Origin of the sequence: Streptomyces sp. NPDC048523 (assembly GCF_043199815.1) — a bacterium.
Classification (GTDB): Bacteria; Actinomycetota; Actinomycetes; order Streptomycetales; family Streptomycetaceae; genus Streptomyces.
In genome coordinates this window covers 107,102-163,275 of sequence record NZ_JBICWQ010000010.1, presented here as the reverse complement: position 1 = coordinate 163,275, position 56,174 = coordinate 107,102, and the positions used below count along the sequence as shown (strand labels likewise).

Here is a 56,174-nt window from a genome sequence, read left to right as displayed (position 1 = left end):
CCGGACCGTGGTGGAGCCGGGGGCCGGGGACGCGGCCGCGTGGGGTGTGCGGGTGCCCCGGCGGCGGCTCGAAGGATTTGTACAGCGTGGTGTGCACGCGAGTTATCTGCACACGCACTGGGCCTCGCAGCCCGGTGTCGCCCGTCGGTTCGTGGAGAGGTGCCGGACGTCATGAGCAGCAGCAGGTTGATCGGGGTCGGGGTCGGACCCGGGGATCCCGAGCTGGTGACCGTCAAGGGCGTCAACGCCCTGCGCGCCGCCGACGTGGTCGTCGTGCCGGTCATGGACACGGGTGAGCGGGGGCGGGCCGAGGCGACCGTGCTGCACTACGTGCCGCAGGAGAAGGTCGTACGCATCGTCTTCGCCCTCAACGAGCGCACGGATCACGGCCGCCGCGAGGCCGCCTGGGACGCCGCCGGTGAGAGGGTCGCGCAGTTGTTGCGCGCCAACGGCTCCGTCGCCTTCGCGACCATCGGCGACCCCAACGTCTACTCCACCTTCACCTATCTCGCCCACACCATCGGCGAGCTCCTGCCCGGCGTCGTCGTCGAGACCGTGCCCGGGATCACCGCCATGCAGGATCTCGCGGCGCGGTCGGGGGCCGTACTGACCGAGGGCACCGAGCCGCTCACGCTCGTGCCCGTGACCGCCGGTTCCGCCGTGCTCAAGGACGCCCTCAACGGGCCCGGGACCGTCGTCGCCTACAAGTTCGGGCGGCAGGCCGCCGAGGTGGCCGAGGTGCTCAGGGAGACCGGGCGGATCGAGGACGCCGTATGGGGATCGGCGCTGGGGCTGGACGCCGAGTCCATTCGGCCCGCCGCCGAGCTCGACGGGGCGCCCCTGCCGTATCTCTCCACCCTCATCGCGCCCGCGCGGCGGGACGGCACCCGGGGTGGCAAGTTGTGACACCCTCCGCAGATTTCTCCGCAGCCCCCTCCGCAAGCGCCTTCAGAACCGCCGGATCAGCCGGCCAGGCCCACCACCAGCCAGATGAATCCCACGCCCGCGACCGTGCACAGCAGGGTCGAGCGGGCGGGGTGTTCATGGTGGGCCTCGGGGAGGATCTCGGCCGCCGCGAGATACAGGAGCGCGCCGCCGAAGAGGCCGAGATAGCCGCCGAGCAGGCCCTCCGGGATGGTGACGAACGACGTCGAGGCGGCGCCCGCCACCGGGGCCAGCGCGTCCGCGAAGAGCATGGTCAGCGCCCTGCGGCGGTCGTTCCCGTACAGGCTCGTGATCGTGTACGTGTTGAAGCCGTCCGCGAAGTCGTGGGCCACGACGGCGAGCGCGACCGCCGTGCCCATGCCGCCGCCCACCTGGAAGGCCGCGCCGATCGCCACGCCGTCCATGGCGCTGTGGCCGACCATCGCGGCCGCGGCCGTCAGGCCCACCTCGGGCGCCCGGCCGTCCCTCTCCGCACCGCCGTGCGCGGCCTGGCGGGCGGCCAGCAGGCGTTCCACCAGATGGGCCAGGAGGAAGCCGGCCACGAACAGGAGCAGGGCCGCGGGGACGCCGAAGACCTCGTCGCCGGCCGCGTGCAGCGCCTCCGGCAGCAGATCCAGGCCGACCACGCCGAGCATCAGTCCGCCGGCCAGGCCGAGGACCAGATGACGGCGGTCGGTCACCCGCTGTGCCGTCCAGCCGCCGGCCAGCGTCATCAGGAACGCGCCGAGCGCGACGAAGACCGCCATAGGGCCTTCGTATCCGATCAACCCCCGTTCGCGCACATCCGGCCACCGCGCCGACCGCAGACGTAAGACCTTTTCAAGACCTTTTGTGACGAGAGGACCGATTTCCATGGCCGATGCCCCCACCGGCAAGGTGACCTTCGTCGGTGCCGGCCCCGGCGCCGCCGATCTGCTGACGTTCCGGGCCGCGCGCGCCATCGCCGAGGCCGACGTCGTGATCTGGGCCGCGAGCCTGGTGCAGGCGGAGGTCCTCGAGCACGCACGCGTGGACGCGGAGATCCTCGACTCGGCGACCATGTCGCTGGAGGACGTGGTCGCGGTGTACGAGCGGGCGCGCGAGGAGGGCTTGAAAGTCGCCCGGATCCACTCCGGCGACCCGGCCCTGTGGGGTGGTACGCAGGAGCAGCTCGACCGGTGTGCGCGAATCGGTATCGCCACCGAGGTCGTGCCCGGGGTCTCCGCCTTCTCGGCGGTCGCCGCTCTCGCACAGCGCGAGCTGACCATTCCCGAGGTCGCGCAGTCCGTCGTGCTGACCCGGCTCGGCGGCGGAAAGACGCCGATGCCGCCCGGCGAGGAGGTGCGGGAGTTCGCCAAGCACGGCACCACCATGGCGATCTTCCTGTCGGCCGCCCGCAGCGGGCAGTTGGTGCGGGAGCTGCTGGAGGGCGGCTATCCGACGTCCACGCCGGTCGTGGTCGCCTACCAGGCGACCTGGCCGGAGGAGCTGATCGTGCGCTGCACGATCGAGACGCTGGAGGAGGCCGTCAAGGAACACAAGCTGTGGAAGCACACTCTGTTCCTGGTCGGCCCGGCGCTCGACTCCGAGGGCACGCGGTCGCACCTCTACCACCCCGGTCACTTCCACGGGTACCGCAAGGCCGACCCGGAGGCCCGGCGGGCCCTGCGCGCGTCGCGGGGTGCCGGCACATGATCACGGTGGTGGGCACGGGGACGGAGGCACCGCCCCAGGAGTGCCTGGCGGGTGCCGAGCTGGTCGTGGGCGGGCGGCGGCATTTGGATGCCGTACGGCTGCCGGAGGCGGCGGAACGGATCGTGCTCGGGCCGTTGGCTCCCGCCCTCGACACCATGGCGGAGTACCTGGAGAAGGAACGGCGGGTGGTCGTGCTGGCCTCGGGCGACCCCGGGTTCTTCGGAATCGTGCGGGTGCTGGCCGAGCGGTTCGGGCCCGGTGCGCTGGACGTGCGGCCCGGGGTCTCCTCCGTCGCCGCGGCCTTCGCGCGGGTGGGGTTGCCGTGGGAGGACGCGGTGGTGGTCAGCGCGCACGGGCGTGATCTGCGTACGGCGGTGAACGTGTGCCGTGCGCGACCGAAGGTGGCGGTGCTGACGGGGCCGGGGGCGGGTCCCGCCGAGCTGGGAGCCGCGCTCACGGCCCACCCCCGCGTTCTGGTCGTCGCCTCCGCCCTGGGCGCCGGCGACGAACGCGTCGAGCGCGTCACTCCCACCGAGGCCGCCGCGCGGGACTGGGGTACGGCGGTGAGTGTCGTGCTGTGTCTCGACGAGTCCCGCGCGCTCGGAGCCGTGCGCACGGTCGCCGGGCCCTCGACCGCACCCGCTCAATGGGCCCTCGAAGAGACCGAGTTCGCCCACCGGGACTCGATGATCACCAAGTTCGAGGTGCGGGCGCTGGCGCTGGCCCGGCTCGGGCCCCGGCTCGGGGAGCTGGTGTGGGACGTCGGCGCGGGGTCCGGTTCCGTGGCCGTGGAGTGCGCGCGGCTCGGTGCCGCCGTCGTCGCCGTCGAGAAGGCCGCCGACGGGGTCGAGCGGATCCGCGCCAACGCGGCCGCCCACGCGGTCGACGTACGGGTCGTGCACGGGTCCGCGCCGGACGCGCTGGCCGAACTCGACGATCCGGACGCCGTGTTCGTCGGCGGTGGGGGACGGGAGCTGCCCGGCATCGTCGGCGCGTGCGCGCGGCGGGCCCGGCGGAGCGTCGTCGTCGCCATGGCCGCGCTGGACCGGGTGCCGGCCGTGCGCGCGGCGCTCACCCGCGCCGGGTTCGACTGCGACGGCGTACTGCTCCAGTCGTCCCGGCTCGCGCCGCTGCCCGGGGACGTGACCCGGCTCGCGGCGACCAATCCGGTTTTCCTGCTGTGGGGCGTCAGAAACCCCGTGTACCGAGAGGGAGTTGCTCAGTGATCGGCCTTATTTCCGCCACCGCGGCGGGGGCGGCGGCACGCGACCGGCTGGCCGCGGCATGGCCGGACCGCACGCGCGTGTACGACGGACCCGTGGGGGACGCCGTGCGGCGGGCGTTCGCGGAGTGCGAGCAGCTCGTGTGTTTCCTGGCCACGGGCGCGGTGGTCCGCCTGATCGCGCCGCTGCTCGGCGGCAAGGCGTCCGACCCGGGTGTGGTGTGTGTCGACGAGGGCGGGCGGTTCGCCGTGTCCCTGGTCGGCGGGCACGGCGGCGGTGCCAATGAACTCGCCCGGGAGGTCGGTGAGTTGCTGGGCACCGAGCCCGTGGTGACGACGGCGACCGACGCGGTGGGGGTGCCGGGGCTCGACACGCTCGGGCTGCCGGTGGAGGGCGCGGTGGCCGCCGTGTCGCGGGCGCTCCTGGACGGGGAGCCCGTCGCCCTGCACAACGAGTCACGCTGGCCGCTGCCTCCGCTGCCGGTCGCCGGGCAGGGGGCGTACGGCATCCGGGTCACGGACCGGCTGGTCGAGCCGCTGTCCGAGCGGGAGGTCGTCCTGCGTCCGCCCACGCTCGTCGTCGGCGTCGGCGCTTCCAAGGGCGCGCCGGTCGAGGAGGTGCTGGAGCTGATCGAGGGCTCGTTGCGCGAGGCCGGACTGTCGTCGAAGTCGATCGCCCACCTCGCCACCGTGGACGCCAAGGCCCAGGAGCCGGGGATCGTGACGGCGGCCGAGCGGCTGGGCGTGCCCCTGGTGACCCACTCCGCCGAGGAGTTGGCGGCCATCGCGGTGCCCAACCCGTCGGACGCACCCCTGGCCGCCGTGGGCACCCCTTCGGTCGCCGAGGCCGCCGCGCTCGTCCACGGCGGTGAACTCCTCGTCCCGAAGCGGAAGTCGGCCGCGCAGCCCGCCATGGCGACCTGCGCTGTCGTACGGCGTCCCGTGCGCGGCCGGCTCGCGGTCGTCGGACTGGGTCCTGGCGCCCGGGACCTGCTCACGCCCCGCGCGAAGGCGGAGCTCCAGCGCGCTTCGGTGCTGGTCGGGCTCGACCAGTACGTCGACCAGATCCGTGACCTGCTGCGGCCCGGGACCCGGGTCCTGGAGTCGGGGCTCGGGGCCGAGGAGGAGCGGGCCAGGACCGCCGTGGCCGAGGCTGCCAAGGGTCAGGCGGTCGCGCTCATCGGCAGCGGGGACGCCGGCGTGTACGCCATGGCCTCCCCCGCGCTCGCCGAGGCCTCCGACGACATCGACGTGATCGGCGTCCCCGGGGTCACCGCGGCGCTCGCGGCGGCCGCGATCCTCGGTGCCCCGCTGGGCCACGACCACGTGTCCATCAGCCTGTCCGACCTGCACACCCCGTGGGAGGTCATCGAGCGGCGGGTCCGCGCGGCGGCCGAGGCGGACATCGTGGTCACCTTCTACAACCCGCGCTCCCGGGGCCGGGACTGGCAGCTGCCCAAGGCGCTCGCGATCCTCGCCGAGCACCGCGAGCCGGCGACGCCGGTCGGGGTCGTACGCAACGCGTCACGGCCGGACGAGTCCGCTCGGCTGACGACCCTGGCCGCGCTCGACCCGGCGACGGTCGACATGATGACGGTCGTGACCGTGGGCAACACGGCGACCCGTGACATCGCGGGGCGCATGGTGACGCCGCGTGGATACCGCTGGCAGGAGGGCGCCGAGTGAACCGTGTCGTCCACCCGATCGAGGTGGAGTCCTACCGGCGGCTGCGCGCCCGCCTGGACACCTCGCACTTCCCGCCGCTGACCCGGGCGGTGGTGGAGCGGGTCATCCACTCCGCCGCCGATCTGGGGTACGCCACCGATCTCGTCATGGACGAGGGCGACCTGGAGAAGGCGCACGCCGCGCTGCACTCCGGGGCGCCCGTCGTCACGGACGTGGAGATGGTCGCGGCCGGGATCACCCGGCGGGAGACCGTCTGCCGGCTGAGGGACGCCAAGTCGGGGCCGGGGCTGACCCGTTCGGCCCACGCGATCCGGCTCGCCCACGAGCAGGTCGGCCCGGGGGCGATCTGGGTGATCGGCAACGCCCCCACCGCGCTGGAGGAGTTGCTGACCCTGGACGCGGCCCCGGCGCTCGTCATCGGGCTGCCCGTCGGTTTCGTCGGCGCGGTCGAGTCCAAGGCCGCGTTGCGCGAGAGCGGGCTGCCCGCCGTGAGCAACGTGTCCGAGAAGGGCGGTTCCGCGGTGGCCTCCGCCGCGCTGAACGCCCTGCTGTACCACCCCACTCACCCCTCTGAGGAGACCTCGTGACCACCCCGCCGCCCGCCCTGCTCATCGCCGGTCATGGCACCCGGGACGATGCCGGAGCCGAGGCGTTCCGCGACTTCGTCCGGGAGCTGGGGGCCCGCCACCCCGACCTGCCCGTCGCGGGCGGCTTCATCGAGCTGTCCCCGCCGCCGCTCACCGACGCGGTGGCCGAGCTGGTACAGCGCGGTGTCCGCCGGTTCGCCGCCGTGCCGCTGATGCTGGTGTCCGCGGGACACGCCAAGGGCGACATCCCGGCCGCGCTGTCCCGTGAGAAGGAGCGGCACCCCGGGATCTCGTACACCTACGGGCGTCCGCTGGGCCCGCACCCGGCGCTGCTGAACGTCCTGGAGCGGCGTCTCGACGAGGCGCTGGGCGCCACCGGGGGACGTGCCCCGCTGGACCGGGCGGACGTGACCGTGCTGCTCGTCGGCCGGGGCTCCACCGATCCCGACGCCAACGCCGAGGTGTACAAGGCGGCCCGGCTGCTGTGGGAGGGGCGCGGATACGCGGGCGTGGAGACGGCGTTCGTGTCGCTGGCGGCGCCGGACGTGCCGAGCGGCCTGGACCGGTGTGTGGCGCTGGGGTCGCGCAGGATCGTCGTGCTGCCCTACTTCCTGTTCACCGGGATCCTGCCGGACCGGGTGAGGCAGCAGACCGAGGGCTGGGCGGCCGCGCACCCGGAGGTCGAGGTGCGCTCCGCGGACGTCATCGGTCCGGAGCCGGAGCTCCTCGACCTGGTGATGGAGCGGTACGAGGAGGCCGTCAAGGGTGACCTGCGGATGAACTGCGACTCGTGCGTGTACCGCATCGCGCTGCCGGGCTTCGAGGACAAGGTGGGCCTGCCGCAACAGCCGCACTTCCACCCGGACGACGACGGCCACCATCACCACCACGGCCACCACCACGGCGCCCACACCCATGCGCACTGACCGGGCCGGCGGCCACGACCTGCGGCACCACGGCGACGCCGAGGTACGGGACGACGGGGCCCGGCTCACCGACCTCGCCGTGAACGTCCGCGCGGACACTCCCCCGGTGTGGCTGCGGGAGCGGATCGCGGGGTCGCTGGCCGGGCTCGCCGCCTATCCCGACGGGCGGGCGGCACGGGCGGCGGTGGCCGCACGGCACGAGGTGCCGGTGGAGCGGGTGCTGCTGACCGCGGGCGCCGCCGAGGCGTTCGTGCTGCTCGCCCGTGCTCTGACGGTTCGTCACGCCATGGTGGTGCACCCGCAGTTCACCGAGCCGGAGGCGGCGTTGCGGGACGCCGGGCACCCGGTCGACCGGGTGCTGCTGCGGGAGGAGGACGGATTCCGGCTCGATCCGGCGGCCGTCCCCGAGGACGCCGACCTGGTGGTCGTGGGCAACCCGACCAACCCCACCTCGGTGCTGCATCCGGCCGCCACGATCGCCGAACTGGCCCGTCCCGGGCGGACCTTGGTGGTGGACGAGGCGTTCCTGGACGCGGTGCCGGGCGAGCGCGAGGCCCTGGCCGGGCGGACGGACGTGCCCGGACTCGTCGTCCTGCGCAGCCTGACGAAGACGTGGGGCCTGGCCGGGCTCCGGATCGGTTACGTCCTCGCCGCCCCGGAGACGATCGCCGAGCTGGAGCGCGCCCAGCCCCTGTGGCCGGTCTCCACACCGGCCCTCGAGGCTGCCCTGGCGTGCATGGAGCCCCGCGCCGTGGCGGAGGCCGCCCACGCGGCCCACCGCGTAGCCACCGACCGGGCCCATCTGGTCGCCGGGCTGCGGGAGTTCGCCCCGGACGGCCTCCGGGTGGTCGAGCCGGCCGAGGGCCCCTTCGTCCTCGTACGCCTGCCGAAGGCCGCTGACGTACGACGGCATCTGCGCGACCTGGGGTTCGCGGTGCGGCGCGGGGACACCTTCCCGGGGCTCGGCGAGGAGTGGCTGCGGCTCGCGGTGCGGGACCGGGCGACGGTCAACTCCTTTCTGCAGGCCCTGGATCAGGCGGTGACGCTGGCCCGGCACTGACGCGGGTGCCGTCGGGGAAACGGATCTCGACGGCGCCGCCGGTGGTGGGGGTGGCGTCCGCGCCCGTGAGGGGCACGTCGGCGCCGAGGGCCACGAGGGTGACCAGGAGCGGGCCGGTGCCTTCGAGGACCGGGGTCGCGGAGTACCGCCCGTAGGCGTTGGTGTGCTCGGCCGCCGCGACCGTCCCGGCACCCTCGCCCCAGCCGTACAGGCCGACGACGGCGCTCGTCGGTCCGCCCGCCGCCCGGCGGACCCGCGCCCAGCCCGGCCCGCGCTCGGCTACCGGCGGCCCTGAGTCGTCGGCGAGCGCCCAGCCCCCTTCCCGCACCGGGGTGTCGGATGCCGGATCGATGCGGTGCACGCGCACCTCCCACGGCCCGTGCACCACGCTCACCGTCTCGACGCGGTGCCCGAGTGCGCGGTGCCAGGAGGCGGCCGTGCGGCCCTCGCAGTGGAGCGGGTGGATACGGCCGCGGGGGGACGGTGTGCCGTCGGGGGCGAGCAGGGCGAGGTGGTTGTCGGGGCCGAGGGGGGTCTCGGGGGCGGCGGCAGTGGAGTAGGCGAGCTTGGCGTAGTGCGGGCTGTCGTCGTCGGTCGCGGGTGGGGGCGGGAGTCGGTCGGTGCCGTGGTTGACGAGGCGGACGATCCCGTCGGAAGCGGTCGAGTGGAGCAGCCAGCCGGGGGCGGGGAGCGCGAGGACCGTGTCGGCGGTGTCGACGGGGCCGGGCTCCTCGGGGGCCGTCCACACCGGGTGGTCGGCGGGCAGCAGCAGGCCGAGGAACGCCTTGCTCGCCCAGTACGGGGAGGCGGGGCCCGAGTAGCGCTGGAGCACTCCCCCGAACGGCCGGTACCAGCCGAGGGTGAGCAGGCCGCGCTCGTCGGGGACGCCCCGCTCGGTGAAGTGCTTCAGGGTGCCGGAGGCCAGGCGGCGGGTGAGGCCGGGCGGCAGCGGAGTGGCGTCGGCGAGGGCACCCGCCCACAGCGGGGCGGCGGCGGCGTAGCGGTAGGTGAGGGAGCGGCCCTGGTGGACGGGGGCGCCGTCGGAGCCGAAGAAGTGCTGGTGGACGCCGAGGAACTCGCGCAGCCGGTCGCGGTGGCGGGTCACGGTCCCCGGGTCGGCGCGCGGTCCCGCGATCCGGGCCCACAGCACCGGGTACAGGTGCAGCGCCCAGGCGTTGTAGTAGTCGAACTTCTTCCCGTCGCCGTCGGTGTACCAGCCGCCGCCCCGGTACCAGTCGTCCAGCCGGGCGAGGCCCGCGTCGATCTCCGCCCGGCTGTGCGGGGCGCCGACGGAGGCCAGGAACTCCTCCGTGATCACCTGGAAGAGCCGCCAGTTGGAGTCGTTGGCGGTCGCGCCGACGAACCGGCCGAGCCACTCGACGATCCGGTCCCGCACGCCGTCGTCGAGCCGGTCCCACAGCCAGGGCCGGGACTCGTGCAGCGCGAGGGCGATCGAGGCCGCCTCCACCATCGGCTGGGCGCGGTCGGTGATCGGCGGCCAGTGCTCGGGGTGGTGCGGATCGGTACCTGCGGCGAGCCCTTCGGCGTACCGCTCGACGAGCGCGGGGCCGACCCGCCCCGCCGACCCGGCGATCCGGAAGGCGGCGAGCAGGAAGGACCGCGCGAACCCCTCCAGGCCGTCGGACCAGGCCCCGGAGTGGCTGGGCGGTCCGGGGAGCCGGTACTGGGCGAAGCCGGGGGTGGCGTAGGGCAGCAGCCCGTCGAGCAGCCGGTCGGCGACGGCTTCCCAGTGGGTGCGGGTCCAGCCGGTGAGGGGGGAGAGGAGGGGATCGGCGGGCGGGAGGTCGGGGTGGTGCGTCGGGTCGTCGGGGAGCGACAGATGCGGCGCGGTCATCCGGGGGTGAGTCCTTAGTGGGTCGGTGGTGGGGCGACGCTTTTGCGTACGACGATGTGCGTGCCCAGCAGATGGTGGCTTGCGGCGGCGTGTTCGGGGTCGCGCAGGGCGATGCGTACGGCGGCGCGGCCGAGCTCCTCGGCGGGCGTACGGACCGTCGTCAGCGGGGGGTTGAAGTCCTCGGCGAGCGGGATGTCGTTGTAGCCGACGACCGAGATGTCCGCGGGCACATCGAGCCCGGCGTCGGCGATGGCACGCAGCGCTCCCGCCGCGACCATGTCGTCACCGGCGACCACCGCCGTGAACTCCCTGGTCTCCTTGAGGAGTTCGGCCATCGCCCGCAGCCCCGCCGCCCGTCCGAGCCCGCAGTCGACGACCCGTGCGGCCGCCGGGGGCAGCCCGTGCTCGGCGAGCGCGGCCCGGTACCCGGCGACGCGCGCGTCCAGGGCGGTGTTCCCGGGCAGCCCGCCGAGGAAGACGATCCGCCGGTGCCCGGCGGACAGCAGATGCCCGGTGATCGCCCGGGCCCCGGCCTCGTTGTCGAACTCGACGACCAGCGCCGGGATCTCGGGATCCGGGGCGGGGCGGCCGCACAGCACCAGCCGTGCCCCGGTGGAGTCGAGGGCCTGCGCGTAGTGGGCCACGCGGGAGCGGTACGCGTCGTCCTCGACGACCCCGCCGACGAGGATCACCAGCCGGGCCCCCTCCTCCCGCATCAGCTGCACGAACTCCATCTCCCGCTGCGGATCCCCGCCGGTCGCCCCGACCACGCACAGCCACCCGCGGTCGGCGGCCTCGGCCTCGACTCCCTCGGCGACCTGGGCGTAGAAGGGGCTGGTGACCTGCCGGACGACGACGGCGGCCATCTTGCGGCCCCCGCCGACCAGCGCCCGGGCGTGCGCGTTGGCGACGTAGTCGAGATCGCGGGCGGCACGCAGGACACGGGCCCGGGTCGCGGCCGGCACCGGATGGTTGCCGCTGAGCGCGCGCGAGGCCGTCGCCATCGACACCCCCGCACGCTCGGCGACGTCGCGGATGGTGACCCGTCGCCTGGACCCCGTGTCCGTCATGTCGTTCTCCATCCCCCGCGTCTCCTGTTCCACCGGCGGCGTCTCATGTGTTGGCCGCGTAGTCCTTCGCGAACTCCCCGGCCATTCTGTCGCCGCCCTGGGCCCGCCACTTCTTGACCACCGCGTCCCACTCCGACAGCGGGAGCCGTCCGGCGACGATCCCGGTGACGGCGTCGTCGAGCAGCGCCCTGAGCGTGGTGCCCTGGGCGTTCTTGGTGCGGGACTGCAGGCCGTTGGAGGCGTTGCGGATGGCGTGCGGCACTACTTTTCGCTGCCACGAGTGCAGGGCCCGAACGGCGTCCGGCATGCCCGGCACGAACAGCACCTGCGGGCCCTCGGCGAGGTACTTCAGGGGCAGGTTGGTGTTGTTCTCGACCTCGCCGAGCTCGGTGGGCTCGGGCGAGCCGTCCTTGCCCCGGGTGAAGTGGGTGCCCTCGACGCCGTAGTGGACGAGCTCCCACTCCTGGCTGCCGAAGGGGGCGGCGAGGTAGTCGAGGATGCGCAGGAGGAGTTCGACGCGCTCCTTCTTCGCCTTCTTCAGGACGGTGTAGCCGAAGGAGCGGCGGGCGGCGACGATCCCGCCGGGCTCGCCGCCCACGCTGTACGGGAGGGCCGCGGCCGGGGTCAACTTGCCTTGCGACTCACGGTACTTGGGGAGGTAGGCGCCGAAGCCGTCCTGCATGGAGCCGACGGTGCCGTTGTAGTAGAGGGTGGTGAGGTCGATCTGGGACACGGACGTCGAGTCCGGATAGTAGGAGCCGCCCTTGCGGAGCCGGGCCTGGTAGGCGATGGCCGCCTTGTAGCGTTCGTCGGTCGCGCAGTGCTGGAAGGTGCCGTCCTTGGTGACGGCCCACTCGTTGGGCGCGCGGTGGGCGGCGGCGTGCACGGCGTTGCCGAACAGGGAGCCGTTGGCGGCCCCGAGCGCGTAGGTGCGGCCGCTGGTGGCCCGCCGGGCGACGGCGGCGAAGTCCTCGGAGGTCCAGCCCTCCTTCATGCCGGCGTCGGTGAACAGACCCTGGTTGAGCCAGAGGGTGGAGCCGGGCAGCGGGCGTTCCAGCGGGATGCCGTAGATGCGGCCGCCGATGCGTCCCATGTCCTGCCAGGCGTGGGTGGGGATCCCGGCCAGGTTGGGGTATTCGCTGACCGCCTCGCCGGAGAGGTACGGCGTGAGGTCCTCGGCCCGTCGCTGCACGAACTCCGCCTCGCGGGGCAGGACGAAGCCGGAGAACAGGTTGATGATGTCGGGCAGGGTGTCGGGGTCGCCCGCCATGACGGTGGCCATCTTCTTCTGGTAGTCGGCCTGGGAGACGATCGTGTACTCGATCTTCACCCCGAGTGCCTTCTCGACGGCCGCCCAGAACCGGTTCGCCGAGGCCGGCTTGGGCGGGGTGCCGAAGGACACCGACATGACCTTGACGGTCGAGCCGTCGCCCGGCGTACGCGAGACGGACTTGACGAGGTCAGCGGGGTAGGCGGTGTATCCGGCCTGGACGCCCGCCTCGGTGGGGGCGAGATCCGGCTTGGGTCCGCTCGCGGCCTTGTACGCGGGCCAGGGGGCCAGCTTCTTCCCCGCGTTGGAGACGTCGCTGTCGCCGGAGCCGGTGGAGCAGGCGGTCAGCGCACCGGAGACGGAGGCCGCCGCCGCGGACAGCAGAAGGGTGCGTCGGGACATGCTGGGCATGGGTGAATCACCTCGTGTCGGCTTGGGTCGGTCAGCTCTTGATGGCGCCGGTGAGCACGCCCTTGGTGAAGTACTTCTGGAGGAAGGGGTAGATCAGCAGGATCGGCACGGTGGCGATCACGAGGACCGCCATCTGCACGGTCTGCGGGGCGGTGACGGTGCCCTCGCCGGTGGTGGCGTCGGTGAGCCCGGAACCGGCCACCACGTAGGTGCGCAGCACCTGTTGGAGGGGCCAGTGGTCGCTCTCCAGGTAGAGGGAGGCGTAGAACCAGGAGTTCCAGTAGGCCACCGCGTAGAAGAGCCCGACGACGGCCAACGCGGCCTTGGACAGCGGCAGTACGACGGAGACGAGCACCCGCCAGTCCCCCGCCCCGTCGAGACGCGCGGCCTCGTAGAGCTCGTCGGGGATGCCCTGGAAGAAGCCGCGCAGGACGACCAGGTTGAAGACGTTGACCAGCACGGGCAGGACCAGCGAGGCGTAGCTGTCCAGCAGCCCCAGTTCCTTGACCAGCAGGAAGCTCGGGATCATGCCGGGCGGGAAGAGGAACGTGAACAGGACGAGGAGCAGGACGGGCCTGCCGCCGAGGACGCCGGGGCGGGACAGGGCGTAGGCGAGGGTGACTGTGCACAGGAGGCTCAGCGAGGTCCCCACGACGGTGACGCCGACGCTGACGCCGAGGGCGTGGGTGACGATGCCGCCGTCGAGGATGTCGCGGTACGCCTTCAGTGAGGGGTGGGTGGGCCACAGCACCCAGCCCCCGTTGTCGACGACCTCCTCGGTGGAGGCGAGCGAGGTCGACACGATGACGAGGAACGGGACACAGACCAGCAGGACGACCACGGCGAGGGCGAGCGCCTTCGCGGCCTGCGTCACCGGCTTCGGTTTCTCCATCCATCCCGGACGGGCCTGGGCACTCACTTGTAGACCCCCTGTTCGCCGAGGCGGTGGGCGACCTTGTTGGCGGCGTAGACGAGAAGGGCGCCGACGACGCCCTTGAACAGGCCCGCGGCGGCGGCGAATCCGTAGTCGCCGCCGACGATGCCCTGGTAGTAGACGAAGGTGTCGATGATCTCGGAGGCCTCGGGGCCGACCGCGTCGCGCTGGAGCAGCATCTGCTCGAAGCCGACCGAGAGGATGTCGCCGAGCCGCATGATCAGCAGCAGCACGATCACCGGGCGGACGGCGGGCAGGGTGACGTGCCAGAAGCGCCGCCAGGGGCCCGCTCCGTCGATCGCGGCGGCCTCGTACTGCTGCTCGTCGACCTGGGCGAGGGCGGCGAGGAAGATGATCGTGCCCCAGCCGGCGTCCTTCCAGATGACCTGGGCGACGACGAGCGGTTTGAAGGCGTCGGGGTTGCCGATGATGTCGACGCTGTGCAACCCCATGCCGTCGAGGCCCGAGTTGAGCAGGCCGGTGTCGCCGAGCAGTTGCTGGAAGAGGGCGACGACGATCACCCACGAGATGAAGTGCGGGAGATAGGCGACGGACTGCACGAACCGGCGGACGCTGCTCCAGGTGAGGCTGTGCAGCAGCAGGGCGAGGCCGAGCGGGACCGGGAAGTAGAACACGAGCTGGAGGACGGCGATCCAGACGGTGTTGAGCACCGCGTCCCAGAACGCGGTGTCCTCGAACATCCGCTGGAAGTTGCCGAGTCCGGTCCAGGGGCTGCCCCACAGTCCGTCGAAGGGCACGTACTCCTTGAACGCGATGACGTTGCCGACCAGCGCCCCGTAGTGGAAGAGCAGGAAGTAGGCGAGGCCGGGCAGCATCAGCAGGAGCAGGGCCCTGCTCTGAAAGCGTTTTCGTCGGACGACTGCCAAGGCTCTCCCTCTTCCTGGTGGGGCAGATCGAAGAGGAAGTTAAAGCGCTTTCATGCACGGGTCAACAGTTCTGACAAAGGTGGGGAGTTGACGCAGGTCAGCGTGGGGTGCCGGAGCGCGAAGACGAGTGAAAACGCTCTCAGTCTGCTACGAGCGGCGGGTTAGGCGGACGCTCACGACGGCCACATGGTGCGGGACGCCGGACGTCGGATCCGCCGCAGGCGTTCAGGGGCGCGGGGAACTGCGCACCACGCCCGCCCCCACCGGCCCGCACCCGAACGGATGTCGGCCGGGGCCTACTCCACCGCCCGGCCGTTCAGTACGACCTGCCGTGGTGCCGCCAGGACGCGTACGTCCGTGCGCGGGTCCTGTTCGTAGACCACCAGGTCCGCGGCGGCGCCCTCCTCCAGTCCTGGGCGTCCCAGCCACCTCCGGGCACCCCATGTCGTCGCCGACAGGGCGTCCAGCGGGGGGATCCCGGCCGTCACCAGTTCCGCGACCTCCGCCGCGACCAGGCCGTGCGGGAGGGTGCCGCCCGCGTCCGTGCCGACGTAGACCGGGATGCCGGCGTCGTAGGCGCTGCGGACGGTGTCGTAGCGGCGTTCGTGGAGCCGTCGCATGTGGGCCGACCAGCGGGGGAACCTGGACTCGCCGCCGTCCGCGAGCTTCGGGAAGGTCGCGATGTTGACCAGGGTCGGGACGATCGCGACGCCGCGTTCGGCGAAGAGGGGGATCAGGTCGTCCGTGAGCCCGGTGGCGTGTTCGACGCAGTCGATGCCCGACTCGACCAGGTCCTTCAGGGAGTTCTCGGCGAAGCAGTGCGCGGTGACGCGGGCGCCGAGGCGGTGCGCCTCCGCGATGGCCGCCTCGGCCGCTTCGCGCGGCCAGCTGGGAGCCAGGTCGCCCACCTCGCGGTCGATCCAGTCCCCCACCAGCTTCACCCAGCCGTCGCCGCGCCGGGCTTCCTGGGCGACGTACGCGACGAGGTCCTCGGGCTCGATCTCCCAGGCGAAGTTCCTGATGTAACGGCGGGTGCGGGCGATGTGCCGACCCGCCCTGATGATCTTCGGCAGGTCCTCGCGGTCGTCCACCCAGCGGGTGTCGGAGGGCGACCCGGCGTCGCGGATCAGCAGGGTGCCGGCCTCCCGGTCGGCCAGTGCCTGCTTCTCGGCCACGTCCTGGTCGACCGGTCCGTGCGCGCCGAGGCCCACATGGCAGTGCGCGTCCACCAGACCGGGCAGCGCCCAGCCCGACACCGTGCGGATGTCACGGGCGGCGACGGGGCGGTCGTAGGAGATCCGCCCGTCGACCACCCACAGCTCGTCCCGGACGTCCTCGGGGCCGGCCAGGATCCGTCCCTTCACGTGCAGCACCGTGCGATCGCTCATGACCGCACCCTAGCCAGCCCGAGGTCACCGCTCCCAGGGCGGTGGTCCCTCGGAGGGGCCCCTTGGTGTCCCTTTCATGTGCCGTTCTCCTCCACGTCGGCCATCGCCGGGTCGAGGAGCCGGGAGAGGAAGTGGCGGGTGCGCTCATGGCTCGGGGCGCCGATGACCCGGTCCGGGGTGCCGTCCTCGACGATCGCTCCGTCGTCCATGAAGACGACCCGGTCGGCGACCTCGCGGGCGAAGGTCATCTCGTGGGTGACGACCATCATCGTCATGCCCTCCCGGGCCAGCATCCGCATGACCGCGAGCACGTCGCCCACCAGCTCCGGGTCGAGGGCCGAGGTCGGCTCGTCGAAGAGCATCACCTCGGGGCCCATGGACAGGGACCGGGCGATCGCGACGCGCTGCTGCTGTCCGCCGGACAGGGAGGCCGGGTAGGCGTCCGCCTTCTCCGCGAGGCCCACGCGCTCCAGGTTCTCGGCGGCCACCTTCGCCGCCTGCGCCTTGCCCCGCCGCAGCACCCTGCGCTGCGGCAGCGTGAGGTTCTCGGTCACCGTGAGGTGCGGGAACAGGTTGAACTGCTGGAAGACCATGCCGATACGGCGGCGTACGGCGTCGATGTCCACGTCGGGGTCGGTGAGTTCGGTGCCGCCGACGAAGACCTGGCCCTTCGTCGGCTCCTCCAGGAGGTTCACGCACCGCAGCAGCGTGGACTTGCCCGAGCCCGAGGGGCCGATCACACAGACGACCTCGCCCTGGCCGATCTCGAGGTCGATGCCCTTGAGGACCTCGTTGTCGCCGAAGGACTTGTGCAGGCCCTTGACCTGGATCTCCGGTCGGCTCATTTCACGGCCTCCTGGGCCTTGGCCTCCATGCGGCGCACCACGAACCCGAGCGGGATCGTCACCAGCAGGTAGCACAGCCCCGCGACGAGGATCGGCGTGGAGTTGGCGGTCGTACTGGCCAGGTCACGGCCGTACTTGGACAGTTCGCGCTCCTCCAGGGTGACACCGAGGAACAGCACCAGGGAGGAGTCCTTGAAGAGCAGGACGAGTTCGTTGGTCAGCGGCGGGAGGATGATCCGGAACGCCTGCGGGATGATGATCGAGACCATCGCGCGGGCCGGTGAGAAGCCCAGTGAACGGGCCGCCTCCAGCTGGCCCTTGGGCACCGCCTGGATGCCCGCGCGGATCGTCTCCGCCATGTAGGCCGCCGCCACCAGGCCGAGCGCGAGGGCGACCTTGCCGTAGGTGCCGCCGATGATCTCCGTACCGGGAAACGCGAGCGGTACGGCCACGCCGATGAAGATGAAGATCAGCAGTGCGGGCAGCCCGCGGAAGATCTCGATGTAGACACCGGCGAACCAGCGGTACGGGCCCACCGACGACAGCCGCATCAGCGCTATGACCATGCCGAGGACCAGTCCGACGACGAAGCCGGACAGCGTGTAGAGCACGGTGTTCTTCAGCGCCAGCGTGATGACGTCGGGGAACATCTGGTCGGCGATGTCCGCCTGCGCGAACTGGTTCTTCAGCCGCCCCCAGTCCGCCGAGAACGCGAAGGCGATCACGGCGGCGACGAAGACGGTGTACTGGATGCCGCGGGACAGACTGCGCTTCTGACGTCGGGTCAGGCCCTTTTTGCGAGGCTGGACTTGCGTGTCCGTCGCGGTCATGAGGCGGAGGGAGACGCGACCGACTCGTCGTACGGGCCGATCCACTTCTCGTAGAGCTTCTTGTACGTGCCGTCGGCCTTGGCGTCCGAGAGCGCCTTGTTGACGGCGGCCAGCAGCTTGGTGTTGCCCTTCTTCACCGTGAAGCCGTACTGCTCACCGGTGTTGATGTTGTCGGCGACCTGGAAGGCGTCGGCGTTGGCCTTGTTCTTCAACCAGCCCTGGACGACCGGATAGTCGATGACAACGGCCTTGACCTGTCCGGAGCGCAGGCCGTTGAGGACGGCGTCGGAGGACTCGAAGGAGACCGGGTCGAAGCCCTGGCCCTTGACGTAGTCCTCGCCGGTGGTCTGCGCCTGGGCGCCGAGCTGCACCTTCTTCGCCTTGGCGGCGGCGAGCGAGGAGATCCCGCTGCCCTTGGTGACCAGGAGGGCCTGGGTGGCGTCGAAGTAGGGGTCGGAGAAGTCGACGTTCTTTTTGCGTTCCTCGGTGATGGTCATGCCGGCCGCGGCCAGGTCGCACGAGCCGGAGTTGAGGAAGGCGCCGGTCTTGAAGTTCTCGAAGGGCGTGTCGAGGATCTCCTGCTTCACGCCGAGGTCCTTGGCGACCAGGTCGATGAGCGAGACGTCGAAGCCCTGGACCTTGCCGTCGATCTCCGACTGGAAGGGCGGGTACGGCAGGTGGGTGCAGGTGGTGAGCTGCCCGCCCTTGACCAGTTCGACCCCGCCCGCGGCGGTCTTCGAACCGCTGCCGCCGTCGTCGCTGGAGGTACAGGCAGCGACGAGCAGGAGCCCGGCCGTCGCGGTGGTGGCGGCCAGGACGCGGGTCCGGCGCCCGGAGAGGGTGTTCACGGAAGGCCTCCTGTGGGGGAACTGTGGGTTCCGATTATAAGGAAAGGTTTGAGTCTCTCAAACCAATCCGATGGTCGCGAGGCCGTTCAGCCTAGGAAGTCGCCGGTCGGTGGGGGGTGGTGGGGAACGGTTACGCTCGTTCACGTCTACCCCAGTGAGCGAAGAGAGCACCGTCGTGACGCACCCCTTCCTGGACCTGGCCCCGCTCGGCGCGGCGCAGTTCGCCTCGATCGAGGACCGTGTGGCGCGGCTGCTGCGCACCGAGCAGGACGTCGTGATCATGCAGGGCGAGGCGCTGCTGCCGCTGGAGGGGGCGATCCGCTCCGCCGCCGGTCCGGGGACGACCGCGCTGAACGTCATCACCGGTCCGTACGGGCAGACCTTCGGGGACTGGCTGCGGGACTGCGGCGCGACGGTGATCGACCTCGCGGTGCCGTTCCACACGGCGGTGACGGCCGAGCAGATCTCCGCGGCCTTCGAGGAGCACCCGGCGATCGACTTCGTGTCGCTGGTGCACGCGGAGGCGGCGACCGGCAACACGAACCCGGTCGCGGAGATCGGGGACGTCGTACGGCGACAGGGGGCCCTCTTCTATCTGGACGCGGTGGCCTCCGTGGGAGCCGAGCCGGTGCTGCCGGACGCGTGGGGTGTGGACCTGTGCGTGATCGGGGCGCAGAAGGCGATGGGCGGTCCTGCCGGAGTGTCGGCGGTGTCGGTGAGCGAGCGGGCGTGGGCCCGGATGGCGGCGAATCCGGCGGCGCCGCGGCGGTCGTACCTCTCCCTCCTCGACTGGAAGGAGCGCTGGATCGACGGCGGCCGCAAGGCCCTGCTGCATGCTCCGGCGCAGCTGGAGATGCTGGCGCTGGAGGCGTGCGTCGAGCGGATCGAGGCGGACGGGCTGGACGCGGTGATGGCCCGGCACCGGGCGGCCGCGGCGGCGACCCGGGCGGGGGCGCGGGCGCTGGGCGGCGGTCTGGAGCCCTACGTGTACGCGGACCGGGAGGCCGCTCCCGTCGCCACGACGCTGCGCTCCCCCTCCGGCCTGGTGGCATCGGAGCTCGTCGCCCGCGCCCTGGCCTCCGACCCCGCGCTGCCGCTGGCCGCGGGTGGAGGCGCGCTGGCCAAGGAGATGATCCGGGTCAACCACTACGGCCCGGACGCGACACTGGGAGCCGTACGGGCGAGCCTGGCGGCACTGGGCGCGGCACTGCACGAGAAGGGCCGCGCGGCGGACGTGGAGGGCGCGCTGCGGGCGTCGGAAGAGGCGTGGCGTTAGGGCCCGGAAGGTTACCGGTGCATAATTCCCGAGGTAATTCCGGTGTTTATCAGAGATTGGCTTCCCGTTTTCTTCTGCCCGCTTTCTCTCGACCTAAACGCAAAGATTCTGCGAACGCGAACAGGCTGAATTCGGGGAGATCTCGTGGTGGTTACACGCTTGTGACGCGTTACACATCTTGATCAATTTGCCCCTTATTTGCTGGGCGTAGTGGTGCATAACGGTCACTTTTTGCGCGTCGGCGCGTGCGCGCGTGATAACACATGAAGCATCCGTACGTAACCCCGACCGGCGATGCAATTTTAAATTTCCCTCGGTAAATTCAATTCGCATGACTGCCGCACAAGCAGACCTGCAAATCGACCGGCCGACGGTCGCGGACGGAGCCGCGCTGTGGCGGATCGCCCGCGACTCAGAGGTCCTCGACCTGAACTCGTCGTACAGCTATCTGCTGTGGTGCCGCGACTTCGCCGCCACGTCGGCGGTGGCACGCAACGACCGCGGGGAGCCGATCGGCTTCGTCACCGGGTACGTCCGCCCGGACCGCCCCGGCACCCTGCTCGTCTGGCAGGTGGCGGTGGACTCGGCGTACCGCGGCCGCGGACTCGCCGCCGCCCTGCTCGACGGCCTCACCGCGCGGCTCTCCGCCGGGCGCCCGCTGACCACCGTCGAGACCACCATCACGCCGGGCAACACCGCCTCCGAGCGGCTGTTCACGGCGTTCGCCGAACGCCATGGCGCCCGCCTGGAGCGTGAGGTGCTGTTCGACGCGGGCCTGTTCCCCGACGGGCCGCACGACCCCGAGGTCCTCTACCGCATCGGGCCCCTCTCCCCCGCTTAGGCCACCCCCTCCGCCCGACCCCCCACGCACCCCCACGCACCCGAGGAGCGATTCGTCGTGACCATCACCCAGCCCGACCTCAGCGTCTTCGAGACCGTCGAGTCCGAGGTGCGCAGCTACTGCCGCGGCTGGCCCACCGTCTTCGACCGCGCGCAGGGCAGCCGCATGTACGACGAGGACGGCCACGCGTACCTCGACTTCTTCGCCGGCGCCGGTTCACTGAACTACGGCCACAACAACCCCGTGCTGAAACGGGCGTTGATCGACTACCTGGAGCGCGACGGCGTCACGCACGGGCTCGACATGTCGACCACCGCCAAGCGCGCCTTCCTGCAGACCTTCCAGGACCTGGTGCTGCGGCCGCGCGACCTGCCGTACAAGGTCATGTTCCCGGGCCCGACGGGCACCAACGCCGTGGAGGCCGCGCTGAAGCTGGCGCGGAAGGTGAAGGGGCGCGAGGCCATCGTGTCCTTCACCAACGCCTTCCACGGGATGTCGCTGGGCTCCCTCGCCGTCACCGGCAACGCCTTCAAGCGGGCCGGCGCCGGCATCCCCCTCGTGCACGGCACTCCCATGCCGTTCGACAACTACTTCGACGGCACCGTCGAGGACTTCCTGTGGTTCGAGCGGCTGCTGGAGGACCAGGGCTCCGGACTCAACAAGCCGGCCGCCGTGATCGTGGAGACCGTGCAGGGCGAGGGCGGCATCAACGTCGCCCGCAAGGAGTGGCTCCAGGCCCTGGCCGCGCTGTGCGAGCGGCAGGACATGCTGCTCATCGTCGACGACATCCAGATGGGCTGCGGACGGACCGGCGCCTTCTTCTCCTTCGAGGAGGCGGGCATCACCCCGGACATCGTCACCGTGTCCAAGTCCATCAGCGGCTACGGCCTTCCGATGTCCCTGTGCCTGTTCAAGCCGGAGCTGGACATCTGGGAGCCGGGCGAGCACAACGGCACCTTCCGCGGCAACAACCCGGCCTTCGTCACGGCCACCGCCACCCTGGAGCAGTACTGGGCGGACGGTTCCGCGATGGAGAAGCAGACCCGCGGGCGCGGCGAGCAGGTCGAGCAGGGCCTCATCTCCATCACCGAGGAGAACCTGGCCGACATCAAGGAGTACCGCGGCCGCGGCCTGGTGTGGGGCCTGGAGTTCCACGACAAGGACCGCGCGGGCCGGGTGGCGCACCGGGCCTTCGAACTCGGGCTGCTCATCGAGACCTCGGGCCCCGAGAGCGAGGTCGTGAAGCTGCTCCCGGCGCTCACGATCACCCCGGAGGAACTGGACGAGGGGCTCAGCATCCTCGCCCGTGCCGTCCGGGAAACCGCCTGAACCACTGTCTGAACCACCCTCTACGTAGGAGGCATCGCAGCACCGTGATCGTCCGTTCGTTCAAGGACATCGAAGGCACCGACCGCCATGTGAAGGCCGCGTCCGGCACCTGGGAGAGCAAGCGCATCGTGCTCGCCAAGGAGCGGGTCGGCTTCTCGCTGCACGAGACGATCCTGTACGCGGGTACGGAGACGTCGATGTGGTACGCGAACCACATCGAAGCCGTCGTCTGCGTCGAGGGCGAGGCCGAGCTGACCGACCACGAGAGCGGGCAGACGCACTCCATCACGCCGGGGACCATGTACCTCCTGGACGGCCACGAGCGGCACACGCTGCGGGTCAAGGAGGACTTCCGCTGCATCTGTGTGTTCAACCCGCCCGTGACCGGCCGGGAGGACCACGACGAGAACGGCGTCTACCCGCTGCTCACCGAGCCCGAGGAGGTGTGACCGCATGACCACCGCCACCGTCACCGATCTCTACCCCAGCCGCGGCGCCACCGAGGTGTCGATCCCCCGCAAGGACCCGGTCGTCTGGTCGGCGCCCGACGCGCCGGGACCGATCGCCACGGCCGAGCTGGAGACGTTCGAGCGCGACGGCTTCCTCGCCGTCGACCAGCTCATCGGCCCGGACGAAGTCCCGTTGTACCAGCGCGAGTTGGAGCGTCTCGTCACCGACCCGGAGATCCGCGCGGACGAACGCTCGATCATCGAGCCGAAGTCCAAGGAGATCCGCTCGGTCTTCGAGGTGCACAGGATCAGCGAGGTCTTCGCGAACCTGGTGCGCGACGAGCGGGTCGTCGGCCGGGCCCGGCAGATCCTCGGCTCGGACGTCTACGTCCACCAGTCGCGGATCAACGTCAAGCCCGGTTTCGGGGCCAGCGGCTTCTACTGGCACTCCGACTTCGAGACCTGGCACGCCGAGGACGGCCTGCCCAACATGCGCACGGTGTCCGTCTCGATCGCGCTGACCGAGAACTACGACACCAACGGCGGCCTCATGATCATGCCGGGGTCGCACCGCACCTTCCTCGGGTGCGCGGGGGCCACCCCGAAGGACAACTACAAGCAGTCGCTGCAGATGCAGGACGCGGGCACGCCGTCGGACGAGGCACTGACGGCGATGGCCTCGGAGTACGGCATCAAGCTGTTCACCGGCAAGGCCGGTTCGGCGACCTGGTTCGACTGCAACTGCATGCACGGCTCCGGCGACAACATCACGCCGTTCCCGCGCAGCAACGTGTTCATCGTGTTCAACAGCGTGGACAACCAGGCCGTGGAGCCGTTCGCGGCACCCATCCGGCGGCCGGAGTTCATCGGCGCGAGGGACTTCACGCCGGTGAAGTGACCCTGCGGCTCACAGCCACGACAGCGACGCGGCCCGCTCCAGTACGTTCCGTACGGCGGCCGCGTCGCCCGTCGTTTCCCGGGGGACGGTGTCCGGCGCGTACCGGCCGCCGACGAGCAGACAGAAGTCCACGGCGTCCAGGGTGAGTTCGGCGGCCACGGGATCGCTCTGCGAACCCAGGACCCACTGCTCGCCGCCCCGGACCGCGAACAGCACGGGCGGTGCCCCGGCCCCGAGGGTCCCGCCCAGGATGCGGACGGCCAGCCCGACCAGCCGCCCCAGGTGCTCCTCGGGCGGCGGCGGTACGGCCAGGCCCAGGGCACGGCCGATGTCGCCGGTGTGGATCCACGCCTCGAAGGCCCGCGCCAGGAAGTGCTCGGTGACGGGCAGCCTGAGACCCATCAACAGGGTTGTACCGGCGGCGAGTTCGGGGTCTCGGGCGTGCGGGCTGCCGAGCAGCGCGGCCGCCTGCGCGGACCAGTCGGCGACGGTCTCCTCGGGCGTACGGCCGTACTCGTGGGCGATCACCTCGGCGGTACGCCTCTCCCAGGCGTCCGTCCAGTCCGCTTCCTCGTCGGTGCGCGCTCCCGGCACCCGGGCGTCGATGCCGAGCCGCAGGGCCAGGTGTTCGTCTGCGGCGAGCAGATGGGCGACGGTGGCGTGCACGTCCCAGTCGTGCACGACGGGGGTGGACCAGCGTCCCGCCATCTCGGGCAGCAGCGCCTCGAGTCCGGCGACGGCGGCCGCGTAGGGGGCGGCGTGCCGGGCCACGCGGGGTGGCGCGGGGCGGGCGCGGAGGGCGCCGGTGAGAAGGGTGTCGAGGGGGGACGGCGGCTCGTCGAGCGGCGGGCCGTCCAGCAGCCGTACGGTCGCGCGCAGCCGTTCCGCCTCGGCGGCGCAGCTCTCGCACTCGGCCAGGTGCGGTGGGACCAGTCGCGCCTCGGCCGGATCCAGGGCTCCGCAGGCCCAGGCGGCCAGCAGGTCGCGTACGTCGTCGTGGTCGGTCACCGGTCGCCCCCTTCCCTGTGTTCCCCTGCCGTCATCATGCGCCCTCTTCCCACACCGGGTCGGGTGGGTCGGCCAAGGTCTCCGCGAGGGCGCGCAGGGCGGTGCGCAGCCGGGTCTTCGCGGTGCCCTCGGGAATGCCGAGCTCGGCGGCGGCCTGCCGGTAGGTGCGGCCCGCGAAGTAGGCGAGGTGCACCACCTCCCGCTGTGGCTGCGGGAGTTCGGCGAGTGCGGTGTGCAGCAGGAGGGCCCGCTCCCGGTCGACGACCGCCTCGGCGGGGCCGGGAGAGGCGTCCGGGATGCCGTGCAGGGCGAGGTCGTCGGCGCGGGCGTCCTTGCGGTGCCGGGCCTCACTGCGCACCCAGTCCACGGCCCGCCGGTGGGCCAGCACCGACAGCCAGCTGCGCAGGCTGCCCCGGCGCGGGTCGAAGGCGTACGGCCTGCTCCACAGCTGTGCGAAGACCTCCTGCGCGACGTCCTCGGCCGCGGCCGGGCCGCGGGTCACGCGCAACGCGACCGCCCGCACCAGCCCGCCGTACGCCCGGTACGCCTCGGCCAGCGCGGACCCGTCGCCGTACACCAGCCGCCGGTGCAGCTCCGCGTCTGCGGGTCGCTGTACGGACGTCGTCCCGTCCGTGGACTCCACGGCACCACCACCCCTTGGTGCCCCTTCCTAGCGTCCCGCGCGGCCCGGCGCCAGCGGTTCAGGGAGACAGGGCGTCCAGGAACCGGTCGACATCGGCGGCGGTGTTGTAGAGGTGGAAGGAGGCGCGCAGGTTGCCGGCGCGGTTGGACAGCTCGATGCCCGCAGCGCTCAACTCGGGCTGCTTCACGCCGAGTCCGGGCACGGACACGATCGGCGAGCCGGGCGCCGGCAGCGGGGCATGGCCGAGGGTGGCGAGTCCTGCGCGGAAGCGGTCGGCGAGGGCGAGGTCGTGGGCGCGCACGGCGTCCACGCCGAGTTCCTCCAGGAGTTCGAGGGAGCGGCGGGTGCCCGTGTAGGTGAACAGGGCGGGGCTGACGTCGAACCGCCGGGCGGAGTGGGCCAGTTCGGCGACGGGGCCGTAGCAGCTGTCCCACGGGATCTCCCCCGCGACCCAGCCGGCGAGCACCGGCCTCAGATCGCCGAAGTCCTCCGGGACGGCGAGGAAGGCCGCGCCGTGCGGGCCGAGCAGCCACTTGAAGGTGGTGGAGACGGTGTAGTCGTACGACCGCGCGTCCACCGGGAGCCAGCCCGCGGCCTGCGAGAAGTCGACGTAGGTGCGGGCTCCGTGTGCCCTGGCCGCCTCTCGCAGGGCGGGCAGGTCGGCGATCCGGCCGTCGGCGGACTGGGCGGCGCTGACGGCGACGAGGGCGGTGCCTGGGCGGACGGAGTCGGCGAGCCGTTCCAGCGGCACGGCGCGGACCTTGAGGTCGCCGCGGGTGTGGAAGGGGTTCACGACGGAGGTGAAGTCGTCCTCGGCGGTGAGGACTTCGGCGCCCGGCGGCAGCGAGGCGGCGACCAGGCCCGAGTGGGTGGACACGGACGGTCCCGCCGCGACCCGGGTGACCGGGACACCGGCGAGCCTGGCGAACGCGGCGCGGGACTGCTCCACGTCCTCGAACAGCGGATCCAGCGGCCTGCCCTCGGCGCGGATCAGCGCGGCCTCCTGGAGGGCGGTCACGGTGCGGGCGGGGAGCAGGCCGCTGCTCGCGGTGTTGAGGAAGGTGTTCTTCGGGGTGAACTCGGCGCGGACGAGGCTCTCGAAGGTCTCCATGGATCCACTGTGGGGCCGGGAGACCTGTCGGTCCATTGCGTTTTTCTCCGTGGTTTCGCCAAGGAGCGCTTATACGTCCGCGCCGGCCTGCGTGTTTGTCAGCCGTGCTGGGGTACGGCGCACCCGTCGGGACCGCAGGCCTCCGCGTCGCCCTGGTCGATCAGCTGCAGCGGGGAGCGGTTGCCCCAGGCCTGGGCGAGGGCCTGGGTGAAGACCTCGGCGGGCTGGGCGCCGGAGACGCCGTACGTGCGGTCCAGGACGAAGAAGGGGACGCCGTTCGCGCCGAGCTCGGCGGCCTCGCGCTCGTCGGCGCGGACCTCGTCGGCGTAGGCGGTGGGGTCGGCGAGAACCCTGCGGACCTCGTCGGCGTCGAGCCCGGCCTCGACGGCTAGCTCGACGAGCCGCTCCTCGCCCTCGGTGAACAGGGACCTCTCCTCGGCGAAGTTGGCCCGGTAGAAGATCTGGACGAGCTCGTCCTGCCTGCCGTGCTCCTTGGCCAGGTGCAGGAGGCGGTGCAGGTCGAAGGTGTTGCCGTGGTCGCGGTCACGGGTCCGGTAGGCGAGGCCCTCTGCGGCTGCCTGGGCGCCGAGGTTCTCCTCGCCGGCCTGCGCCTGGGCCTCGCTCATGCCGTACTTCTTGCTGAGCATGGCGAGGACGGGCTCGACGTCGCTCTTGTCCCGCCCCGGATCCAGCTCGAACGACCGGTGCACCACCTCGACCCCGTCGCGGTGCGGGAAGGCCTCCAGCGCCTTCTCGAAGCGGGCCTTGCCCACGTAGCACCAGGGGCAGGCGATGTCGCTCCAGATCTCGACGCGCATGTCTACGGCTCTCTCCAGGTCGGACGGCAGCGGAGACTCCCCCGCTCGTTAGGTGAACATTCAAGCAGCAGGTTCCATTCCCCGGCGGGCAACCACTTGCCATCGACCCACGATCGGCATATGGTCGTACGAACGTAAGACATACGGTCGTAATTCTAAACGCAACCAGGGAGCTCGTGATGGCGACAACAACTCGGCCGGTGGCACTCGTGACAGGTGCCTCCACCGGTATCGGAAAGGCGGCCGCGCTCGCGCTCGCCGCAGCGGGTTTCGAGACGGTGGGGACGAGCCGGAAGACGTCGGGAGCCGACCGTCGCGACGGCGTGACGTTCCTCGCCCTCGACGTGGGCAGCGACGATTCGGTCGCTGCCGCGGTCGAGCAGGTGATCGAGCGGTTCGGGCGGATCGACGTCCTGGTCAACAACGCGGGCATCGGCTCCTCGGGCGCCGCCGAGGAGAACTCTCTCGCCCAGGCGCAGCGCCTCTTCAACATCAACGTCTTCGGTGTGATGCGCATGGTCAAGGCCGTTCTCCCGCACATGCGCGCCCGGGGAAGCGGGCGCATCATCAACATCTCGTCCGTCCTCGGCTTCCTCCCCGCGCCCTACATGGCCACCTACTCGGCGTCCAAGCACGCGCTCGAGGGGTACACCGAGTCCCTGGACCACGAGATCCGCGAATACGGCGTTCGGGCCCTTGTCGTCCAGCCGGGCGGTACCAAATCCTCATTCGAGGCGAACACCGTCGAGCCCGACATGCCCCTGCCGATCTACGCCGAGCAGCGGCGCATCGCCGACAAGGTGGCAGTGGCGGTCAACGAGGACGGCGACGACCCCGGTGTCGTCGCCAAGGTGATCGTCGCGGCCGCCACCGGCTCCAAGCCGAAGGTGCGCTACACCGCCGGCCGGAGCGCCCGGCTCCTCAGCGCGGCGCACCGTGTCCTTCCCGCCGGGGTCTTCGACGGACAGATCCGCAAGGTCAACAAGCTCGCCGACTGAGATACGCCGGCCATCCGCCGGTCCCGGCGCAGCGCTCAGGTACCGTCCCGCAGGTCCGCCGGCCATTCGGGCCGGTACTCGATGTGGTCGTACGTCACCACGCAGCCCTCCCCCATCGGTGACTGGGCCATGAAGCCGACCAGGGCCGCGCCGGTCTCCTTCTCGTCGCCGAGGGTGAAGAGGCGGACGAAGGTCCAGTGGCTGCCGTCGCGGGAGGCGTGGAAGGCGAAGGCGCGGCCGGTGCGGCTGACCCGCAGCCACACCGAACTGCCGTCCACGGTGAAGGAGTTGCAGTCGTCGGAGTGGCCCCGGGTGACGACCGTGCAGACGGTGGGCACGTCCGGCGAGTTCTCCAGGCACAGTTTGGCCCAGGCCCGCTCGCCGACATGGACGTACAGGACGCCCGCGTCGAAGGATCCGTTGAAGCCCACGGTGACGCGGGCTATCAGCTGGAAGTCCCCCTCGGGGGCACCGAGCAGACGCGGCGCGTCGGCGGCCGGGTCCAGGGACTCTCCGGTGGGCGGCACGAACCGGTCCTGCCGGGGGCCGGCCCAGCCGGAGAGAAAGCCGTCCTCGTACTTCCAGTGCCCGTCGGGGCCGTAGGTGCGGAGAGAGAAGGGGAGTTGGGGAAGGTCGACGTCCATCCTCAGAGTTTTCCAGTTCCCTCTCCGCGGGCGGCCCTCGGGTGCCTAGCGCTCCAGAGCGTTGTTGAAACGCCGGGGCACACCCAGCGGGTTGTCGTCCCTCAGCTCCGGCGGCAGCAGGGCCTCCGGCGCGTTCTGGTACGCCACCGGCCGCAGCCAGCGCTCGATCGCCGTGCCGCCCACCGACGTCGACGTGGACGTCGTCGCCGGGTACGGGCCGCCGTGGTGCTGGGCCGGGGCCACCGCGACACCGGTCGGCCAGCCGTTCACCAGCACCCGCCCGGCCAGCGGGGTCAGCTCCGCGAGGATCTCCGCGCCGCGTCCCTGGCCGGCCGCCTCCTCGGCGGACAGGTGGACCGTCGCGGTGAGGTTGCCGGGCAGCCGGGACAGCACGGCCCGCGCCTGCTCGTCGTCGTCGTAGCGGACCACCACGGTCACCGGGCCGAAGCACTCCTCCAGGAGCAGGTCGTACGCGCCCTCGGTGGTCAGCTTCTCCGCCGGCACCGTGAGGAAGCCCGGGCTCACCGTGTGCTCGCCGCCCGAGCCGGGCGTCACCGGGGTCTCGACCTCGGGGAGCTCCGCGCGCTCGGCGACGCCGGCGACGAAGTTGTCCCGCATGCGGTGGTCGAGCAGAACGCCCGCGTCCGTGTCGCTGACCGCGTCGGTCAGTGACTTCACCAGGCCGTCGCCCGCCGCACTGGACGGCACGAGGACCAGGCCCGGCTTCACGCAGAACTGGCCGACGCCGAGGGTCATGGAGCCCGCGAGCCCGGCACCGATGGCCTCGGCCCGCTCGGCCGCCGCCTCCTCGGTGATCACGACGGGGTTCAGGGAGCCCAGCTCGCCGTGGAACGGGATCGGCACCGGACGCGCGGCCGCCGCGTCGAACAGGGCGCGGCCGCCCTTCACGGAACCGGTGAAGCCCGCGGCGGCGACCAGCGGGTGCTTGATCAGCTCGATGCCGGCCTCGAAGCCGTGCACGAGACCGAGCACGCCCGCGGGGATGCCGTGCTCGTCGGCGGCCCGGCGCAGCACGGACGCGACCAGCTCGGACAGGCCCGGGTGGTCGGGGTGGGCCTTGACGACGACCGGGTTGCCGGCCGCCAGCGCGCTCGCGGTGTCGCCGCCGGCGACCGAGAAGGCGAAGGGGAAGTTGGAGGCCGAGTAGACGGCGACGACGCCCAGCGGCACCTTGTAGCGGCGCAGGTCCGGGACCGGCGGGGTCGCGGTGTCGTCGGGGTGGTTGATCACCACGTCGAGGAAGGCGCCCTCGTCGACGATGTCCGCGAAGGTCCGCAGCTGGTAGCAGGTGCGGGCGAGCTCGCCGGTCAGCCGGACCGGGCCGAGCGCGGTCTCGGCGTCCGCGGCCTCGACGAGGTGCTCCTTGGAGCCCTCCAGCTTGTCGGCGGCGGTGCGCAGGAAGGCCGCGCGGACGGTGCGGTCGGCGAGGGACGCGCGCGCTTCGTGCGCGGCGCGGACGGCGGCGTCCACCTCCTGGGCTGTGGCCTCCACCGCAACCTGCTCGCGCTGCTTCCCGGTTCGGGGGTCGACACTCCAGACTGGTGCTGCTGCCACCGCGGGTCCCTCCACGTGTATCTGGGTCACCCACCAGGACCGTTCGATATGCTGAACGCTGTCCCTGATGGTGAATATGCTGTTGGAGACTATATAGCTGGGTTCCCGTTGAACGAAGGGGTCAAGGGCGATGTCGGCTGGCGAGACGGGCGGCGGGTCACAGGTCAAGTCCGCGGTACGGACGGTTGAACTGCTCGAATACTTCGCCGGACGTCCCGGCATGCACTCCCTCGCGGCGGTCCAGGAGGCCGTCGGGTACCCCAAGTCGAGTCTCTACATGCTGCTGCGCACGCTGGTCGAGCTGGGCTGGGTGGAGACCGACGCGACGGGCACGCGGTACGGCATCGGGGTGCGGGCGCTGCTCGTCGGCACCTCGTACATCGACGGCGACGAGGTGGTCGCGGCGGCCCGGCCCACCCTGGACCGGCTCTCCGACGACACCACCGAGACCATCCACCTGGCCCGTCTGGACGGCACGAACGTCGTCTACCTCGCCACCCGTCAGTCGCAGCACTACCTGCGGCCCTTCACGAGAGTGGGCCGCCGGCTCCCGGCGCACTCCACCTCCCTCGGCAAGGCGCTGCTGAGCACGTACTCCGACGAGCAGGTCCGCAAGATGCTGCCGGAGACCCTGCCGGCGCTCACCGAGCACACGATCACCGACCGCGAGAAGCTCATCGAGGAGCTGCACCAGATCCGGGAGCAGGGCTTCTCCGTGGACCGTGAGGAGAACACGCTGGGGCTGCGCTGTTTCGGCGTCGCGATCCCCTACCGCACGCCCGCGCGGGACGCGATCAGCTGCTCGGTGCCGGTGGCGCGGCTGACCCCGGCGCACGAACAGATGGTGAAGGACGCGCTGTTCGACGCCCGGGACCGGCTGACACTGGCCACCCGTAGGCTCTGAGGCATGCAGATCGTTCTCCGCGAAGTCCATGACAGCGATCTGCCGGTCTTCTTCCGGCAGCTGAACGACCCCGAGGCCCTGCACATGGCGGCCTTCACCCCGGAGGACCCGGCCGACCGGGACGCCTTCGACGCCCACTGGAAACGGATCCGCGCCTCCGACGACGTGCAGCGCACGATCCTGGCGGACGGTGACGTGGTGGGCAGCGCGGCGGTGTACGGCGAACCGGGCGAGCGCGAGGTGACGTACTGGATCGACCGCGCCTACTGGGGACGCGGCATCGCCACGGCGGCCCTGGGTGAACTGCTCGCCCAGGTCCCCGAACGTCCCCTGTACGCCCGCGCGGCCGCCGACAACGCCGCCTCGCTGCGGGTGCTCCACAAGTGCGGGTTCCGGGTGGCCGCCCAGGCGTCCGGGTACGCCCACGCGCGCGGTGCGGAGATCGACGAGTTGGTGCTCACGCTGGACGCGTGAGCACCGCCGTGGATGAACGTCCGATGAGAAAAGCGGATGTTCGGGAACGATTCGCCCGCCGCTGATCGTCTTGCGAGTGGGATGAACAAGACGATCAGGCGCGCATCGGTCTTCGCGCTGCTCCTGGTGTTCGCTCTGCTGATCCGAGCGACCTGGGTGCAGTTCTACGAGGGCCAGGCACTCGCGGACGACAACGACAACCGGCGGAACGCGATCGAGACGTACTCCTCGCCGCTCGGGAACATCATCGTGGCCGGAAAGGCCGTGACGGGTTCCGAGCGGACGACGGACAGCGACCTCGCGTACAAGCGGACGTACACCAACGGCAAGCTGTACGCGGCGGTGACGGGGTACGCCTCGCAGGCCTACGCCCCGACCCAGCTGGAGGGCATCTACGCCGACCTCCTCAAGGGCACGGACAGCCGGCTGAAGACCGTCATGGACACGATCACCAACCAGCGGGCCGAGCCCGGTGATGTGATCACGACGATCGACCCTGCCGTGCAGAAGGCGGCGTACGACGCGCTCGGCGACACGAAGGGCGCGGCCGTCGCGATGGATCCGTCGACCGGCAGGATCCTGGCGGTCGTGTCGACGCCGTCGTACGACCCGTCCTCGCTGACGGACGCCAACAGCGCGGGCAGCGCCTGGAAGCGGCTCACCGCGGACTCCGACAAGCCGCTCACCAACCGCGCGCTGCGCCAGCCGCTGCCGCCCGGTTCGACGTTCAAGCTGGTGGTGGCCGCGGCCGCGCTGGAGGACGGGCTGTACTCCTCGGTGGACGAGAAGACCGTGAGCCCGGACCCGTACACGTTGCCGGGCACGGTGACCCCGCTGGGCAACGAAAACGCCTCGGCGCCCTGCGAGAACGCCTCCATCCGGGTCGCGCTGGAGTACTCCTGCAACACCGTCTTCGCGAAGATGGCCGTCGATCTCGGCCAGGACAAGGTGCGGGCGATGGCCGAGAAGTTCGGCTTCAACGACGCCGAGCAGGACGTCCCGGTGCGGGCCTACGAGAGCGTCTACCCGTCCGGCATGGACAAGTCCTCGACGGCCCTGACCGGTATCGGCCAGTACGACGTCACGGCCACCCCGCTCCAGATGGCCATGGTCTCCGCGGCCATAGCCAACGGCGGCAAGCTGGTCTCACCGCACATGGTGTCGACGATCACCGATAACGGCGGTGACGTCCTCAAGAACTACGACGACGAGGCGGCCACGACCCAGGTCGTCAGTTCGGACACGGCGGAACAACTCCAGTCGGCGATGCAGTCGGTGATCCAGGACGGCACCGGCACCAACGCCCGCATCGACGGCGTCACGGTGGGCGGCAAGACGGGCACGGCCCAGCACGGCGAGAACAACAGCAAGACGCCGTACGCCTGGTTCACGTCCTACGGGAAGGCCGACGGGAAGGAGGTCGCCGTGGCGGTGGTCGTGGAGCAGTCGAACGCGGCCCGCTCGGAGGTGAGCGGCAACGGACTGGCCGCCCCCGTGGCCAAGGCCATGATGGAGGCGGCCCTGAAGAACTGAGTCTTCCCGGTGGTTACTTGGCGCCGAGGATCTGCTCGATCGGGTCGATCGCGAAGTACACCAGGAACAGCGCCGAGGCGGCCCACAGCAGCCAGTGGATCTCCTTGGCCTTCCCCAGCACCGTCTTGATCACGACGTAGGCCAGGAAGCCGGCCCCGATGCCGTTCGTGATCGAGTAGGTGAAGGGCATCACGGCGATGGTCAGGAACGCCGGGATCGCGATGTCGTAGCGGTCCCAGTCGATGTGCTTGACCTGGGTCATCATCAGGAAGCCCACGGCGACCAGCGCGGGCGCGGCGGCCTGGAGCGGGACGATGGTCAGCAGCGGGGTCAGGAACAGGGCCAGGCCGAAGAGCCCGCCGGTGACCAGGTTCGAGAACCCGGTGCGCGAGCCCTCGCCGACGCCCGCCGCCGACTCGATGTACGACGTGGCGGAGGACGCGGAGGCCGCGCCACCGGCCACCGCCGCCGCCCCGTCGATCAGCAGGACCCGGCCGAGGTTGGGGACCTTGCCCTCCTCGTCCAGCAGTCCGGCCTCGGCGGTGATCCCGACGACCGTGCCCATCGTGTCGAAGAAGTCGGACAGGATCAGCGTGAAGATCAGCAGGACGACGGTGATTATCGCGACGCCGGGCGCGCTGAAGGAACCGAACAGGCTGAAGTGGCCGATCAGTCCGAAGTCGGGGGTGTCGACGACCTTGTCGGGCCACTCCGGGGTGGTCAGCCCCCAGGTCTTGATGTCGGCGATCGAGTTGATGATCATCGCGAGGACGGTCATGGTCACGATGCTGATCAGGATCGCGCCCTTGACCTTGCGCGCGAGCAGCCCGATCGTCAGCAGCACCCCGAGGCAGAAGACGAGGATCGGCCAGCCGGTGAGCGCGCCGGTGCCGCCGAGCTGAACCGGCACGGTGGTGTTGGCGGCGTCGGGGATACGGCTGACGAACCCGGCGTCCACGAAGCCGATGAACGCGATGAACAGCCCGATCCCGACACTGATCGCCTGCTTGAGCGGTTGCGGGATGGCGTGCATGACGGCCTCCCGCAGACCGGTCACCACCAGCACACAGATCAGCAGCCCCTCCAGGACGACCAGGCCCATCGCGTCGTCCCAGCTCATCAGCGGGGCTATCTGGAAGGCGACGACCGCGTTCAGCCCGAGCCCGGCGGCGAGCGCGAGCGGCAGGTTTCCGCCCACGCCCATGACGATCGTCATCACCGCGGCCACCAGGGCCGTCGCGGTGGTCAGCTGGACCGCATCCAACTGGTGCCCGAACTTGTCCTTCGCACTGCCGAGGATGATCGGATTCAGGACAAGGATGTAGGCCATCGTGAAGAACGTGGCGAAGCCGCCGCGTGTCTCACGGGCGAGGGTGGATCCCCGTTCGGAGATCCTGAAGTACCGGTCGACGGACATGCTCGATGCTCCTGGTGCCTGAATGATCGGTGTGCGGATGCTGGCTGGATTGTTCCTGCGTTGAACGCGCTTCAGGTTTTCCCCGTGTTACGGATTCGGGGATCGCCCTGTCATACATTGTTCGAAGGCCCGTACGAACCAGGTACGATCACATGTCATTCACATGACACACAAGGGAGAGGGAACCCGTGGGCACAGTCGTCGACGACGCCGCCTCCGTGGAGTTCCACGCCTTCTTCGAACGCCATTACGCCGAACTGTCCCGCCTCGCCCTGCTGTTGACCGGCGAGCCGGACGCCGCCGACGACCTGGCGGCGGACGCGTTGCTGGCCCTGTGGCACCGCTGGGACCGGGTGCGCGCGGCCGACCACCCGGCGGCGTACGCGCGCGGAGTGGTCGCCAACCTGGCCCGTACCCGGATCCGCAGCGCGGTCCGTGAGCGTCGGCGCATCGCCCTGTTCTGGTCCCAGCGCGAGGAGAAGGTCGACAATCCCGACGTGGCGGGCACGGTCGACGTCCAGGAGGCGCTGCGCAGGCTGCCCTTCCGCAAGCGGGCGTGTGTCGTGCTGCGGCACGCGTTCGATCTCTCCGAGAAGGACACCGCGCTGGCCCTCGGAGTGTCGGTCGGTACGGTTAAGAGCCAGACCTCCAAGGGGATGGCCGAGCTGCAGCGTCTGCTCGGCCCTCAGAACGCTCCGCTGAGGGTGCATGCCGCGATGGCGCGCACCGGTGACGCCGGAGGAAGGGACCGATGACCATGCGGCGGGACGTGCACGGCGAACTGCGCGCCCGGCTGCGGGACGCCGCCGGGGCACACGAGCCGAACCGCGAGCAGATCCTCGCCCGGATCGAGCGCGGCATGTCGGAACAGACCCGCCCCGACCACCGGGCGACCCGGCCGCCGGTCTACGGCTGGGTACGGGTGGTGAGCGCCACGGCCGCGGTCGCCTGTGTGCTGGGCCTCGGCGGTTACGCGGTGGCGTCCGCGGTGAAGGACGAGCCGCCCGCGCAGAAGTCGGTCGCCGCCACGGGCACCCCGGACTCTTCGCCCGACGCGACGAGCCGGCCGCCCGCCCGATCGGCGGATCCGAGGCCGAGCAGCACCCCCACGCACCGGGCCGAGAGGCCGAGCGGTACGCCCTTGGGCACGCCGAATGCCTCCGGCGGGGTACGGGCGTCCGGCGTCGAGGACGGCCCGCTGTGGTCGGACGGCTCGGTGGACCCGCACAGCAACGAGTTCTGGGCGCAGAGCGATGTGACCTTCAAGACCTCCGAGCAACTGACCGCGCTCACGGTCGAGTTGAGGATCGCGCAGACCGGCGGTGTCACCGACACCGGCGCCTGGCGCTCGCTGCCCGAGGACGACTTCACGCTGACGGTCACCGAGAAGGACGGTTTCCTCGTCTACACCTGGGTGCTCAAGGACGGCCGTACGGTCCCGAAGGGCGAGTGGGTGTTCGCCGGGCAGTACAACCACCAGCGCGGCGGCCGGGACGCGAAGGACGACGGCTACACGGCGACGGCGACCGCCAGGTCCGGGGACCTCGCCGTGAAGGGCGCCTTCGCGGCGCAGGACGACGGGTCCGTGGACGACGGGGACTCGTAGGCCTCTTGCCGGATTCTCACCGAGAAATCTCCGCTGGAGCGGCAACCCTTTCCGCCCCAGCGGCCACTCAACAGGTGTACGGCATGGAACAACCATTCGGTCATCTTCAACGTCACTAGTAGTGCCGGGTAGACCGGCACCTCGCACTACCCAAGACCTGTCGGCCTGAGCCCCCCTCGGCCGGCAGCTGCCGGCTGGAGCCCCCCTCGGGCCGGCACGAGGAACGCCCCGCCTGTGACGACAGGCGGGGCGTTCCGGCGTTGTGCGGGTCAGTCCATCGTGGTGCCGATGGCGGCGGATCCGGTGGTCAGGAAGTCCGTCCGGGGCAGCGAACCGTCCGGGCCGCGGGTGCCGTACGCCGTGGTGGCATCCGTCGACCGGAAGGCCGGAGTCGGCACCCCGGCGTCCCAGTTGTTCGCCGCGGACACCGTGGCCGGGCCCGGCTTCGGCAGGCCGCCCCTGTTGCCCACCGCGAGATTGCGTGCCAGCCGGGCCTTGCCGGTGGCGAAGAAGAACCCGGCCGCACCGTTGGAGTACGCGGTGTTGCGGTTCACCACGATCGCCCCGGTGTTGGAGTTCTCGGTGAACCCGTTCAGCGTGTTGCCCCAGGCCGCGTTGTTGTTGACGAGGTGGGCCACCGTGACGCCTCCGCCGCCCAGCTTGAACCCGTTGCCGTTGCCCTCGAAAGCGCTGTCCCGCCACCGGTTCCTGCCGTTACCGAAGGCCCAGCTGTGCTCGACGGTGACCGGCGAGGAGAACTGCCACAGGTCGAGCCCGTCGTCCGAATTGCCGTACAGGCGTGCCCCGGTGATCCTGTTGCCGGTCCCGGACCCGAACTTCACGGCGATCCCGTCGGCGTTCTGACCGTGCCCGGCCGGGTCGTAGTTGCCGTGACTGTCCAGGTTCTGCACGAGGTTGTCGCTGGTCCCGTCGCCGCGCAGGGTGAATCCGGAGTCCCCGTTGTGCGCGGTGACGAGATTCTTGAAGACCCCTCCGACGGAGGAGGTGACGACGAGGCCCTGGGCCGGCGAGTTCTGGAAGGTGAGGTTCTGGACGGTCCAGTAGTCGCCGTGGATCGCCGCCAGCCAGGACCCGGCGGGCAGTCTGGACCCGTCGATCCTGACCTTCTCGCTGCCGTACGCCCGCAAGGTGATCCGCGCCGAACTCGTGCCGTTCCCCGTGGACTTGAGGGTGACCTTCGGGGTGTACGTGCCGGCCCGGACCTGGATGACGGTGCCCGCGCTCGCGTTTCGCACCGCCGCCTCCAGCTGGGCCGTACCGGAGACGGTGACCGTCGTCGACGCGGCCTCGGCCCCGCCGCCCGACAGGCCGAGATACACACCGCCCGCGCCCGCGGTGACGGCGACCGCCGCGGCGAGGGAGAGCGTGCGGGTCCGGCGGTGGCGTCCGGTGCTGTGACGCACGGGGGCGTTCCTTTCCTCGGCAGTCAAGACGCCCTGAAGTCGCCGCCATGACCGGTGAGGTTGCCGCGCCTCGACGAAAACAACCGAAACTTTCGCTGCTGCCGCTCGCGCACTCACCGATTGACGTGCTGTTTCCCACTCGTAACACTCCGAAGGCGCGCACAGCCCCCAACAGAAACCCCCACACCCCCACACTCACAGGAGCGACATGCGCCCTCGTATCCTCCTCGTCGCCTGTCTCTCGCTATTGCTGGCCCTGCTCACCGCACCGCCCGGTTCCGCCCACTCAGGAGCACCGCCCGTGAACCACCCCAAGTACGCCGGATATCTCTTCGCCTACTTCACCGGCGAGGGCACCGCCGACGGCGAGCAGATCCGCTACGCCCTCAGCCGCGGCAACGACCCCCTGCACTGGCGCGAGCTGAACCAGGGCAAGCCGGTCCTGACGTCGACGACCGGCGAGAAGGGCCTGCGCGATCCCTTCGTGATCCGCTCCCCGAAGGGCGACAAGTTCTATCTGATCGCCACCGATCTGCGCATGTACAAGAACAGCAGCGGCAGTTGGGACGACGTCCAGCGGCACGGCAGCAAGTCGATCATGATCTGGGAGTCCACCGACCTGGTCCACTGGACCGACCAGCGGCTGGTGAAGGTCGCCCCGGACAGCGCGGGCAACACCTGGGCGCCGGAGGCCTATTGGGACAACAGCCTCGGTGAGTACGTCGTCTTCTGGGCGTCGAAGCTGTACGCCGACGACGACCCCGGGCACACCGGATCGACGTACAACAAGATGCTGTACGCGACCACGAAGGACTTCCGCACCTTCAGCGCACCGAAGGTCTGGGACGACCCCGGCTACTCGGTGATCGACTCGACGGTCGTGAAGTACAAGGACACCTACTACCGCTACACCAAGGACGAGCGGGACCCCACCTCAAGCTCGCCGTGCGCCAAGTTCATCACCGGCGAGAAGTCGACGAGTCTGACCTCGACGAAGTACGACCTGGTCGCGGACTGCATCGGCAGCGGGGCGATGGACCGCGGTGAGGGGCCGACGGTGTTCAAGTCGAACACCGAGAAGAAGTGGTACCTGTTCATCGACGAGTACGGCGGCCGCGGGTACGTCCCCTTCGAGACCACCGACCTCGACTCGGGCAGGTGGACCCCGTCCACGAACTACCAGCTGCCCGCGAGTCCCCGGCACGGCACGGTGCTTCCGGTGACGCAGCAGGAGTACGACCGGCTGCTGGCCGCGTATCCGTCGACGTCCGCCTCGGTCGTGGACGCGACGGCCAAGGGTCAGAAGGGGTACGCGATCATCACGGAGACCGCGTCGAAGGTCGTGCTGCCGGTGCAGACCGACACCGACCTCACGCACCTTGCTCCGAAGTTCGCCGTGAGCGAGGGCGCGAGCATCGCCCCCAGGTCCGGTACCCGGCGCGACTTCCGCAGGCCGCAGTCGTACACCGTGACGGCCGCCGACGGCACCAGCCGGAGCTGGACGGTCGAGGCGGTGCGGACCGGCAGCCCCGTCCTGCCCGGCCTCAACGCCGACCCGGACGTGCACTATCTGAACGGCGAGTACTGGATCTACCCGACCACCGACGGCTACAACGGCTGGAGCGGGACCCGGTTCAAGGCCTACTCCTCCAAGGACCTGGTCCACTGGAAGGACCACGGGGTCATCCTCGACCTCGGCGCGGACGTGTCGTGGGCCGACAAGTACGCGTGGGCGCCGGCCATCGCCGAGCGGGACGGCAAGTACTACTTCTACTTCTGCGCCGAGCAGCAGATCGGCGTGGCGGTGGCGGACTCCCCCGCCGGCCCCTTCAAGGACGCGCTGGGCAAGCCGCTCGTGGCCAAGGGCGGTGCGCTGAAGGGCCAGATGATCGACCCGGCCGTCTTCACGGACGACGACGGGACGTCGTATCTGTACTGGGGCAACGGGCACGGGTACGTGGTGCCGCTCAACGACGACATGACGTCCTACGACGCCTCGAAGGTTCAGGACATCACGCCGGACAACTTCCGCGAGGGGTCCTTCGTGGTCAAGCGGAACGGCACGTACTACTTCATGTGGTCCGAGGACGACACCCGCAGCGAGAACTACCACGTCGCCTATGCGACGGGACCGTCCCCCCTCGGCCCGTGGACCAAGAAGGGGACGATCCTGTCCAAGCGTCCCGAGTACGGCATCCTCGCCACCGGCCACCACTCCGTGGTGAACGTCCCCGGCACCGACGACTGGTACATCGTCTATCACCGGTTCGCCCTGAACGGGCCGGGGAAGCCCGGCGGCGACGGAATGCACCGCGAAACCACCGTCGACAGGATGGAGTTCGCGGCGGACGGCACGATCAAGCCCGTGGTGCCGACCCTCGAGGGGATCCGGCCGGTGCGGAACTAGCTCACGAAGTACGTCGGGTTCGGGAGCTTGAACGTCTTGTCGGCGTAACCGCCCTCCAGGTCGGAGTACTGGTCGCCGAAGTTGGCGATGATCTCGTACCCGAGGTCCTTCTCGATGTGCGCGCGGGTGCCGGACTTGTACTGCACGGTGGTGCAGGTCCAGGTGCCCGGCGTGGCGCAGGCGCTCAGGTAGGCCGGCGGGTTCGCCTTGTCCTTGAGGAACACGTGGTCGGCGTCGAGGTTCACGTCGGCGCCGATCTTCTTCAGGTTCTCGACCGCGGCCGAGCGCTGGGCCTCGCTGAGGCCCGAGTTGTAGAAGACCTCGACGCCCTTCTTCTCGGCGTACTGCACGAGCTCGGGGCTGCCGAAGACTGCCGGGCGGTCGGCCCGGTTCACGTAGTCGGCCCAAGTAGTGCCGTTGTAGGTGTAGTTGTAGCGCTTCTCGTAGTCGAGGCTGAGCAGCAGCGTGTCGTCGATGTCGAAGACGACGGCGGGCTTCTCGCCCCTGTGGTGCGCCTTGCGGGCGGCCTGGTCGATCTGCTTCTTCGCTGCCTTGTCGATGACCGCGAGGTCCTTGGCGTACGGGCTGGTGGGGGACGCCTGGTAGACACCGTTGGCGTCGGCCGTGGTGCCGTAGTAGGTGTCGATGTCCTTGACCAGGACGCCGATGTTGTAGGGCTCGTGCGTGGAGTTCGCCGTGGACTGACCGGCGGTGGCCGCGCCGGCGCCGTAGAGGGCGCCCGCCGCGACGGCACACGCCGCGGTGGCGGCTGCGATACGCAGTGACTTATGCATGACAGACGTTCTACGCGCGTCACCATGTCGGGCGCGAGACCCGCCCGGTAAAAAACGGGTCAAGCGCCCTGAGCCGGAGGTTTCCGGGGCGATGTCAGTTCATGGTCGCGCCGATGGTGGTGCTGCCCGTCGTCAGGAAGGTGGTGGCGGGCAGGGTGCCGCTGGAGCTGCGGGCGTTGTACGTCGTCGAGGCGTCCGTCGACTTGAAGGCGGGGGTGCTGATCCCGCTGTCCCAGTTGTTGCCGGACGAGGAGACCTTGGAGCCCTTGCTCACCGAGCCGCCGCCGTTGCTCACCGCGAGGTTCTTGCCGAGCTTCGCGGAGCTGGTGGCGAAGTAGTAGCCCCACTTGCTGTTGGCGTAGGCGGTGGTGCGGTTGATGACGATCGCGCCGGTGTTGGAGTTCTCGGTGAAGCCGTTGCCCGCGTTGCCCCAGGCGGCGGAGTTGTTGATGACGTGCGCGACGACCTCGCCGTCCCCGCCCAGCTTGTAGCCGTTGCCGTCGCCCGCGAAGGCGGAGTCGGACCAGCGGTTGACGCCGTTGCCCATGGACCAGGTGTGCTCGACGGTGACCGGCGAGGAGAAGGACCAGAAGTCGATCCCGTCGTCCGAGTTGTTGTAGAGACGGGCCCCGGTGATGAGGTTGCCGGTGCCGGAGCCGAACTTCACGGCGATGCCGTCGGCGTTCTCACCGTGGTTCGCGGCGTCGTAGTTGCCGTAGGAGTCGATGTTCTTGACCGTGTTGTTCACGGTCCCGTCGCCGGTGAGCGTGAAGCCCGAGTCGCCGCCGTTGATGGTCTTGATGTTGTTCCAGACCGTCCCGGTGCAGGACTGGCAGACGACCGCACTGTCCGGGGAGTTCTGGAAGGTGATGTTCGAGACGTTCCAGTAGTCGGCGGTCAGCTTGAAGATCCAGTCGCCGTCGGGCAGCGACGAGCCGTCGATCTTCACGGTCTCCGAGCCGTACGCGGTGAGCGTGACCGGCGCGGAGGAACTGCCGTTGGCCGTGGACTGGAGGGTGGCCGTCGGGTAGTAGGTGCCGCCGCGGACCTGGATGACCGTGCCGGCGGTGGCGTTCTTGATGGCGTTGGACAGGTCGGTCGAGTTGCTGACGACCACCGTCGCGGCCTGCGCCTGGGTGGGGAGGACGACGAGGCCGACGCCCAGGGAGAGGGCGGACAGAACGGTGAGAGCGGTACGACGAGACATGGAGTGCGGGTCCCTTCTCGTGGGTGGGGGGATGGTTCACAGGACGGCGTCGAGCCAGCCGAAGACCTCGTCCTGCATGCGGTCGACGAAGACATGGCCGAGGTCGGGCCAGGTCTTCAGGTGCAACCGCTCCTCGGCGTGGCGGGAGTGCCAGACGGCGCGCAGCTTGTCGTACGCGACCTGAACGCCGTCGGCGGGGAACAGCGGGTCGAGCCCGCCGTTGAAGAAGAGCATCGGCCTGGGGGCGGCGATGCTCGCCACGTCGGGGAAGTCGAGGAACCGGGGCAGCCCCGGGTGGAGCATGTAGTAACTGGACTGTCCGCGCAGGGTGTTGTTGCCGGGCACCATCATTTCCTTGAGGCCGGTCATCCAGCAGACGGCTGCCGTGGCCGTGACGGCGTCGGTCAGCGCGGCGGCCTGCCAGGCGCGGTAGGCACCCATGGAGAAGCCGACGGCCGCGACCCTTCTGGCGTCCACCCTCTTCAGACCCGCCAGGAACCCGGCGGCGCGGGCGTCCTCGCGGGCCATGAGCCCGGCCAGCGAGGAGCCGAGGTTGTAGAAGTTGCTGGCCAGGGCCTGCTGTTGGTCGTAGGTGACGGGTCCGCGGTCGCCCCAGCCGAGTGCGTCCGCGCACAGGACGACATAGCCGCGCCGGGCCAGCTCGTCTCCGACGAACCGGCCGCTGAAGTACTTGTCGGCCCAGGACTGCGCGGAGGCGAGCCGGGTGTCGTCGTACCAGGGCCGGACCAGTTTCTCCTTGCCGATGTCGAACCTCGCCCCGTGGTCGTGGAGCAGCAGCACGGCGGGGAACGGGCCAGGGCCGTGCGGGGTGAGCAGGGCAGCCCGGACCCGCTCGTGACGGGTGAGGGAGAGGGTGACCAACTCCCGTGTGTAGCCGTCGTCTTGGGCCCGGTCGGTGAACTCGGGCGCGTACGGTGTCTTGTCCTCGCGGTCGACGAGGAGGTGCTCCTCGACCGTGGCACGGGCTGTCCGCCGCCAGACCCGGAAGTCCCGGATCGGCGAAGTCCCCCAGGCGAGGGGGAAGTTCAGCGCATTCTTCAGCGCCGGGTGGAAGTCGGGCAGCGGGCCGTCCACGACCCCGGCCTCCGCGGGGCTCACCGCTCCCCCCGCCAGCACGGCCGCTCCGGCGCCCACCACGAACGCCCGCCGCCCCAGCGGGTCACCGGCGCTCATAGGGCCTCCAGTCCCCGAGATAGGTGCGCCGGGTGTGTACGGCGGCCTCCTCGGCGGTCAGCTGGGGCCGGTTGTCGGGGACCGAAATCACCGCTCCCGGGCCGGAGTTGGCGTACTCCCGGAAGCGCATGGTCTGCCAGGGGTACGCCTCGCGCATGTTGGTGTAGGGCGCGACCGGGTCGATCCCGGGCCCGATCCGGGAGTTCCGCACGACGAGGGACGGCCAGGCGGTCGTCTCGTACGACGGCACCCAGGGCCGTGCCAGTTTGTACGCCCCGTCCTCGGCGCCGGAGGTGATGCGGGAGCGGACGGCGAGGATGCCGTAGGGGTTGGCGCGGGCCGTGGAGGGGGCGAAGACCATGCCCTTGGGGGTGAAGCCGACGTCCCGCTGGAGGGTGTGGAAGTGGCACTCCTCGAAGACGGCGGTGGCCCGGCCGAAGACGAAGTCCACGTCCCCCTCGATGTAACAGCGGCGGAAGTACTGCCGGTCGAAGGCGGCGAGCGCGGTCGTCTCGACGAAGAGGGTGTCCTGGTGGGCCAGGAGCCGGACGTTGTCGAAGTGGGTGCGGTCGCCGTAGGTGTAGGCGGCGACCGCCTGGGTCCCGGTGATGTCGGGATGGTCGGCGCGCAGCCAGTCGTTGGCGAGGGTGAGGTCGCGGACGGTGAGGCCGGGGGCCGCCGAGGTGAAGGTGGCGGAGCCGGCGGTGCCGTAGGTTCCTGAACCGTCGGGCTTCTGGGTGCCGTTGGCGTTGTCGTGGACGATGACCGCGGCACGGGGGTCGGGGACGGCGCCGCGTACGGTCAACTCCGCCTTGTCGGCCGGCACGTTGACGACCTCGCGATAGGTGCCCGGGTGCACGACGATCGTCCAGCCGGGGCCGGTGACCGCGTCGACGGCGGCCTGGACGGAGTCGCCGGGGCGGACGTGGAGGACTCGGCGGGCGGCGGCATGGGCCGGGGCGGCGGCCGCGAGGGCGAGTCCGGCACCGGCGGCCATGAAGGTCCGTCTGCGCATCTCAGCACGCCTCCTTCCACGGCTTCCAGTCGCCGAGGTAGACCTCCCGGGTCGCCGACTCCGCCTGCTCGCGGGTGAGTCGGGGCCGGTTCTCCGGGACGGTGAGCCGGGCGCCGGGGCCGGTGTTGCGGTACTCGGCGAAGCGCTGGTTCTGCCAGGGGAAGGCGTCCGACATGTTGGTGTAGGGGGCGGCCGCGTCGATGCCGGGGCCCAGCCAGGTCTCCCGGACCACGAGCGAGGGCCGCGCGGTGGTGTCGGAGCTGGGCACCCACGGGCGGGCCAGCTTGTAGAAACCGTCCGGGGCCTCGCTGCTGACGCGGCTCCTGGTGACGAGGTAGCCGCGCGGGTTGGCGCCCGCCGTGGAGGGCGCGAAGACGAAACCGTACGGCGCCGCGGCCAGGTCGGTCCGGTTCAGGGTCCGGAAGTGGCAGTGCTCGTAGACGGCCGTGGCCCGCCCGAAGACGAAGTCGACGTCGCCCTCGGCGTAGCAGTGCGAGAAGTACTGGCGGGCGAAGGAGGTGAGGGCGATCGAGTCGGCGTAGAGGGTGTCCTGGTGGCCGAGGAAGCGGCAGTGGTGGAAGGCGGAGCGGTCGCCCTGGACCTTGATCGCGACGGCCTGGGTGCCGGTGATGCCGGGGTGGTCGGCGCGCAGCCAGTCGTTGGCGAAGGTGATCCAGCGGGCCGTGAAGCCGTCGGCCTGGACGGTGGTGGTGGCCGACCCGGTGGTGCCGTAGGTGCCGCCGCCGGGCTTGGGGGTGCCGGCCGCGTTGTCGTACACGATCACCACGTCCCGGGGGTCCTCGGAGGCGCCGATCCAGGTCGCCTCGGTGCGGGTGACGTCGACGGCGACGGTCTCCCGGTAGGTGCCGGGCGCGAGGACGAGGGTCCAGCCGCTGCCGGTGGCCGCGGTGACGGCGTCCTTGACGGTGGGGTGGTCGCCGCGGCCCTGCGGGTCGACGTAGAGGGTCTGCGGGGTGAGCCGGGCGGTGGGTGATCCGAAGCGGCCGAAGGGGCGCCGGGTGCCGGCGTGCGCGGGGGCCGGTGCGAGGGCGAGCGCGGCCGCCGCTCCGGTGCTCGCGAGCAGGAACCCTCTTCTGGACAGGGGGAGTCGGGTGTCGTGCGAGGGCATGCGGGTGCTCCTTGGACATGCGGCTCAGGGGTGTGGGGTGCCTCGCGTGGGGGGTGAGGTGGGTGGCCGGGGCGGCCGCTGGATTCCGCCCCGGCCGGTCAGGGGGGCGGTGTCAGCAGACGTGCCCGGCGCCCGCGCCGCGGTCGACGATCCCCGGCACCTTCTTGGCCGGGTCGATCTTCGTGCGCAGGGTCGGCGTCCAGCCCGCGCCGGATTCCAGGGTCTCGGCGGGGATCTCGGCGTTGTGGACGGCGATCAGGTCGGTGGGCTTGCCGTTGACGTAGTTGTCGGCGGCGGTGAGCGGGGAGACGTTCCACCGCTTGAGCACCTTGGCCGCGCTGACCCCCTGCGGCAGGGTGAACGCGTTGTGCTCGGCGACGAGGTGGGACTCCTTGCCGATGCCGAAGCTGTAGGCGTAGTCGGTGTTGGCCACGAAGTGGTTGTTGTAGGAGTCGACCTGTCCGAAGCGCACGCGGGGGGCGCGCTCGACGAGGTTCGAGAACAGGTTGTGGTGGAAGGTGACCTTGAGCTTGCCCCGGTCGCCGGCCGCCGTGGCCTCGCTGTCGCTGTTGCCGATCAGGATCGTCTTGTCGTGCTCGGTGAAGACGTTCCAGGAGGCCGTGACGTAGTTCGCGCCCCGGACGATGTCCAGCTCGCCGTCGTGCTGCTGGTAGAGCATCCCGAAGTAGGTCGGCGCGGCGCTGTCGGGGTGGCTGCCGTCGGTGAAGGTGTTGTGGTCCAGCCAGACATGGGTGGAGCCGTAGACGACGGCGGTGTCGTACTCGGAGTTCCAGTTGCCCTTGGCACCGTCGGTGGGGTCCCACTGCGGGAAGCAGTCGATGGGGCTCTCGAAGGTGAGGTTGCGGACGATGACGTTGTCGACGGCCTTGATCTGCAGGCTCGCACCCTTGAACCCGGCGTTCTTGCCGACGCCGATGATCGTGGTGTTGGCGGGCACGTTCGCCTTGATGGTCTGGTCCTGGTTGGCGGCGGAGACGCGGCGCAGGCCCTCGGGGCTGTCGTCGGGCTCGGCGCTCAGGTCGGTGTCCAGGCCCCAGGCCTCGGGCGAGTACTTCGCCAGGTAGGCGTCGAAGTCGTACCCGGGCGCGGCGAGGGAGTCACAGCCCTCGGAGACCGCGTCGATGGTCCCCTTCACCTTGATGATCTTCGGCGCGGTGCCGCCCGCGGCGAGAGCGGCCTTGAAGCCGGCCCAGTCGGTGACGGTGTACACGTGGGCGGCGTCGGCGGCCGCGCCGCCGGTGGTGCCGGTGCCGTCGGAGGCCCAGCCGTCACCGGTGGCGAGGGTCTCGCGGGCGGTGTCGTGGCCCTTGGCCTGGGCGGTGGTGCCGGTGACCGCGAGGACCAGGGCGGCGCAGCCTGCCACGGCCATCGCCTTTGTCATGACATGCCCATGCCATGCTTGTGCGTTCATTGTGCGGCTCTCTTTCGACTGCGAAGAAGGAATGGTCAGGCGGCGGCCGGAGCCGGCCAGGTGATCCACGACTCGGGGATCTCGGCGTCGAGCCGGCGCACGTCCCGGGGCGCCAGCACGCGGTGCCGCAGCAGTTCACGCGCGACCAGACGCGCCACGGCGATGGCACCGGGCGGATTGAAGTGCGTGTTGTCCTGCTCGGTCGCGGTCCAGTTGAAGTACTTCTTGGTCTCCTCGACCCCGAGCCGCTGCCACAGGGCGAGCGACAGGGCCTGGATGTCGAGCAGGGCGACACCCTCCTCGGTGGCGAGCGCCCGCATCGCCGCCGGATAGTCGCCGTGGGTCGGCACGGCGTTGCCGGAGGCGTCGAACTTCCGCCGCTCGACCGAGGTGGCCAGCACGGGCCGGGCACCACGGGCGCGGGCACCGTCGATGTACAGGCTCAGATAGTCCTGGTACGTCGTCCAGGGCTCGGTGTACCGAGTGGGGTCCGCGGTCTTCTCGTCGTTGTGCCCGAACTGGATCAGCAGGAAGTCGCCCGGCCGAATGGCACCGAGAATGACATCGAGCCGTCCCTCGTCCACGAAGGACTTCGAACTCCGCCCGTTCACGGCGTGGTTGGCGACCCGCCGGTCCTGGTGCAGAAAGAAGGGGAGCGCCATGCCCCACCCGGTCTCGGGCGCGGCGTCGGCGTATTTCTGGGCGGCGGTGGAGTCACCGGCGATGTAGAGGGTGCGCTGTTCTCTGGCGTGAGCAGTACCGGTTGCGCTGAAAGCGACGGGCACGGCGGCCATAGCCGCCACGGTGACCTGTCTGCGTGTGAGTGACATTTCCGGTGCGCCTTTCCAACCTGTTGGGGGCGCGGGGAACTGCGCGACCAGCCACGACGAACGCGCAGCTCCCCACGACCGCATTCACCCGGGCTCCTAGCCGTTCTGTTCCTTCCACTCCGCCTGAGCCTTGTTCAGCTGGTCGGCCATGGTGTCCAGGAAGTCCTTGGCGCTCATGTCACCCAGCAGCACCTTCTGGAAGTTCGGCTCGTTGTCGGCCTTGGAGATGGTGTTCCAGTCGGGCAGGTAGTACGGCAGCTGGACGATGGTCGTGGAACCGTCGGTCAGCGCGGCGGCGGCCAGCTTCGTGGGCTCCGCCTTCGAGATCCAGGCGTCCTTGGCGGCGTCGTTGTTCGACGGCACCTGCCCGGCGTTCTGGTTGAACTTGGAGTTCTCCGCGGCCGAGGTCGCGAACTCGATGAACTTCCAGGCCGCGTCCTTGTTCTTCGAGCTCTTGAACACCCCGAGCCCGTCGACCGGGTTGGACACCTGGACCCGCTTGCCGGAGGCGCCGATCGGCTGCGGAATGCCCCGGAACTTGCCGACCCCGAGCGCCTTCACATGGTCCTGGTACGACCCCAGGTTGTGGTTCAGCATCCCGATGGTGCCGGAGTCCCACTGGGCGACCATCTTGGTGAAGTCGTTGTTGAGGTCGGCCGCCGGAGTGACCTTCTTGTACAGCGCCGCGTACTTCTCGAGCGCCGCCACGTTCTTCGGGTCGTTGACGGTGGTCTTGTCGCCGTTCCAGAAGGAGGTGATCCCGCTCTGCCCGTACATCGCGTCCAGGGCCTGGGCGATGGACCCGGCGCCGCCGCGGATGGTGTAGCCGAACTCGTTCTTCTTGGCGTCGGTGAGCTTGTCCGCGGCGTCGTAGAACTTGTCCCAGGTGGTCGGCTCGTCGAGGCCCGCCTTCTTGAACAGGTCGGTCCGGTAGTACAGCACACCGTTGTTGGCCGAGGTCGGGATCGAGTACAGCGTCCCGTCCCCACCCCCCGCCGCCTTCAGCACGCCGACCATGTCCTCGTTGAGCTTGCCGTTCAGGGAGGACTTGGAGAGCCGGTCGTCCAGCGGCTCCAGCGCGTTCTGCGCGGAGAACCCGGCGAGCATGGCCGCGCCGACACCGCCGACGTCCGGCAGGCCGCCGCCCTGGATGGCGGTGTCGACCTTGGACTGGTACTCGGTGGAGGCGATGCCGACGTACTCGACCTTGATGTCGGGGTTGGCCTTCTGGAAGTCGGCGATGATCTCCTTCCAGATGTCGGTGCGCACGCCGCCGTTGTTGTCCCAGAAGACGATCTTGCCCTTGCCGCTGCCCTCGTCGCCCTTGTCACCGCCGGCCCCGCTGCCGTCGTCACCGCAGGCGGTGGCGGTCAGCGCCAGGACGGACCCGAGGGCGACGGCTATGGCAGCGCGCCTGCTTCTGCGGATACTGATCTTCATTGATCGGCTCTCTTCTTCTTCTGATTCCAGCGGAGATGTGACGTTGTGGGGGGAAGTCGGTGGCGGCAGTCGTCAGTGGCGGGCGTGGGGAGCCCAGCCGTCCGTGCCCTTGAGGTAGTTCGCGACGGTGTACGTCCTCGCGTCGGCGGCACCGAGCTGCGGCCGGTCGGCGCTCGGGGCCGCGCCGGGCCCGGAGTTGCGGTACTCGGCGAACCGCGCGTCCTTCCACGAGAAGCCGCTCATGTCGGTCCACGGCGAGGTCTTCACGGCGGCCGGCAGCTCGGTGTCGCGGAGCAACACCTGGGCCACGGCGGCGGGTTCACCGCCCGGGTGCCACGGCCGCCCCAGGTGGAAGGACTGGTCCGGGGCGTCGCTCACCACCTTCGACCGGGTGATCAGGAACCCGTACGGGTTGCCCGTCCAGGTCGAAGCGGCCGTGATGTAGCCGTTGTTGGAGTCCGAGCCCCGGCTCAGCGCCCGGATCACGGACCGCTCGATCACGGTCGTCGCCCGGCCGTAGATGAAGTCGACATCGCCCTCGATGTACGAGTCGCGGATGAAGACCCGGCTGATCACGTCCAGCTTGGGGCTGTCGGTCATCAGGGTGTCCTGGTTGCCCAGGAAGGCGGTGTCCTCGAAGACGATCCGGTCGCCGGTCGTCTTCATCGCGAGGGCCTGCTCGCCCTTCAGCTCGACCGCGGCCTCGTCGAAGTCGTTGCTGAAGGTGAGGTGGCGGGCGGTGACGTCGTTCGCGGCGATCCGGACCGTCGCGCTGCCCGTCGAACCGCCGTACTCGGCGGGGGTGTCGTAGACGATGACGGTGTCGGACCGGTCGTGTCCAGTCCCCTGGAGCACGATCCTCGGCTTGCTCGCCGGGATGAAGACCTTCGCACGGTAGGTGCCCGGCGCGACGGCGATCGTCACCGGCACGGCGTTCTGGTCGGGCACGGCGTCCACGGCGGCCTGCACGGTCGGGTAGTCGGCGGGGACGTGCAGGGTCACCCCGATCCGCTTCTGCGGACCGGAGAACCGCGACACCAGCGAGGGCACTGCGGCGGCCGGGTCTATCCGGTAGGCGTAGAAGGAGCGCGGGTCGAATGCCGTACCCCACACGTCCGTTCGCCCGCTCGTGTTCTTCAGGATCGACCCGCGCTGCACCAACTCGGCGGTGGCATCCGCCTGGTAGGGATGCTGGACACCGTCGTAGTAGCTGTTCTCGATGACCATCTTCGTCCGGCCGCGCGCCCAGTTCCCGTACGTCCACACCGGGTCGCCGTCGGCGACCTGCGAGGACAGGTAGTTGTTGTACAGGTGGGCGTAGGCGAGGTTGTCCGCCGAGGGGTTGCGCTGCTTGGTGCCGCGGAACCAGTTGTGGTCGATCGTCATCTCGGTGAGGACATTGGTGGTCCAGCCGATCCCGAACGCCTTGTTGTGGTTCGTGAACCGGTTGTAGGAGACGGTGATGTACCGGCTGTCCTTGCGGATGTCGAGCAGCCCGTCGCCCATGTGCGTGAAGCGGTTGTGGTCGATCCAGACGTGGTCGACCGTGTCCATCTGGATCGCGTCGAAGTCGGTCGTCTTGCCGTCCCAGTCGCCCTCGACGTACGAGTCACGGATCGTCAGATTGCGGATGATCACGTTGTGCGTGCCGGGGTTCAGGTGCAGCTCGCCGTGGACGATCTCGCCGGTGTCGCCGACGCCGATGATCGTCTTGTTCGAGGTCACGACGATGTCCGAGCCGAAGGGCTCGACGGCTATCGCGCCCGAGACCCGTATGACGTACGGCTCCTCGGCCCCCGCGTAGGCGGCCAGCGAGGCCTGGTCGGTGACGGTGACGACCTTGCCGCCGGCCCCTCCGGTGGTCCCGCCGGCGAGGGAGGCGAAGCCGTGCGCCCGGTCGCTCCAGCGGTCGGCCGGGGCCTTCTCGGCGGCGACGGCCCTGGCCTGCCCGATCACCCCGAGGCTCAGCGCGGCCACCAGACCGAGGACAGCGGCCAGGACCGTGCCGTATCCCGGTCTGTGCAAGCGCTTGCTATCAAGGTGCTGCGTCATTGCGGCTCCCAACAGGCTTACGGGTTCGATGCGTTACAGGGGGTCGATCCTGAAGTGCGAGAAGGTTGCCGCCCCGGCGTGTCCTCCTCCCACGGGCGCGAGGGCGAACAGTCCGAGCAGGGCTCCGACCCAGCGCCAGGGGGGGGCCGCGAAGACGGGTCCGCTGGCACGCGGGCCGTCGCCGAGGTCGTAGAAGAACCGGCAGCGGGCCCCGGCGCCGATCTCGATCCGCAGTCGCACCTTGTCGGCGGGGGCGAGGCGCGGATGGTCGGCGTCCCGCTCCTGCTCGGCGACTCCCTCGGCGAACCGGTGCACGAGATGGACGCTCCCGTCGGCCCCCCGCTGGAGTCCGATCCAGCTGAAGGCGTCCCCGAGGACGGCGAGACCGGCCCGTGCGCCGGGTTCCTCGCTGTGCAGGCGCAGTTCCACCTCGACCGCCGACGGGGTGCCGGGCAGCCGCTGGGTGAGGATGTTCGGCAGTTTGCGCAGGTCGTGCGCGTCGGCCGAGCGGACACAGGCGAGCCGCAGCCCGTCACCGGAGTGGTGGGTGGCCCAGCCGGGCTGCGGATTGGCGGCCCACTGCCACTGGCGGCCGAAGCGTCCGCCGGGGAAGTCGTCGTCGGTGGCGGGCGCCGCGTCCGGCTGCGGCGGCAGATCGGGCCGCTCGTGTACGGCGACGGGGGCGCCCTCGTCACCGAGCACCGGCCAGCCGTCGTCACCCCAGCGCATCGGCTGGAGGTGGACGACCCTGCCGTAGGCGCCCCTGTGCTGGAAGTGCAGGAACCAGTCCTGGCCGGACGGGGTCCGCACCCAGCCGCCCTGGTGCGGCCCGTTGACGTCGGTGTCCGTCTGCTCCAGGACGGCCTTCTCCTCGTACGGCCCGAAGAAGCCGCGCGAGCGGAAGGCGCCCTGCCAGCCGGTCTCCACTCCCCCGGCGGGGGCGAAAATCCAGAACCAGCCGTCGTGCCGGTAGAGCTTGGGGCCTTCGAGGGTGAACCAGCCGGGGATCCGGTCCCCGTCGACGATCACCTTGCCCTCGTCGAGGAGTTCACGGCCGTCGAGGTCCATCCGGTGGCCGGTGAGGCGGTTCTTGACGCCGGAGCGGGACTTGGCCCAGGCGTGCACGAGGTAGGCCTCGCCGGTCTCCTCGTCCCACAGCGGGCACGGGTCGATCAGGCCCTTGCCCGACTTGACGAGGTGCGGACGGGTCCAAGGGCCTCTGATCCCGGGCGCGTTGACCTGGAAGATGCCCTGGTCGGGGTCGCCCCAGAAGATCCAGAACCGTTCGTCGTGGTAGCGGAGGGAAGGGGCCCAGACCCCGCAGTCGTGCCGGGGTTTGGTGAACTCCCCGGCGGGTTCCAGACGTTCGAGGGCGTGGCCGATGAGGGTCCAGTTGACGAGGTCGCGGGAGTGCAGCAGCGGCAGGCCGGGGACGCGTCCGAAGCTGGAGGCGGTGAGGTAGAAGTCGTCGCCGACACGGATGACGTCGGGGTCGGACCAGTCGGCGTTCAGGACCGGGTTGGTGTACGTCGAGGGAAGGGCCGGGTTCGGGTGGGTCACTGGCTGACCGCCTTCCGCACCAGGGCCGCCGCTTCGAGCCGGGGCAGGCGTCCGTCGGCCACGACCGTGACGATCCGCCGTACCACGGTCTCGCCGGGCGGGATCGGCAGCCTCGCGTCGGAGGCCAGCGAGGAGCCCACCCCCGGGTATTCGCCGGCGCGCACGAACCACGGGTCGCGGCGGGTCTGTTCGGTGGCCCCGGCGAAGACGAGCGTCCAGGTGGCGCCGGTGAGGGCCACCCAGTCGGCGCGGGTGCCGTGGATCGCGTCCTCGCCCTCACGGTCGACGGTGAAGACGTCCGGCGCCGCCTCTTCCTTCCGGGCCCGCCAGAAGAAGCCGCCGTAGGCCGCGCCCGGGCGGCCGTTGGTGGCCGGGCTGCCGATCGACAGCGGGTCCCGGGTGACGTTGGTCAGGGAGAAGGTGAAGTCCAACGCCCAGGCGGAGCCGGCCAGTTCGGTGGCCGCGACCGTACGGCGCTCACGCAGCAGCTCGGCGCCCGAGGCGATCCAGCGCAGCTCCTCCACGAAGCCGTCGGGGTCCCGGAGCTGGAAGGACGTGTGGCGCTGGGCACCGTGGTTGTCGAGCTCGGTCGGGCCCTGGTCGCGGACGTAGGTGCGTCCGCCCCAGAAGTTGTGCCCCTCGACGTCGGGAACGGCGACACCGACGCCGAGGTGGTGGATGTGGTCGGTCGGGCTGAGTTCGGTGACCGCCGTGCCGGCCAGGGTGGTGACGGGGTGCAGGTAGGGGCGCGGGGAGAGCCGGGCGGGCAGCTCGGGCCGGGTGACGTAGCGGCCGACCGGGCGGCCCGCGACACGCAGGACCGGGGAATCGGGGGTCGTCATGTGCTCACCTCGTTCGCGACATGTGGCCGGGACCAGTCGGCGCCCAGCTCCGAGTAGAGGGCGAGGTTGTCGGCGGCGGCCGCGACGAGTCCGTCGATGCCGGGGACGACCCGGCGGTCCTCGTCGGGCAGCAGGTGCCAGGCCGTGGCCGGGAGCGGGGTCGGGTCCGGGGCCGTCCGGATGGCCTCGACGACCTTCATGAAGGCACCCGTCACCTCCGGGACGGCCAGCAGGTCGTCGCCGTCGGTGACGTGGTCGACCAGGTTCTCCAGCAGGTCGGTGCGGCCGTACTCGTACTCCTCGGGGCCGTGGCCGGCCCGCTGGAGCAGCACGCGGTCCTGCTTGTACCAGTAGGTGATCCGGCCGCGGTCGCCGTGCACGACGACGTACGGCTCGTCGGGATCCTCGGCGCACAGGGTGGCGGCGACGGTGACCTTGAGGCCGTTCGCGGTGGTGACGCGGACGCAGGAGGTGTCATCGGACTCGATGTCGTTGGCGCGCAGCAGCTCGGTCTCGATACGGGTGACGTCCTCGGCGCGGGTGGTGCCGTTCAGGGCGAGCGCGGTGGCGACGGCGTGCGCGAGGGGGTTGGTCAGCACGCCGTCGATCACGTCGACGCCGTTCATCCGCCGCTTGCCCGCCCAGGGCGCGCGCCGGTAGTACGCCTCGGCGCGTGCCCAGGCACCGGCTCCGCCGATCCCGGTCACCTCGCCGATCGCGCCCTCTCCGACCAGCTCGCGGATCGCGGGCACGGCGTGCGAGCCGAGCGACTGGAAGCCGATCTGGCAGGCGACCCCTGCCGCGGCGACCCCGTCGGCCATACGGCGGAACTCGGCGTACGACGGGGCGGGGGGCTTCTCCAGCAGGATGTGTACGCCCCGCTGAGCCGCCGCGAGCGCCAGGTCGGTGTGCGTGGGGATCGGCGTGCAGATCACCGCGATCCGGGCGCCGGTCGAGTCGAGGAGCGCGCCGAAGTCGCCGGACTGCTCGGGCGTGCCGAGCCCGTCGGGGATCTCGTCGCCGGTCAGCGGGGTCAGCTCGCAGATCCCCGCCAGTCGTACGATCCCCTTGTCCTGCAGCCTGCGGATGTTCTCCAGGTGCCAGCGGCCGTGGCCGCGCGCGCCCGCCAGGACGATGTCTACGGTGCTCATGGGATCCTCCCCGCGCCCGCGCCGCGCGCCACCTGTCGGTCGGCCGCCTCGGCGCTGTCGATCTTTGTGTGCAGGGTAGGCGTCCAGCCGACGTCCGCCGTGAGGTCGCGCTCGCTGCCGGAGTTGTAGGCGTTGTATATGGCGAGCAGGTCCACCGGATAGCCGTTGAAGAGGGTGCCGCTCTGGTGCAGGGCGCTGCCGTTCCAGCTCTTGACCAGGTCGGCGGCCTCGATGTGGCCGGGGGTGTGGAAGGCGTTGTTCTCGGCGAAGATCGCGGACTCGGTGGAGACGCCGAGGGAGTACCGGTAGTCGTCGCCGTCCGCGAGGTACCGGTTGTTGTAGACGTGCACCTGTCCGAAGCGGACGCGGGGCGCGCGCTGGACGACGGAGTCGAACTCGTTGTGGTGCAGGGTGACCCGGAGTCTGCCGCGGTCGCCGGTGGCCGAGTCGCTGTTGCCGATGAGCATCGCCTTGTCGTGGTCGGCGAACCGGCTCCAGGAGACGGTGACCAGGTCGGAGCCGTTCGTGATGTCCAGCAGGCCGTCGTGGCGCAGGTAGTTGCGGGCGAAGTAGGTGGGCTCGGCGGAGTCGGGGTGGCCCTTGTCGCTCAGGGTCACGTGGTCGACCCACACATGGGTGGCGCCGGCCAGCCAGATGGTGTCGTACGCCGTCTTCCAGTCGCCGAGGCCGCCGGTGTTGGGCTGCCAGACGGGGAAGCAGTCGTAGGCGTCGCGGAGGTCGAGGTTGCGGATGATGACGTTGGTGGCGTTCCTGACCTGGAGGCTGCCGCCCTTCAGGACCGCTCCCTTGAGCCCGACGATCGTGGTGTTGGAGCCGACGAGCAGCTCGACCCGCTCGGCCTGCTTCTTCGCGGACGCCTGACGGGCCTCCTCCTGCGGGCCGCCGGGCTTGGCGGAGCCCCAGGTGCGGGGGTCGTAGGCGGCGAGGTACTTCTTCGGGGAGTAGCCGTCGGTGGCGTAGTCGGCGCAGTCCAGGTGGTCGCCGTCGTCGTCGGTGTTGGCGTCGACACTCCCGGCGATCCTGATGATCTTCGGCGTGGCGCTGCCGCCGTCGAGGGCGCGGACCAGCCCGGCCCGGTCGGTGACGGTGTAGACGTGGTCCGCGTCGGCGGCGGAGCCTCCGGTGGTGCCTTCTCCCTCGGAGGCCCAGCCGTCGTTCGCGGGCAGGGTGTCCCGGCTGATGTCCCGGGCCTCGGCGTGAGCGGGGAGACAGAACAGCCCCACCATGCCTGCGGCGAGGGCGATGTGACGGAACCTCATGTCCTCACCTCCCTGCCAGAACCGCAGACAGACGGTTGCCGCACACTCACGGCCACACCCGCCGTGTCGGACACCTCGGTGCGGGCGGGGAGGCGGAGCGCCAACCCGCCTGCGACGGGCTCGACTTGACGCGACCGCGCCTTCACTCCCCCGCCGGATGCCAGATCCGTCCGCGCACCCGCGACCCGGCCCACGGCCCGACCGATGGTCACACCCGCCGCGTGAGCGGGAAGGCACAGCCCCACCGCGCCTGCAGCAAGCCCGACTTGACGCGACCTCGCCCTCACGCCGGCGCCGAATCCGAGATTCACTCGCGCACCGGCGACCCGGCCCACGGCCCGGCCGATGGTCACACCCGCAGCGTGAGCGGGAAGGCACAGCCCCACCGCGCCTGCAGCAAGCCCGACTTGACGCGACCTCGCCCTCACGCCGGCGCCGAATCCGAGATTCACTCG

51 protein-coding genes (1 of these 51 cut by a window edge) are annotated in these 56,174 nt (G+C 70.6%); 20 read left to right on the top strand and 31 right to left on the bottom strand.

Annotated features, from left to right (window positions below; all coding sequences use genetic code 11):
* Positions 1–175: the final stretch of a cobyrinate a,c-diamide synthase gene (locus tag ACGFWE_RS37410; protein ID WP_393604618.1), read on the top strand. It extends 1,304 nt beyond the left edge of the window; only the last 175 of its 1,479 coding nucleotides appear in the window; the start codon falls outside the window, past its left edge; it ends in the stop codon at positions 173–175.
* Complete coding sequence (gene cobI, locus ACGFWE_RS37405) at positions 160–906, top strand: precorrin-2 C(20)-methyltransferase (RefSeq protein WP_393604616.1); 747 nt, start codon at positions 160–162, stop codon at positions 904–906. The genes ACGFWE_RS37410 and cobI overlap by 16 nt, the downstream gene beginning before the upstream one ends.
* A 56-nt stretch (positions 907–962) precedes the next feature.
* On the opposite strand, the gene ACGFWE_RS37400 is transcribed toward cobI, so the two are convergent.
* Positions 963–1,691 carry a ZIP family metal transporter gene (locus ACGFWE_RS37400; RefSeq protein WP_352390459.1) on the bottom strand — a complete coding sequence of 243 codons (729 nt, stop codon included), beginning with the start codon at positions 1,689–1,691 and terminating at the stop codon, positions 963–965.
* A 106-nt stretch (positions 1,692–1,797) separates the two neighbouring features.
* On the opposite strand from ACGFWE_RS37400, the gene cobM reads away from it, so the two are divergent.
* From cobM to cobC, 6 genes are read left to right on the top strand one after another with little or no spacing between them, the layout of a single operon-like run.
* A complete protein-coding gene (gene cobM / locus ACGFWE_RS37395) occupies positions 1,798–2,619 on the top strand; it encodes a precorrin-4 C(11)-methyltransferase (RefSeq protein WP_393604613.1) in 822 nt (273 codons plus the stop codon).
* On the top strand, positions 2,616–3,845 hold the full coding sequence (gene cbiE, locus ACGFWE_RS37390; RefSeq protein WP_393604611.1) for a precorrin-6y C5,15-methyltransferase (decarboxylating) subunit CbiE: 1,230 nt from the start codon (positions 2,616–2,618) through the stop codon (positions 3,843–3,845). Before cobM ends, cbiE begins: the two co-directional genes overlap by 4 nt.
* Positions 3,842–5,527, top strand: a complete 1,686-nt coding sequence (gene cobJ / locus ACGFWE_RS37385) for a precorrin-3B C(17)-methyltransferase (RefSeq protein WP_393604609.1) — start codon at positions 3,842–3,844, stop codon at positions 5,525–5,527. The genes cbiE and cobJ overlap by 4 nt, the downstream gene beginning before the upstream one ends.
* Positions 5,524–6,114 (top strand): precorrin-8X methylmutase, encoded by a 591-nt coding sequence (locus ACGFWE_RS37380; protein WP_352390463.1) that lies wholly within the window; start codon positions 5,524–5,526, stop codon positions 6,112–6,114. The genes cobJ and ACGFWE_RS37380 overlap by 4 nt, the downstream gene beginning before the upstream one ends.
* Positions 6,111–7,040 (top strand): sirohydrochlorin chelatase, encoded by a 930-nt coding sequence (locus ACGFWE_RS37375; protein ID WP_393604607.1) that lies wholly within the window; start codon positions 6,111–6,113, stop codon positions 7,038–7,040. The genes ACGFWE_RS37380 and ACGFWE_RS37375 overlap by 4 nt, the downstream gene beginning before the upstream one ends.
* On the top strand, positions 7,030–8,100 hold the full coding sequence (gene cobC, locus ACGFWE_RS37370) for an Rv2231c family pyridoxal phosphate-dependent protein CobC (RefSeq protein WP_393604605.1): 1,071 nt from the start codon (positions 7,030–7,032) through the stop codon (positions 8,098–8,100). The genes ACGFWE_RS37375 and cobC overlap by 11 nt, the downstream gene beginning before the upstream one ends.
* On the opposite strand, the gene ACGFWE_RS37365 is transcribed toward cobC, so the two are convergent.
* From ACGFWE_RS37365 to ACGFWE_RS37325, 9 genes are all read right to left on the bottom strand, one after another.
* Complete coding sequence (locus ACGFWE_RS37365; protein WP_393604603.1) at positions 8,048–9,955, bottom strand: DUF2264 domain-containing protein; 1,908 nt, start codon at positions 9,953–9,955, stop codon at positions 8,048–8,050. The genes cobC and ACGFWE_RS37365 overlap by 53 nt on opposite strands.
* 14 nt (positions 9,956–9,969) lie before the next feature.
* Positions 9,970–11,025 carry a LacI family DNA-binding transcriptional regulator gene (locus ACGFWE_RS37360; RefSeq protein ID WP_352390467.1) on the bottom strand — a complete coding sequence of 352 codons (1,056 nt, stop codon included), beginning with the start codon at positions 11,023–11,025 and terminating at the stop codon, positions 9,970–9,972.
* Positions 11,026–11,068: 43 nt separating this feature from the next.
* The gene (locus tag ACGFWE_RS37355) at positions 11,069–12,706 is read right to left on the bottom strand and encodes an extracellular solute-binding protein (RefSeq protein WP_393604600.1); all 1,638 of its coding nucleotides are present in this window, start codon (positions 12,704–12,706) and stop codon (positions 11,069–11,071) included.
* 31 nt (positions 12,707–12,737) lie between these two features.
* Positions 12,738–13,625, bottom strand: coding sequence for a carbohydrate ABC transporter permease (locus ACGFWE_RS37350; protein WP_393604598.1), 888 nt, complete (start codon positions 13,623–13,625; stop codon positions 12,738–12,740).
* Positions 13,622–14,476, bottom strand: a complete 855-nt coding sequence (locus ACGFWE_RS37345) for an ABC transporter permease (RefSeq protein ID WP_393604690.1) — start codon at positions 14,474–14,476, stop codon at positions 13,622–13,624. Before ACGFWE_RS37345 ends, ACGFWE_RS37350 begins: the two co-directional genes overlap by 4 nt.
* A gap of 347 nt (positions 14,477–14,823) precedes the next feature.
* On the bottom strand, positions 14,824–15,915 hold the full coding sequence (locus ACGFWE_RS37340; protein ID WP_393604596.1) for an amidohydrolase family protein: 1,092 nt from the start codon (positions 15,913–15,915) through the stop codon (positions 14,824–14,826).
* 74 nt (positions 15,916–15,989) lie between these two features.
* Positions 15,990–16,760, bottom strand: coding sequence for an amino acid ABC transporter ATP-binding protein (locus ACGFWE_RS37335; RefSeq protein ID WP_393604594.1), 771 nt, complete (start codon positions 16,758–16,760; stop codon positions 15,990–15,992).
* Complete coding sequence (locus ACGFWE_RS37330) at positions 16,757–17,590, bottom strand: amino acid ABC transporter permease (protein ID WP_352390472.1); 834 nt, start codon at positions 17,588–17,590, stop codon at positions 16,757–16,759. Before ACGFWE_RS37330 ends, ACGFWE_RS37335 begins: the two co-directional genes overlap by 4 nt.
* Positions 17,587–18,438, bottom strand: a complete 852-nt coding sequence (locus ACGFWE_RS37325; protein ID WP_352390473.1) for a transporter substrate-binding domain-containing protein — start codon at positions 18,436–18,438, stop codon at positions 17,587–17,589. The genes ACGFWE_RS37330 and ACGFWE_RS37325 overlap by 4 nt, the downstream gene beginning before the upstream one ends.
* A 175-nt stretch (positions 18,439–18,613) precedes the next feature.
* Between ACGFWE_RS37325 and ACGFWE_RS37320 the strand changes: the two genes are divergently transcribed.
* The 5 genes from ACGFWE_RS37320 to thpD all read left to right on the top strand — a co-directional run bounded on the left by ACGFWE_RS37320 (position 18,614) and on the right by thpD (position 23,231).
* Positions 18,614–19,714 (top strand): aminotransferase class V-fold PLP-dependent enzyme, encoded by a 1,101-nt coding sequence (locus tag ACGFWE_RS37320; RefSeq protein WP_352390593.1) that lies wholly within the window; start codon positions 18,614–18,616, stop codon positions 19,712–19,714.
* Between the two features lie 331 nt (positions 19,715–20,045).
* The gene (gene ectA / locus ACGFWE_RS37315; RefSeq protein WP_393604591.1) at positions 20,046–20,555 is read left to right on the top strand and encodes a diaminobutyrate acetyltransferase; all 510 of its coding nucleotides are present in this window, start codon (positions 20,046–20,048) and stop codon (positions 20,553–20,555) included.
* A gap of 57 nt (positions 20,556–20,612) precedes the next feature.
* Positions 20,613–21,884, top strand: a complete 1,272-nt coding sequence (gene ectB / locus ACGFWE_RS37310) for a diaminobutyrate--2-oxoglutarate transaminase (RefSeq protein ID WP_352390475.1) — start codon at positions 20,613–20,615, stop codon at positions 21,882–21,884.
* 44 nt (positions 21,885–21,928) lie between these two features.
* Complete coding sequence (locus tag ACGFWE_RS37305; RefSeq protein ID WP_007381148.1) at positions 21,929–22,333, top strand: ectoine synthase; 405 nt, start codon at positions 21,929–21,931, stop codon at positions 22,331–22,333.
* A 4-nt stretch (positions 22,334–22,337) separates the two neighbouring features.
* On the top strand, positions 22,338–23,231 hold the full coding sequence (gene thpD / locus ACGFWE_RS37300; RefSeq protein WP_352390476.1) for an ectoine hydroxylase: 894 nt from the start codon (positions 22,338–22,340) through the stop codon (positions 23,229–23,231).
* A gap of 9 nt (positions 23,232–23,240) precedes the next feature.
* On the opposite strand, the gene ACGFWE_RS37295 is transcribed toward thpD, so the two are convergent.
* From ACGFWE_RS37295 to ACGFWE_RS37280, 4 genes are all read right to left on the bottom strand, one after another.
* On the bottom strand, positions 23,241–24,239 hold the full coding sequence (locus ACGFWE_RS37295; protein ID WP_393604588.1) for a maleylpyruvate isomerase family mycothiol-dependent enzyme: 999 nt from the start codon (positions 24,237–24,239) through the stop codon (positions 23,241–23,243).
* A 34-nt stretch (positions 24,240–24,273) separates the two neighbouring features.
* Positions 24,274–24,882 carry a sigma-70 family RNA polymerase sigma factor gene (locus tag ACGFWE_RS37290; RefSeq protein ID WP_393604586.1) on the bottom strand — a complete coding sequence of 203 codons (609 nt, stop codon included), beginning with the start codon at positions 24,880–24,882 and terminating at the stop codon, positions 24,274–24,276.
* 58 nt (positions 24,883–24,940) lie between these two features.
* Positions 24,941–25,993 (bottom strand): aminotransferase class V-fold PLP-dependent enzyme, encoded by a 1,053-nt coding sequence (locus ACGFWE_RS37285; protein WP_393604584.1) that lies wholly within the window; start codon positions 25,991–25,993, stop codon positions 24,941–24,943.
* 98 nt (positions 25,994–26,091) lie between these two features.
* On the bottom strand, positions 26,092–26,811 hold the full coding sequence (locus tag ACGFWE_RS37280; protein WP_352390480.1) for a DsbA family oxidoreductase: 720 nt from the start codon (positions 26,809–26,811) through the stop codon (positions 26,092–26,094).
* A gap of 179 nt (positions 26,812–26,990) precedes the next feature.
* Between ACGFWE_RS37280 and ACGFWE_RS37275 the strand changes: the two genes are divergently transcribed.
* The gene (locus ACGFWE_RS37275; protein WP_393604582.1) at positions 26,991–27,809 is read left to right on the top strand and encodes an oxidoreductase; all 819 of its coding nucleotides are present in this window, start codon (positions 26,991–26,993) and stop codon (positions 27,807–27,809) included.
* A 35-nt stretch (positions 27,810–27,844) separates the two neighbouring features.
* Here the strand turns inward: ACGFWE_RS37275 and ACGFWE_RS37270 are convergent, their stop codons facing one another.
* Together ACGFWE_RS37270 and ACGFWE_RS37265 are read right to left on the bottom strand one after the other, a co-directional pair.
* Entirely contained in the window at positions 27,845–28,453 is a 609-nt protein-coding gene (locus tag ACGFWE_RS37270) for a DUF1349 domain-containing protein (RefSeq protein WP_393604580.1), read from the bottom strand.
* A 45-nt stretch (positions 28,454–28,498) separates the two neighbouring features.
* Positions 28,499–30,028: an aldehyde dehydrogenase (NADP(+)) gene (locus ACGFWE_RS37265; RefSeq protein WP_352390483.1), complete on the bottom strand. Its 1,530-nt coding sequence runs from the start codon at positions 30,026–30,028 to the stop codon at positions 28,499–28,501.
* Positions 30,029–30,158: 130 nt separating this feature from the next.
* Between ACGFWE_RS37265 and ACGFWE_RS37260 the strand changes: the two genes are divergently transcribed.
* From ACGFWE_RS37260 to ACGFWE_RS37250, 3 genes are all read left to right on the top strand, one after another.
* A complete protein-coding gene (locus ACGFWE_RS37260) occupies positions 30,159–30,932 on the top strand; it encodes an IclR family transcriptional regulator (RefSeq protein ID WP_007381154.1) in 774 nt (257 codons plus the stop codon).
* Between the two features lie 3 nt (positions 30,933–30,935).
* Positions 30,936–31,406 (top strand): GNAT family N-acetyltransferase, encoded by a 471-nt coding sequence (locus ACGFWE_RS37255; RefSeq protein WP_352390485.1) that lies wholly within the window; start codon positions 30,936–30,938, stop codon positions 31,404–31,406.
* A gap of 81 nt (positions 31,407–31,487) precedes the next feature.
* Positions 31,488–32,939, top strand: coding sequence for a peptidoglycan D,D-transpeptidase FtsI family protein (locus tag ACGFWE_RS37250; RefSeq protein WP_393604577.1), 1,452 nt, complete (start codon positions 31,488–31,490; stop codon positions 32,937–32,939).
* 13 nt (positions 32,940–32,952) lie between these two features.
* Here the strand turns inward: ACGFWE_RS37250 and ACGFWE_RS37245 are convergent, their stop codons facing one another.
* On the bottom strand, positions 32,953–34,356 hold the full coding sequence (locus ACGFWE_RS37245) for an NCS2 family permease (protein ID WP_393604575.1): 1,404 nt from the start codon (positions 34,354–34,356) through the stop codon (positions 32,953–32,955).
* Between the two features lie 188 nt (positions 34,357–34,544).
* Between ACGFWE_RS37245 and ACGFWE_RS37240 the strand changes: the two genes are divergently transcribed.
* Together ACGFWE_RS37240 and ACGFWE_RS37235 are read left to right on the top strand one after the other, a co-directional pair.
* Positions 34,545–35,111, top strand: a complete 567-nt coding sequence (locus tag ACGFWE_RS37240; RefSeq protein WP_352390488.1) for a SigE family RNA polymerase sigma factor — start codon at positions 34,545–34,547, stop codon at positions 35,109–35,111.
* The gene (locus ACGFWE_RS37235) at positions 35,108–35,962 is read left to right on the top strand and encodes a hypothetical protein (RefSeq protein ID WP_393604573.1); all 855 of its coding nucleotides are present in this window, start codon (positions 35,108–35,110) and stop codon (positions 35,960–35,962) included. The genes ACGFWE_RS37240 and ACGFWE_RS37235 overlap by 4 nt, the downstream gene beginning before the upstream one ends.
* Before the next feature lie 269 nt (positions 35,963–36,231).
* Here the strand turns inward: ACGFWE_RS37235 and ACGFWE_RS37230 are convergent, their stop codons facing one another.
* Positions 36,232–37,386, bottom strand: coding sequence for a right-handed parallel beta-helix repeat-containing protein (locus ACGFWE_RS37230; protein WP_393604571.1), 1,155 nt, complete (start codon positions 37,384–37,386; stop codon positions 36,232–36,234).
* A 208-nt stretch (positions 37,387–37,594) separates the two neighbouring features.
* On the opposite strand from ACGFWE_RS37230, the gene ACGFWE_RS37225 reads away from it, so the two are divergent.
* Positions 37,595–39,793, top strand: a complete 2,199-nt coding sequence (locus ACGFWE_RS37225; protein WP_393604569.1) for a family 43 glycosylhydrolase — start codon at positions 37,595–37,597, stop codon at positions 39,791–39,793.
* Here ACGFWE_RS37225 and ACGFWE_RS37220 read toward each other — a convergent pair.
* From ACGFWE_RS37220 to ACGFWE_RS37160, 13 genes are all read right to left on the bottom strand, one after another.
* Complete coding sequence (locus tag ACGFWE_RS37220; RefSeq protein ID WP_352390492.1) at positions 39,790–40,587, bottom strand: HAD family acid phosphatase; 798 nt, start codon at positions 40,585–40,587, stop codon at positions 39,790–39,792. The genes ACGFWE_RS37225 and ACGFWE_RS37220 overlap by 4 nt on opposite strands.
* 94 nt (positions 40,588–40,681) lie before the next feature.
* Positions 40,682–41,794 carry a chondroitinase-B domain-containing protein gene (locus ACGFWE_RS37215; RefSeq protein ID WP_393604567.1) on the bottom strand — a complete coding sequence of 371 codons (1,113 nt, stop codon included), beginning with the start codon at positions 41,792–41,794 and terminating at the stop codon, positions 40,682–40,684.
* Between the two features lie 36 nt (positions 41,795–41,830).
* Positions 41,831–42,988 carry an alpha/beta fold hydrolase gene (locus ACGFWE_RS37210; RefSeq protein ID WP_352390494.1) on the bottom strand — a complete coding sequence of 386 codons (1,158 nt, stop codon included), beginning with the start codon at positions 42,986–42,988 and terminating at the stop codon, positions 41,831–41,833.
* On the bottom strand, positions 42,975–44,003 hold the full coding sequence (locus ACGFWE_RS37205; protein ID WP_393604565.1) for a pectinesterase family protein: 1,029 nt from the start codon (positions 44,001–44,003) through the stop codon (positions 42,975–42,977). The genes ACGFWE_RS37210 and ACGFWE_RS37205 overlap by 14 nt, the downstream gene beginning before the upstream one ends.
* Position 44,004: 1 nt before the next feature.
* Positions 44,005–45,132 (bottom strand): pectinesterase family protein, encoded by a 1,128-nt coding sequence (locus tag ACGFWE_RS37200; protein ID WP_352390496.1) that lies wholly within the window; start codon positions 45,130–45,132, stop codon positions 44,005–44,007.
* Positions 45,133–45,244: 112 nt separating this feature from the next.
* A complete protein-coding gene (locus ACGFWE_RS37195) occupies positions 45,245–46,564 on the bottom strand; it encodes a polysaccharide lyase family 1 protein (RefSeq protein ID WP_393604563.1) in 1,320 nt (439 codons plus the stop codon).
* Between the two features lie 35 nt (positions 46,565–46,599).
* A complete protein-coding gene (locus ACGFWE_RS37190) occupies positions 46,600–47,394 on the bottom strand; it encodes a rhamnogalacturonan acetylesterase (protein ID WP_393604561.1) in 795 nt (264 codons plus the stop codon).
* Between the two features lie 96 nt (positions 47,395–47,490).
* Positions 47,491–48,834: an ABC transporter substrate-binding protein gene (locus ACGFWE_RS37185; RefSeq protein ID WP_393604559.1), complete on the bottom strand. Its 1,344-nt coding sequence runs from the start codon at positions 48,832–48,834 to the stop codon at positions 47,491–47,493.
* A 72-nt stretch (positions 48,835–48,906) separates the two neighbouring features.
* Positions 48,907–50,886 carry a pectinesterase family protein gene (locus ACGFWE_RS37180; protein WP_393604557.1) on the bottom strand — a complete coding sequence of 660 codons (1,980 nt, stop codon included), beginning with the start codon at positions 50,884–50,886 and terminating at the stop codon, positions 48,907–48,909.
* A 33-nt stretch (positions 50,887–50,919) separates the two neighbouring features.
* Positions 50,920–52,446 carry a family 43 glycosylhydrolase gene (locus tag ACGFWE_RS37175; RefSeq protein ID WP_393604555.1) on the bottom strand — a complete coding sequence of 509 codons (1,527 nt, stop codon included), beginning with the start codon at positions 52,444–52,446 and terminating at the stop codon, positions 50,920–50,922.
* Positions 52,443–53,288 (bottom strand): PmoA family protein, encoded by an 846-nt coding sequence (locus ACGFWE_RS37170; protein WP_352390502.1) that lies wholly within the window; start codon positions 53,286–53,288, stop codon positions 52,443–52,445. The genes ACGFWE_RS37175 and ACGFWE_RS37170 overlap by 4 nt, the downstream gene beginning before the upstream one ends.
* Positions 53,285–54,439, bottom strand: coding sequence for a Gfo/Idh/MocA family protein (locus tag ACGFWE_RS37165; protein WP_393604553.1), 1,155 nt, complete (start codon positions 54,437–54,439; stop codon positions 53,285–53,287). The genes ACGFWE_RS37170 and ACGFWE_RS37165 overlap by 4 nt, the downstream gene beginning before the upstream one ends.
* Positions 54,436–55,719 carry a pectate lyase gene (locus ACGFWE_RS37160; protein ID WP_352390504.1) on the bottom strand — a complete coding sequence of 428 codons (1,284 nt, stop codon included), beginning with the start codon at positions 55,717–55,719 and terminating at the stop codon, positions 54,436–54,438. Before ACGFWE_RS37160 ends, ACGFWE_RS37165 begins: the two co-directional genes overlap by 4 nt.
* Positions 55,720–56,174: the final 455 nt, after the last annotated feature.

What these genes read in the sequence shown, in the direction of transcription:
- ACGFWE_RS37365 (WP_393604603.1), bottom strand. Translation starts at nt 9,955, where the DNA reads ATGACCGCGCCGCATCTGTCGCTCCCCGACGACCCGACGCACCACCCC.
- ACGFWE_RS37355 (WP_393604600.1), bottom strand. Translation starts at nt 12,706, where the DNA reads ATGCCCAGCATGTCCCGACGCACCCTTCTGCTGTCCGCGGCGGCGGCC.
- ACGFWE_RS37330 (WP_352390472.1), bottom strand. Translation starts at nt 17,590, where the DNA reads ATGACCGCGACGGACACGCAAGTCCAGCCTCGCAAAAAGGGCCTGACC.
- ACGFWE_RS37260 (WP_007381154.1), top strand. Translation starts at nt 30,159, where the DNA reads ATGTCGGCTGGCGAGACGGGCGGCGGGTCACAGGTCAAGTCCGCGGTA.
- ACGFWE_RS37275 (WP_393604582.1), top strand. Translation starts at nt 26,991, where the DNA reads ATGGCGACAACAACTCGGCCGGTGGCACTCGTGACAGGTGCCTCCACC.
- ACGFWE_RS37245 (WP_393604575.1), bottom strand. Translation starts at nt 34,356, where the DNA reads ATGTCCGTCGACCGGTACTTCAGGATCTCCGAACGGGGATCCACCCTC.
- ACGFWE_RS37220 (WP_352390492.1), bottom strand. Translation starts at nt 40,587, where the DNA reads ATGCATAAGTCACTGCGTATCGCAGCCGCCACCGCGGCGTGTGCCGTC.
- ACGFWE_RS37340 (WP_393604596.1), bottom strand. Translation starts at nt 15,915, where the DNA reads ATGAGCGATCGCACGGTGCTGCACGTGAAGGGACGGATCCTGGCCGGC.
- ACGFWE_RS37180 (WP_393604557.1), bottom strand. Translation starts at nt 50,886, where the DNA reads ATGACGCAGCACCTTGATAGCAAGCGCTTGCACAGACCGGGATACGGC.
- thpD (WP_352390476.1), top strand. Translation starts at nt 22,338, where the DNA reads ATGACCACCGCCACCGTCACCGATCTCTACCCCAGCCGCGGCGCCACC.
- ACGFWE_RS37280 (WP_352390480.1), bottom strand. Translation starts at nt 26,811, where the DNA reads ATGCGCGTCGAGATCTGGAGCGACATCGCCTGCCCCTGGTGCTACGTG.
- ACGFWE_RS37360 (WP_352390467.1), bottom strand. Translation starts at nt 11,025, where the DNA reads ATGACGGACACGGGGTCCAGGCGACGGGTCACCATCCGCGACGTCGCC.
- ectA (WP_393604591.1), top strand. Translation starts at nt 20,046, where the DNA reads ATGACTGCCGCACAAGCAGACCTGCAAATCGACCGGCCGACGGTCGCG.
- ACGFWE_RS37270 (WP_393604580.1), bottom strand. Translation starts at nt 28,453, where the DNA reads ATGGACGTCGACCTTCCCCAACTCCCCTTCTCTCTCCGCACCTACGGC.
- ACGFWE_RS37225 (WP_393604569.1), top strand. Translation starts at nt 37,595, where the DNA reads ATGCGCCCTCGTATCCTCCTCGTCGCCTGTCTCTCGCTATTGCTGGCC.
- ACGFWE_RS37200 (WP_352390496.1), bottom strand. Translation starts at nt 45,132, where the DNA reads ATGCCCTCGCACGACACCCGACTCCCCCTGTCCAGAAGAGGGTTCCTG.
- ACGFWE_RS37255 (WP_352390485.1), top strand. Translation starts at nt 30,936, where the DNA reads ATGCAGATCGTTCTCCGCGAAGTCCATGACAGCGATCTGCCGGTCTTC.
- ACGFWE_RS37185 (WP_393604559.1), bottom strand. Translation starts at nt 48,834, where the DNA reads ATGAAGATCAGTATCCGCAGAAGCAGGCGCGCTGCCATAGCCGTCGCC.
- ACGFWE_RS37215 (WP_393604567.1), bottom strand. Translation starts at nt 41,794, where the DNA reads ATGTCTCGTCGTACCGCTCTCACCGTTCTGTCCGCCCTCTCCCTGGGC.
- ACGFWE_RS37190 (WP_393604561.1), bottom strand. Translation starts at nt 47,394, where the DNA reads ATGTCACTCACACGCAGACAGGTCACCGTGGCGGCTATGGCCGCCGTG.
- ACGFWE_RS37165 (WP_393604553.1), bottom strand. Translation starts at nt 54,439, where the DNA reads ATGAGCACCGTAGACATCGTCCTGGCGGGCGCGCGCGGCCACGGCCGC.
- ACGFWE_RS37160 (WP_352390504.1), bottom strand. Translation starts at nt 55,719, where the DNA reads ATGAGGTTCCGTCACATCGCCCTCGCCGCAGGCATGGTGGGGCTGTTC.
- ACGFWE_RS37170 (WP_352390502.1), bottom strand. Translation starts at nt 53,288, where the DNA reads ATGACGACCCCCGATTCCCCGGTCCTGCGTGTCGCGGGCCGCCCGGTC.
- ACGFWE_RS37400 (WP_352390459.1), bottom strand. Translation starts at nt 1,691, where the DNA reads ATGGCGGTCTTCGTCGCGCTCGGCGCGTTCCTGATGACGCTGGCCGGC.
- ACGFWE_RS37205 (WP_393604565.1), bottom strand. Translation starts at nt 44,003, where the DNA reads ATGCGCAGACGGACCTTCATGGCCGCCGGTGCCGGACTCGCCCTCGCG.
- cobC (WP_393604605.1), top strand. Translation starts at nt 7,030, where the DNA reads ATGCGCACTGACCGGGCCGGCGGCCACGACCTGCGGCACCACGGCGAC.
- cobM (WP_393604613.1), top strand. Translation starts at nt 1,798, where the DNA reads ATGGCCGATGCCCCCACCGGCAAGGTGACCTTCGTCGGTGCCGGCCCC.
- ACGFWE_RS37285 (WP_393604584.1), bottom strand. Translation starts at nt 25,993, where the DNA reads ATGGAGACCTTCGAGAGCCTCGTCCGCGCCGAGTTCACCCCGAAGAAC.
- cbiE (WP_393604611.1), top strand. Translation starts at nt 2,616, where the DNA reads ATGATCACGGTGGTGGGCACGGGGACGGAGGCACCGCCCCAGGAGTGC.
- ACGFWE_RS37235 (WP_393604573.1), top strand. Translation starts at nt 35,108, where the DNA reads ATGACCATGCGGCGGGACGTGCACGGCGAACTGCGCGCCCGGCTGCGG.
- ACGFWE_RS37195 (WP_393604563.1), bottom strand. Translation starts at nt 46,564, where the DNA reads ATGAACGCACAAGCATGGCATGGGCATGTCATGACAAAGGCGATGGCC.
- ACGFWE_RS37250 (WP_393604577.1), top strand. Translation starts at nt 31,488, where the DNA reads ATGAACAAGACGATCAGGCGCGCATCGGTCTTCGCGCTGCTCCTGGTG.
- ACGFWE_RS37345 (WP_393604690.1), bottom strand. Translation starts at nt 14,476, where the DNA reads ATGCTGCCCGGCCTCGCCTACTTCCTGCTCTTCCACTACGGGGCGCTG.
- ACGFWE_RS37335 (WP_393604594.1), bottom strand. Translation starts at nt 16,760, where the DNA reads ATGAGCCGACCGGAGATCCAGGTCAAGGGCCTGCACAAGTCCTTCGGC.
- ACGFWE_RS37210 (WP_352390494.1), bottom strand. Translation starts at nt 42,988, where the DNA reads ATGAGCGCCGGTGACCCGCTGGGGCGGCGGGCGTTCGTGGTGGGCGCC.